The organism is Legionella feeleii (assembly GCF_001467625.1).
GTDB lineage: Bacteria > Pseudomonadota > Gammaproteobacteria > Legionellales > Legionellaceae > Tatlockia > Tatlockia feeleii.
Map to the genome: position 1 here is coordinate 549915 of NZ_LNYB01000085.1, position 57671 is coordinate 607585.

The window sequence follows — 57671 nt, forward strand, 5'->3', positions numbered from 1 at the left end:
CTTCAGCAACAAAAGCCTGTTGAAAATCCTCAAACGCGTGCGGATGCATACTTAAACCAGCTGCCATAGCATGCCCACCAAATTTAGTGAGTAAACCAGGCCTATCTTTATCAACAGCGGCCAAAACATCACGTATGTTCAAACCAGGTACTGATCTTGCCGAACCTTTCAATTCATTCTCACTCACCGCAGCGAAAGCAATAACTGGCCGGTGATAGCGATCTTTTAAGCGCCCTGCCAGAATACCAATAACCCCTTGATGCCAAGACTGATCCATCAAACATAAAGCAAGCGGCAACCGCTGTGTATCAGTCATTTTTTTAGCTAACTTATCTACTGCTATCATTGCCTGCTCTTTCATTTCAGCTTCAATCACTCGCCGCTCTTGATTCAACTCATCTAATTGTTCTGCCAATAAACGTGCTTTCTCAAGATCATGGCTCAACAAACACTCAATACCCAACGACATATCATCAAGTCGTCCTGCGGCATTCAGTCTTGGAGCAACGACAAAACCCAAATCACTTTCTCGTAAACGGGAACAGTCACGATTGGCAATTTCAATTAAAGCTTTAATACCAGGGCGACAAAGACCTTGACGCATACGTGCCAGACCTTGATTAACCAAAATACGATTATTTTGATCAAGCGCCACCACATCCGCAACAGTGCCTAAAGCAACCAAATCAAGAAATTGTGCCATATTGGGTGCAGTAAGTTCTTGGGCATTAAACCAATCGTTATTAGCAAGATGCCGTCTTAAAGCTAACATCAGATAGAAAATAACACCTACACCAGCAATTGATTTACTCTTAAATTGATCCCCTGCTTGATTAGGATTCACGATTGCACAAGCCTTAGGCAAAATGTCAGCAGGCAGGTGATGATCAGTAACCAGTACATCAATACCCGCTTGATTGGCTGCATCAACACCATCAATACTGGCAATACCATTATCGACCGTGATTATCAAATGTGGCTGCCATTTTTTAGCAACCTCCACTATTGCTGGCGTTAAGCCATAGCCAAAATCAAAGCGATTAGGGACTAAAAACTCAACCTGAGAGGCTCCCATTGCACGTAAGGCTGAAACCGCGAGAGTCGTGGATGTTGCGCCATCTGCATCAAAATCACCAATAATAAGAATACGCTCTTTCGCCTCCAGGGCTTTAGCGAGACGAATACAAGCTTTATCAATATCTGTTAAGGCGTCAAACGGCAGTAGAGCTTGTAAACTTTTGTCTAATTGGGATTCATGGTTTACTCCACGAGAGGCATAGATACGCTGTAAAACAGGCGGGCAAGAAGGCAAAACGGGTAAAGAGTCGGGTAACTCTCGTTGTTTAATACGCATAACCTATTATCTCCATAATCTCGACCACCAGCGACTCTTTTGCTTGGTATATGCCAGGTTATTCCAAAACCAGTGCGTGGTAATATTTTTTGTGTTTTCCTCGATCATCGCCAAATTAATATGCTGCGGGTATTTTAAAAGTAACAAATCATTGTTTTGAATGACTGAATCTGGTGTGAAAAGGGTAATTTGCTCTAGTTGGTTACAAGGATTAACAAGAAGCACTTTATCGTCAGTAGCTATTTTTTTATTTTTGGGGAGTTTAAATTCACCGGTCCCCCAAAACCACAAGCCATTAATAGCCAATTTATTCTGTCGTTGCTGGTTTAGGGGATGAGAACTCAGATACATTTGTAATTCAGTGATTAAACGCTGCCAAAAAAGTGTGCTATCCATTGCCTCAAGAGCAGGCATCATCGACTGATGCTGCATTGCGTAAACTGATTTGCTACTAAAAACAGGCTTGGTATCTATGTTGAATAACCAAGTTTGCGCGTCGTGATATACCGGCGAAAAATCATCCCCTTTCAAAAACTGCTCAAGCTCCGCAAACAATAAGCGAGAGTGTTCTTCTGTTAACTCCAGCTCTTCACCAGTTGCAACCACCATTGCATCGTTATGACTTGCTTGCCAATGAATGGGGGATGCGATCAACCATTTCCCTTCTAAATGGTGAGAGAGACGCAGTAAATCAGCCAGTGGTGGGTAGATTGGATCATAACCCAGGCAACTTAAAAAATTGAGGTAATAGTGGCCAAAACTGACAAGTGGTTTACTTCCCTCTGGAGCATCGTCCTTTACACTGTTAACAACTACATCCATCACTAAACTGCCTGCAAGTAACCATCTCGTTTAAATAATGCCTTTAAATTACGTAACGCCTGCCGGGTTCTCTGGTTATTTTCTATTAAGCCAAAGCGAACAAAATTGTCTCCCTGTGGGCCAAATCCTATACCTGGAGATACGGCGACACAGGCTTCCTGTAGCAGATATTTGGAAAACTCAAGGGAGCCCATAGAGCTGTAAAAAGAAGGAATTGGTGCCCAGACAAACATGGTAGCTTTTGGTTTTTCTACATACCAGCCAAGATCCTGCAGACCTTCACATAACACATCCCGTCGCTGTTCATACAAAGCTCGAATCTCATGCACACAGTCATCAGGCCCCTCGAGTGCAGCGATAGCAGCCACTTGGATGGGGGTAAATGTTCCATAATCCAGATACGACTTAATTCGGGTTAACGCAGCAACTAACTCCTCATTACCACAGGCAAATCCAACGCGCCAACCAGGCATATTGTAGGATTTCGACATAGAATAGGTCTCAATTGCTACATCAATTGCACCTGGTACTTGCAAAATGGAGGGGGCTTTGTAACCATCAAAAACAATGTCAGCATAAGCTAAATCATGAATAATCCAAATACCATGATGTTTAGCCAACGCAACTACCCGTTCAAAAAATTCATATTCCACACAATGAGTACTTGGATTAGCGGGAAAACTGATAACCAAAGCTTTCGGCCTTGGCCAGGTTTGTTCAATAGCAACTTGCACTGCTTCTAAAAATTGATTTTCATCAATAAGAGGAATTTGCTTAACATTTGCTCCTGCAATGATAAAGCCATAGGTATGAATCGGATAGGCAGGGTCAGGAACCAGTACCGTATCGCCTGGGCCACTAATTGCCAAAGCAAGGTGGGCTAACCCTTCTTTTGAGCCTATTGTAGTAACAATCTGCTTTTCACTATCAAGGCCAACTTGATAATTGCGTTCATACCAGGATGCCATCGCACGGCGTAATCGGGGAATACCTTTCGACATGGAATAACGGTGAGTGTCAGGCCGCTTTACTGTTTCAATCAATTTATCAACAATATGCTGCGGGGTTGGTTGATCAGGATTGCCCATGCCAAAATCGATGATATCGTCTCCACGCGCTCGCGCCTCAGACTTCAACTGTGTTAATGTGTTAAAGACATAGGGCGGCAAACGTTTGATTCGTGGAAATTGACTCATCTTTTTAACCTCTGTGGTATACTGAGCAGTAGTATAAATTATTTTGCTTGATTAAACACCATGCATATCAACTTAGAAACAACAGACCAGTACACGATACAAGCCTATAGTGAAAAAGAGATTCAGATTGACTCAATCTCTTATCAAACCAGTCTCATTGTTAATCGCCATGAAATTATAACTGACTGGCCAATTCACCGGGTTAATGAATTGAATGACGAATTATTACTCCCGCTTCTTAAATATCAACCGAAAATCCTTATTATCGGCCACCATAAACAGGGAGAGTTTGTTTCTTTCTCTATAATCCAGGCTCTGGCAAATCAGGGGATTGGTTTGGAGTGTATGTCTATTGGTGCTGCTTGCCGTACTTTCAACGTGCTGCTAAGTGAACAACGTGAGGTAGTGCTAGGTATTATTTTATAATGTGATTGCCTCAATTAGTTTCTCAGTTTCTTTCTCATTACGACTTAATTTAAGCTTAATAATCGACTGCTAAAATTAGACTAACTGTTTATAGAGCTCCAGACGCTCTAATATACGGTACGGATTAAGGTGGCTCATGGAAGGTTAACGCTTAAAGGTGATTTAATGGCAGTGGATCTCTCCCAAAATCAGGTGATCGAAAATCTTAATCAGTACCTGCAATGGCATAATCTACCCTTGAAAATGAATTCTGACGGCGTTTGTAATGGATTAGCCATTATCTATGCAAAATATATCCTGGAAGGTAAAAAAGGGGAATTTTGGAAATTAATGGACTATGTGGCAGGAAAGAAAATCAGCCAGAACGAAGAAGAGTCGGTTAATCAATTTGTAGCGGAAGTTATTCTCAGCTTTAAGCCTGATAAATACATCAAGGGACTCAACCAAACCCGTGCCTATGAAACTCAAAAAATTAACAATAAACCATTAAAATCACACTTTGATCTCCCTTTAGTGACTAACGATACTAATTGGAGAAAAATATTTGCAGATATCAACCTACAGAATGATGAAGTTATGTTGGTACGCACTCCCAACCATACAGTGACTATTTCCAAAAGCAACGGTCAATACGAAGTCTACGATCCGAATTATGAGGATGGACCAAAATTTTTCTCTAACGAAACTGATTTGGTAACTGAATTACGCAAAAATATCTTTACATACAGTACCTCGGAAATGGGCTTATTAGTGAGTGTAGTTAGTCACCCAGAAAAACCGGTAAGAACCAATTTCCCAAAGGTTGATTCAATTTATCAGCAATATTTAACCACTAATAATGTGAGTCAAAAAGCCAGAGCAGACGATATAGCTACGAGTACCATTGAACTTGCAGGGTATTTTGATAATGCTGATCTGGCAAGGCAACTGCTTGTTTTGGAAAAAGATAAAGACAACATTTTTCAGGCAGCCCACATTGCAGCCGTAAATAATAATCCAGCAACACTAACTGTATTGCTACCAGAGTTAAATAAGGAACAGACCCAAATTATCTTTTTAACCACATTGCGATGTGGAAGAAAGGAAGCCTTTGATGCTTTCATACAGACTGAAAGTGGAAAAAAGGTTTTCGACAAATTTGTAAAAGATGACGTGAATGCCAAATTTATCTTTCATAATGCTGCAAGGGGCGGTAATCCCGCACTTTTACAACAAATGATCGATGCATTTAAAACACATAGTTCAGATATATTTGGACAACCTTTTACTGACAGTGATGTCACCCGAGCGCTGCTTGCCAAGACTAAAGATAAGGACGCAGTTATGTCAGCAATTGCTGGAAAAGATCCAGCCTGCCTTAGATTGGTCTTGGAAAAAGTGGATACTGTAGCTAATCCGCTAGACAATAGAAAAAAATTAGACTATTTGCTATTAGCAATCAAGAAAAATCAACCCATTTCGGTACAAATTTTAGTAGAAAACTTGTCACCTGCTCTGCTGCAAACAGTATCATTAAGTTTATCCGTTATTGAAAAAACTGATTTAGGACTACTCAATACACTCCAAAGTCATGGTATGGTTTTTTCAGATAAAGCCCAAGCGGTTATTGCACAGAAAAAACATCAGTCAGTGGGTTTATTGCTTTCCATGGGGATTGCACTCATCAAATTCACTGATTTTTGTAGAGAGATTTTATTTAAAAATGAAGGCGTTTCTTGTGACGAAAATAAATTCCAATTTTTTGCCCAGCAGCAGAAAGTAGAAAAAGCGAAAGTTACAGGTGATTTAACTAATCATGATTCGCCACCTATTCAGGTTAATTAATTTGTTCATAATTACTATTAACTTAACTCCAAACTAGTTAATCACTTAAATCACACTCTCCTTTTCCGTCAGAGCTCCACCGTGCTTTAATAGTTTTAACACCACCACATTCTTGATCCTTACAGATCTTGGAAGCTGGAATTACTTGACAAGCCATTGCCCATCCTCCGTTAAAAAAGGTAATTGCAATAGCCTGAGTACCTTTAGGTAAAAAGGCAATGCCTTCGCGCCGCCCTATTGTCGACGCTACAAACCAATTGGCTTGAGAACCATCCAGGTTATAACTTAGGCTTAATTGACTGATTGCCCCCAAATCACCTGCTGTAAACTGCACAGTAACGCGCTTCGGCAGTGCCCCACCCTCTATGAAGTTATCAACATTTCTTATATCCGTCTTAGCGGGGACAGAATAATTTTCACCGGTTAATTTACCCTGGTATTGGAAAGGATTAAAATCGAATTTATTCATTAATACCCAGGCGTTCGCCACCGTGGCAGCCAGAGTATTGGCATTCCAGTTCCAATCCCAGGGTAAGGGAAAACGCCTACTGGCATACAAATAAGCTTGACCTATATCAGGGGGGACCACTACAAAGGATTCTTTTGGGGTGGCATCGAAAAATTGCGAATCCAAATACAAATCATTGCGTAAATGCAGAATATTTGCCTCCATACTCTCCAAATCCTCTTCTAACTCTGAAATATCAATACCCCTACCAGAATAATAATCAATCAAAGAATTCAGGGTATTAATCGCACTGGCAGTACCTTCCGTTGACATTATGTTTTCGGGTATTGGACCGATATTATTATCCATGGTAAACCCCACACCCCATAATTGACCACCATTAAAATACCCACCCTGATTACGCACAATGCGCCATATTTTTCGAGCTGTATTAGGGCCAAACCACCGATCGACAGTTTCCACTCCCAGCGCCGAAATCCCCCAGAGATTAACATTCACAGACATGAAACTTCCTTCATCGGTAGTATCAGGCTGCCAATCATCAATTGCAGAAGGCGTAATAGCCGTACCATGGGTAAAAAATAAGCCTTTCTTTGCATCAAAAGCACCGTTATACAAAAAAACCAGTAAACCCAGTGTGTCATAGCCGTTAACCGTTTTTCCCCCATATAGCATTACATCAATACGTTGCAAAGCTAAGACGACTTCTGAGGTTTGTTCCGTATTTTGCAAAATACGCTTTAAAATCTGCAATCCGGCCAACACAGAGAAATTGTCTTCTACCGAAATTTCACCTTCGGGAATGAGACCTTGAGTTCCTACCGTTCCGCCTGGGGCATAATAAAAAGCGCCTATAGCCGCCTGCATTGCAGAAAAAGCATATAGACTATTCATTGCATTGCTCAATGCTTTTGAAGTGATAGGAATACTGCCGTTATAAAGTAAATAGTCTGCTTGCAGTGGGCCAATTATCTGCGCCCAGGCATTATCCCCTGTTAGTGGCTGCCAGTCAGACCAAGTAGTCACATATTTAAAAAAATCAGGGGAAGAATGGGTAGGGTCAAGTTTGGCCAATTTATCGGGCTCATAATCCCAACTAATAAAATTCTGATATCTACTTTGGAAAAAGGGATCTTTATTATAAAAATCCGTTGTAATCAGACGAAAAGTAAAAGCAAGGGTTGGATCCGTAATGGATTGTTGATAACCATATTGAAATAGAGTATTGATAGCACGATTGCCTGGATTTAAGATAGATTGTAATTGATTGGCAATAAACGTTTTTGCAGTATCCCAAGCCAAATAATGATATTTTGCAGCAAGCGCCAAAGCAATCTGCCAGGTTGCTGCGTCATAAATGGCTGTACCATATTTGATGTTCGTGCGTTCAATCTGAGTTTGCGCCTGAAACCATTCCAGTTCCGTACCTTGTTCAGGTGGGAGGCCACGGCCTAAAATGGCAAATGGACCCTCATAGAGTGTATCGACTACTGTACAGGTATTAAGGGGTGTACAGATATAATCACCAAAATACCTTGTGATATCTTCAAGATCTCCTACGTAAAAACTCAAAGGAACAGAAAGAGAATCTTTACTGAGTGTCAACATTGGCGGCGAAATGAGAAAATGGATGAGCTCCTTAATCTCTCGGTCATTTTTGTCTACTGTTGCCCCAGCAAGACTGGCGCTACTAAGTAATAAAATACTGGCTGCGAGTAAGACTGAACCCCTTCTCATAACCATGGCCTATTAAAGTGAGTGAAATACAACTTAGGTCATCACCCTGCAACAAATACGCCAACTAAGGTGAATCCAGCAAAAAGATACTATCTTCTAAGAATAACGCTGCTTATACCTGACGCCTTGCTTCAAGAACATTAGGGATTTGTTCCAGTTTATTCAATAACCTTGACAGGCTATTCAAACCATCAATTTCCACGGTTAAAGTGATAAAAGCCGTATTATCATGCTTATTGCTTTGGGTCTGCAGTGCATAGACATGGGCTTTTTCGTTTGACAACAGTGAGGTGACATCTTTTAACAGGCCAGAACGATCAAAGGCTTTAATTAAAATATCAACCACATAATGATCACGAGTTGAACTGCCCCAGCTTACCTGTAAAAAGCGTTGCCGCTGTTTCACACCCGCATGAATGATATTTGGACAATCCTGCCGATGTACAGACACACCGCGCCCAAGCGTAATGTATCCTACCACCTCATCACCTGGTACAGGTTGACAACAACGTGCCATATGGGTGAGAAGATTTCCAACACCTTCTATACGTAAATCACTACCCCTAACCTCAGGTTTGGCTAATGGTTTAACAATAGTTTGAATGCTTGGCTCTTCAACTTCGGTAGGGGACAATTTACTTAGAATTTGACCTAACTTAATGTCACCACGGCCAAGAGCTGCTAACAAATCATCCAGACGTTTGAAATTAAATGAAGAGACTACGTCATGCAACCGATCTGTTTTTATCCCCAGGGTTTTTAATTCCTTATCAAGAATTTCATGCCCTTCAGCTTTATTTCTGTCGTAATCCTGCATTCTAAACCAATGCAGGACTTTTGCTTTGGCACGGGATGTTTTCAAATAATTCAGATGGGGATTAATCCAGTCCCTTGATGGGCGTTCATCTTTACCCGTTAATACCTCTACTTTGTCACCTGTTTTTAACTCATAGGTCAGAGGAACGATAGAACCATTCACTTTAGCACCGCGGCAACGGTGTCCTATCTGACTATGCACATGGTAGGCAAAATCCAACGGTGTAACACCCTGAGGTAAATCCAATACATCCCCATCGGGGGTAAAGACATAAACTCTATCCTCAAGAAATTCTGTCTCAATTGCTTCCGATACACCACTCGAAATTGCCATTTCTTTATGCCAGGCCAAAACGTCGCGCAGCCATTCAATTTTGCGTTCATGGCTTTCTTTTTGTTGTACAGCGCCCTCTTTGTATTTCCAATGTGCAGCCACACCCATTTCAGCCAGATCATGCATTTGAAAAGTACGAATTTGGACCTCAAAAACACGACCTTCTGGTCCTTCTACAGCAGTATGCAGCGATTGATAACCATTAGGTTTGGGATTAATTATATAGTCATCAAATTCCACTGGAACTTGTTTCCATAAAGTATGCACCATGCCCAGTACTTCGTAGCATTGCTCCTTGCTTTCCACCAAAACTCTTACTGCTGTTGCATCATAAATTTCATCTAAAGAAACATTTTTTCGCTTCATTTTGCGGTAGATACTATGAATGTGTTTTGAACGACCATACACAGCAAAATGATGCGCACCAGTAGCCTTAATCTGCTTATTCAACTCTTCAACAATAAAATCAACATATTTATCTCTTTCAAGGCGTTTGGCTTTTAACCCTTTTGCAATTGATTTGTAATCATCTGGATGCAAGTAGCGAAAAGCAAGATCTTCCATCTCCCATTTAATAGCCCCTATACCCAAACGATTAGCTAAAGGCGCATAAATTTCCATTGCCTCGGTGGCGATTTGATGGCGCATTGCTTCAGGAAGTTGACCAGAAGCTCTTAGCACACAAAGACGTTCCGCCAACTTAATCAATACAACACGTACATCATCAACCATCGCTAATAACATTTTGCGAACATTATCAATTTGATGCTTATTTTGTGGATATTTATTAAGAGCCTGCAAATTATGCATGGCACTCATTTTCTCAATTCCTTTCACTAATTTGGCAATTGAGGAACCTAGCTGCTCTTCCACATCATCCAGTGATAATTCTGCATAATGAACACTCTCAAAGATAATAGCTGCTGTCAGTGTCTCCTGATCAACTTCCAGATCAGCCAATACATCAGCCATTGCCAAACCTTGCTGCAAACAGGATACCCCAATTTCAGTGGCATGATCCTGTCCCGCCAGCTGGCTTAAAGTACAAGCATTACGAATGAGTTCCAAGTCCTGAAAATACCCTTTACTTGCTAACTGATGTAGCCATTGCTCGACATCAATACCACTATCTGTTGTCCAAGGAGTATCTTCTTTAACTTTAACCATTATTGCTTATCCTTTCTCAAATAAAGCGATGGACTCCACATGTGCTGTATGTGGAAACATATCCATAACGCCAGCTGAACGTAATCGATATCCTTTTTGATTCACTAAAATATCAGCATCTCTCGCCAAAGTGGCAGGATTACAAGACACATAAACAAGTCGTTGCGGCTTAAATTTATCAATTTGCTTTACAATTTCCAAAGCACCCGAGCGTGGTGGATCTAGCAAAATTTTAGTAAACCCATAGGATAACAAAGATGACAAGGCTTCTGTGTCTTCCAAATTTGCACAAAAAAATTCAGTATTAGCCAAACCATTCGCTCTAGCGTTCATCTGAGCTCGGGAGACCATGGTATCGCTTCCTTCTACACCTACAACTTTTGCACAATGCCTAGCAAGCGGTAACGAAAAATTACCTAAACCACAAAATAAATCCAAAACCACATCATTTGGCGCCAACGCCATGAGTTTCAGCGCTTGCGCAACCATAAGTTGATTTAGACCCGCATTGACTTGGGTAAAATCAGTCGCATGAAATTGAAAGTGGATGTCTTCTTTAGGTAAAGTATAGGTTAAAAACTCATTACCTCCTTGCGGATAGAAAAGCATTACGCTGTCAGGTCCACCTGGTTGTAAAAAAATACGGAAATCAGTGTTTTTTCCAAATTGACGAATTTTTTCCTCGTCAGCAGCGCTCAAAGGCGACAGGTTACGAAAAATGAGTGCCACTTCCTCATCACCTGCAGCCACTTCAATCTGCGCAATACTATTTGGATCATCGAGAGAATCAATAAGCGCGCGTAAATTCACTATTTGTGCGTCAATTTTCGCATTCATTACCGGACATTGGGTAATTTCAGTAATATAACGGGGATTATTTTTCTCCCTGAATCCTACTAAAGTAGAACCTTTTTTTTCTACATAGCGCACGCTTAAGCGAGCCTTGTTGCGATAGTGCCAACTTTGACTAACAAGAGGAGGCAGAATCATCTCTGGCTCACAATGACCAATACGACGCAGTAAATCAAGCAATAAGACTTCCTTTTCATGAATTTGAGCTCGCTCATCCAAATGCTGCAGGGAACAACCACCGCATAAGGAATAATGCGCGCAACGCGGTTCAGCGCGTAGAGATGAGGCTGCAACGAGTTCAACAAGTTTTCCTTCATCAAAATCACGTTTAACTCGCGTATATTGGAAAGTAACTTGTTCTCCAGGAAGAGCGCCTTGGATGAACGTTGTTTTACCGTTAATTCTCGCGATACCACGGCCATCATGACTGAATTTTTCTATCTCAGCGGTTTGTACCGCTGCAGGTAATCGTTGGCGTCTTTTACTCATGACTCTAATCTCTTAACTACTTCATTGTTTCCACAATAAATTGGAATAAAAAAACAGGCTGTCTTGAAAATCAATGGAGAACTTACAAAGCTGCCAAAAACCCTTCAACATCCTGTTTTGATAATTCCACAAAATTACCCCGTGCGAGTGAACGTGGCATTGTTAAATGCCCATAACGGATACGTATCAAGCGGCTAACTTCAACACCTTGCGATTGCCACAAACGCCGTACTTCCCTATTGCGTCCCTCTGTTAAAACAACATGATACCAACTATTAGTTCCTTCTCCCCCCCTAAACTCAATTCGTTTAAATTGGGCAACACCGTCTTCCAAATCAACGCCTTTTAACATGGCATTAATAGCTTCAGCGCTGACTTGACCATGCACACGCACCGCATATTCTCTTTCCAATCCAAATTTTGGATGCATTAAACGATTGGCCAGCTCACCGTTATTAGTAAAAATCAGCAGACCGGAAGTATTAATATCTAAACGACCAACCTGAACCCAACGCCCTTGCTTTAAATAGGGTAAACGATCAAAAACCGTTTTCTCATGTTTGGGATCATGCTTGCTGGAAATTTCTCCAACAGGCTTATGATAAATAAGTATTCTTGTTTTAGATTGTGATTTGAGAGGATTAGCAATTACCTTTCCTTTCACACTGATTTTATCGTCTACGTTGGCCACATCACCTAATTTAGCCACCACGCCATTGACATGGATCAATCCTTGCTCAATCCAACGCTCCATCTCTCTTCGCGAGCCAAAACCTGCTTGACTTAATATTTTTTGTAAACGTTCGCTCATTATTAAACACACTCTTCTTCTAAGGCTTCGACAGGCGCTATCGCTAAAGGAATATTGATTTCCTGTAAAGCCGGTAATTCATTCAGGCTGGCTAAATTAAAGTAATCGAGAAAATTCTTCGTCGTAACATATACTGCTGGTTTGCCTGGCACATCACGATGTCCGGCTACTCTAATCCATTCCCGCTCCAGTAATGTTTTCAGAATCGGACTACTGACAGCAACACCACGAATATCTTCAATATCAGCCCGGGTTACTGGCTGTCTATAAGCAATAATCGCCAGAGTTTCCAGTAAGGCTCGCGAATATTTAGCTGGTTTTTCAGCATATAAACGGCTGACCCAGGTGCTGTACTTTACCTTAGTTTGTAGACAATACCCACTCGCCAAACATTTTAACTCTATCGCGGTTTTTTGGTAGTCATCAGCCAACTCCGTTAAAACGGTATTTAACTGCTCCCGACTGGGTTTTTCCCAGTCCTCAAAAACCGCTTGTAACTGTTCTATAGTCAAAGGATTGCCCGCATTCATCAAGAGCGCTTCTACTACCAGTTTAAGTTCATTTTCATTCATGATGAGCAGCCTGTATATAAATTGGTGCATAAGCACCCGCTTGACTAATCAGCAATAATGATTGGCGTGCCAATTCCAAAATGGCGAGAAGTGTTACCGCTAGCCCCATTCGGCCTTCTTTCTGATTAAACAAGTGTGTAAAGGATACCACTCCTTCCTGTTGTAGTCTCTCCAATACAATTCCCATTCGCTCTCTCACAGACAAAGGCTCACGCCCTATTTGGTGATGGCTCAGGTGGTTTTGTCGTGTCATTAAATCTCGCATGGCCGCTGTTAAAGCTGAAAGCTCTACATCAGGGTGTACTATTGTTCGCTCAATGAGTTCCGAACTAATCGAAAAACGAAAAACATCGCGCTCACAACGTGCCAAGGTATCTAATTGCAAAGCTGCGTTTTTAAACTGTTCATAAGCCTGGAGTTTTCTCACCAACACAAGTCGCGGATCTTCTTCAGTTTCCTCGTTTTCGTTGAGCGTTGGTGGGAGTAACAAACGTGATTTTATTTCTGCAAGCATTGCTGCCATTACTAAATAATCTGCGGCCAATTCCAAGCGGTGTGCTTCCATAAGCTGGATATACTGCATGTACTGTTGGGTAATATGAGCAATCGGAATATCTAAAATATCAATATTTTCCCGCCGGATCAGATATAGTAGCAAATCCAGCGGTCCGGAAAATGACTCCAACAATACTTCCAAGGCATCTGGGGGAATAAACAAATCTGCCGGTGCCTCAATAACAGGTTTACCCGCTACAATGGCTAGTACAGAAGAAGATTCTGCCGACAAATCCGACTCCATCAATAATCCAAACCCATGACTTCACGAACATCTTCTAACGCTTTAGTTGCTTCTTCCCGAGCCGCTTCACTACCTTCAGCAACAATCCTCTTTACTGAACCCAAATCCGACTCATACTCTCTGATGGCCGCTTGAATGGGTTGTAATTCTTGCTTAATAGAATCAATTACTGGCCGTTTACAATCAATACAACCTATACCAGCCGAACGACAGCCAGTTTGCACCCAATCCCTTACTGTCTCGGAGGAATATATTTTATGAAATTGCCAAACCGGGCACTTTTCCGGCTCACCGGGATCAGTACGTTTAACACGGGCAGGATCAGTTGGCATGGTTAAAATTTTCTTCTCAACCTGCTCTGGCTCTTCGCGTAAACTAATGGTGTTATTGTAAGATTTCGACATTTTCTGCCCATCTGTACCAGGCATTTTAGAGGTTTCCGTTAACAAAGGTTGCGGCTCAGGTAAGATTATCTTTCCAGAACCATCCAAATAACCAAGCAAACGTTCCTTGTCCCCGATCGAGAGGTTATGCTGATTAGCTAACAAAGCTCTTGCCGTGTTTAAGGATTCATGACAACCATCTTGTTGGAATTCTTTCCGTAATTGACTGTAGAGCTTGCCATTTTTTTTACCCATTTTTTTTATAGCTTCAATCGCTAACGCTTCAAAATTAGGTTCACGACCATAGATAAAATTAAACCGGCGGGCGATTTCACGCGTTAATTCAATATGAGCAACCTGGTCTTCACCGACGGGAACATAATCCGCTTTGTAAAGTAAAACATCTGCACTTTGCAAAAGGGGATATCCCAGAAAGCCATAAGTTGCTAAATCTTTATCATGTATTTTAGCTTGCTGATCCTTATATGTTGGCACACGCTCAAGCCATCCCAAAGGAGTAATCATTGATAATAAAAGATGTAACTCAGCGTGTTCAGGTACCCAAGATTGGATAAAAATTTTCGATAAACTTGGATTAAGGCCACAAGCCAACCAATCGACCACCATATCCCATAAAATAGTCTCTATAAAACCAGGTTCGTCGTAACGTGTCGTTAAACCATGCCAATCGGCAACAAAAAAATAACAGTCATATTGATGTTGTAATTTAAGCCAATTCTTCAGGACACCATGATAATGACCCAAATGTAAGCGGCCGCTGGCACGCATTCCCGACACGACCCGTTTATTAGGACTGAATAAAGCTGACATCTAAATCCTTAACTATTTAACAAAATTATTAAATTATTTCCTCAAATTAAAACATCCAAATGGAATGAATTTAAGGCTAGTTATCTAAAAGGCTCTGGATCACCTCTTCCTTCACGCAATACAACCGGGTAATCACCTGTTAAATCAACTACGGTAGTTGGTTGATATCCACAATTGCCGCCATCGATGATTAAATCAGTCTGGTTACCAAGCAAATCTTTAATCGCTTCTGGCTCACCAAGAGGCGCCGTGGCTCCAGGCAATATCAGGGTCGTACTCATTAAAGGCGTTTCAAGGCACTCAAGTAACGACAAGGTAATGTTATTTTCAGGTACCCGTAAGCCTAAGGTCTTGCGTTTGGGGTGTAACATCAACCTTGGAACTTCATGCGTTGCATTCAAAATGAACGTATAAGAACCAGGGGTAAATGCTTTAAGCAAACGAAAAATTGAATTTGAAACTTTTGCATAAGTCCCTAGTTGCGACAAATCTCGGCAGACCAATGTCATGTTATGATTTTTATCTAACTGGCGCAAACGTCTAATTCGCTCCAGAGCTGCCTTATTGCCTAATTTACAGCCCAAAGCATATCCTGAATCAGTGGGATAAACCAGGATCCCCCCCTCTTCAATGATAGACGCCGCCTGTCTTAATAAGCGCGACTGTGGATTATCAGGATGAATTGCAAAAAACTGACTCATAAACGCCCCTGTTAAAGATTCCATTGCTGCCATATAGGTGTACAGTTTACCGGTAGTTGTTGCTGTCTTCCAAGAGAAATCCGCGATAAAGCATCACCATGATAATCTGAACCTGTTGAGGCATATAGCTGAAAACGTAAACACAGCCCAAGCATTTCTTGTATTTGTGTTGCTGTCATTTCCCCTGAAACAATCTCGAGTCCAGTGCCGCCCGCCATTTTAAAAGCTATAATCAATTCTTGCAGCCGTGTACGTGTTAAGGAATATTTTAAGGGATGAGCCAGTACCGCCTGCCCCTTGGCTTGCATAATCCCTTCCACAGCCTCAGTCAGACTAAGCCAGGGAGTTGCTACATACGCGACTTTCCCTCTGCCAAGATAGCGTTTGAACGCGGTTTGCCTGTCAGGGACTAACCCTTCGTCAACAAATAATTGTGCAAAATGTGGCCTTCCAATGCGTTCGTGACCGGCAAGTTTACAGGCTTTTCCATAGGCATCATCGATACCACAAATTTTCATTTGCTCAGCAATTTGCAAAGCGCGTCCAATACGACTTTCGTTTTGCTGTCTTATCAGCGCTAAAATGTTGTCGTCATCAGGGGAAATGTTTAAGCCCACAATGTGGATATCATATTTTTTCCAACGAACACTCAGTTCAATACCATTAATGATGGTAAGAGGCAGATTGTGTGCTGCCTTATGCAGCTCACCCAAACCCGACATCGTATCGTGATCAGTCAAAGCCAGCATTGTGATGTTAGCTTCAACGGCTTTTTTTACTAGTGCAGTGGGAGTAAGCATTCCGTCAGAAAAATTACTGTGGCAATGTAAATCAATCATAGCTGGTTGGATAATGGGGATTTAGGTTAATTAAAAAACAAATTATTTATATAGTATACCTGATGATAAGAAAAAATTGTTATTTATGTTGGCTCCAATTATAGTGGGGTCAGCTTAATCATGACTACAAGGATTTTATGATTATTATTTTAGTTGAAGATAATCCAGTTAATCAATCGATTATGAAGAAGATATTAGAAAGTAATGTCAATAATGTCCTTGTTAAAGTGATTGGGAATGGTGAAGAAGCGGTTAAGTTTTTTAATAACAAGGCCAATCTCCATTTTAATTTAATTATTCTCGATGGCAATTTAGGAAGTAAGTCCATCAATGGCCCCCAAGTCGCGGAGGCAATCGTTAAAGCAGAGATAGATGCCCCCATAGCCTTATGGACTGATGACAAAGTTATGATAGAAACCATGGAAGAAGTGTTTGGCAGAACACTTCCGCATTTAGATAAAAGTCCAATTAACAAAACTAATATCATTAATGTTGTAAAAACTATTTTGGATCCAACAACTGAACCCACAACAAACAGACGTATGACTTACTAATCATCGAATCAGCTGGTTAAAAAATGTCTTGAAATTCAAAGTCGCTTGCGAACTAACCAGTTTATGCACTATTCTTAACATATGCAGAACAAACCTTTAATACAGCATTGAGTAGTACACTACAAAGCGAAAAAGTTATATTTCCTCATTTAAGTTCACAGCAACTGGCAAATTTGTGTGGCGTCTTGCATGAAAATATCAACCTGTTGGAAAAACATTTTAATGTGACCATTAAAATCGGTCATGATGGCTGCGTTTTATATGGGCATTCAAACCCCAGCCTGCATCAGGCAAAACAACTTATTAAACAGCTGCATCAACTAACTAATCAACCAATACCTGCTGAATTAATAACCTCCCTATTAAACCACAAGGTACCGCAAACCATGACGACCCATTCGATAAAATTAAGTCGTAAGACCATACAACCACGAAATAGTAAACAAGCCGATTATCTTCAAAGCATCAATACCCATGACATTATTTTTGCCGTGGGTCCTGCCGGTACTGGTAAAACTTATCTAGCGGTCTCCAAAGCAATAGAATGCTTTGAGAAAGGTGAAGTACAGCGTCTTGTTTTTGTTAGGCCTGCTGTGGAAGCCGGTGAAAAGCTGGGTTTTCTGCCTGGTGATCTTGTTGAGAAAGTTCTACCCTACCTTCGTCCTATTTATGATGCACTTTATGAAATGATCGGTTTTAAAGAAACACAGAAACTTATCCAAACCGATATTATCGAAATCCTCCCTCTGGCCTTTATGCGCGGCAGAACGTTAAATGAAGCCTTTATTATTCTTGATGAAGCTCAAAACACCACCATTTTACAGATGAAAATGTTTCTAACACGTATGGGTTTTGGTTCTAAAGCAGTCATTACAGGCGACATGACTCAGATAGATTTACCCAAAGGAACCGATTCAGGCCTGCCTCACGCAATTAAACTATTGGCAGATGTCCCTGAAATTAGTATACACACTTTCACTAGCCGTGAAGTGGTGCGACATCCATTAGTTTCCCGCATTGTTGATTGCTATGATAAAATTACCAAGGATAAAAAATAATGGCATACCACATTGACTTACAAAATGCTTGTGATGACCCGATTCCAGTTAGTGACGAAAAGCTTATTTCCTGGGCTGAATTACCACTTATTGACCACCTGCAAACAGCTGAATTAACTGTGCGGCTAGTTGATGATAAAGAAATGACCCAACTAAATCATGCTTACAGACAACAAAACAAAGCGACAAATGTACTTGCCTTCCCCAGTGCTATTCCAGCTGGCGTTGAGCTTGAATATCCCTTGCTTGGCGATGTCATTATCTGCCCATCGGTTTTACATGCAGAAAGTATTGAGCAAGATAAACCCCTGGCAGAGCATTGGGCACATATTATCATTCATGGGGTCTTGCATTTATTAGGTTATGATCATATTCAAGAGAGTGATGCTGAAGTCATGCAAGCTGCCGAAATTAAATTGCTTGCCAAACTTGGTTTTTCTAATCCTTATCACATAGAGGGTAGTCATATTGAGTAAAGAGGATGATACTGGTTCATGGTTTATGCGCTTAAGGCAATTTTTACAAATTGAGCCACAAAATAAAGAGGAGTTAATTAGTTTGCTGCGTGATGCACACGCTCGCTCGCTAATCGATTCAGAAACCTTAAGTATGATAGAGGGCGTTATTCAATTTGCGCAAATGCGCGTACGCGATATTATGTTGCCTAAAAATCAAATGACTTGCATTTCCCAAGACGATGAATTGAAAGATATTATTGATACCGTTACCAGTTCTGGTCACTCTCGCTTTCCAGTTACAGGAGACAATAAAGACGAAATTATTGGTATCTTGCATGCTAAAGATTTACTTCGGTATCAGGCAGAGCGAACAACCGACTTCGATTTACACGATATTATCCGCTTCACCACTTTTGTACCAGAAAGCAAGCGTCTGGATTTATTACTTAGCGAATTTCGTAATAATCGCAATCATATGGCAATTGTTGTTGATGAATATGGTGCTGTAAACGGCTTTGTCACGATTGAAGATATTATTGAACAAATAATTGGCGATATTGAAGACGAATTTGATATCGATGAAGAGGCTTATATCAAAGCACATGGGGATGCTTATTACATTGTTAAAGCACATACCCCCATTGAAGAGTTTAATGAGCAGCTAGAAGCTAATTTTAGCGATGAAAACTACGATACCATTGGTGGTATTGTCATGAGTACTTTTGGCTATTTACCTAAACGCGGTGAAGCGATTACAATTAATGAGTTTGAATTTAAAGTTATTAATGCAGACTCTAGACGTATTAAGCTACTTGCCTGTTTTGATAAACGTAAGCAGCAACAAAGACATAATGTCAAGGACAACTAAGTAATGAATAACAACATCTTAATTGTAGATGACGATACGGAACTTACCGATTTGTTAGTCCAGTATTTAGAGCCGGAAGGTTTTCATGTTGTCTGTGTTCATGATGGCGAAAGTGCCGTAAAAAAAGCACTGAACCAGGCATTTGATGCAATCATTTTAGATGTCATGCTCCCCAAATTAAACGGTTTTGAAGTTTTAAAAGCGATACGAGAGCATTTGCAAACGCCAGTTTTGATGTTAACTGCGCGTGGCGATGATATTGATCGTATTGTGGGACTTGAAATTGGTGCTGATGATTATTTACCCAAGCCCTGTAACCCTCGTGAGCTGGTTGCAAGATTACGCGCCATTCTGCGACGAACTCAAAAAATCCCCACGCAGAGACCAATTATTGAACACCAGGGGATTCTTGTTGATTGCTCCAAACGGCTAGCAACTCACAATAACGAGCCTATGGACTTGACTAACGCCGAATTTAATATTTTGGAAATGTTAATTAAATCACCTGGGCAGGCTTTCTCAAAAGAAGAATTAACAGAATACGCCTTAGGTAGAAAATATACTGCCTATGATCGCAGTATTGATGTTCACATTAGTAACTTACGCAATAAGCTAGGTGATAATCAAGCCGGAGAACCGCTGGTTAAAACAGTTCGCGGTTTTGGGTATATGTTTAATGCTTAGACTGTATTGGAAAATCTTCCTTTCATTTTGGTTAGCAACCATTTTAATCATTATTACGACTGCCTGGGTAACGAGTGAAATTGCCCAGAAATCATCAATACCAGCCCGTGAACGGGTCTTTATGGATAGTTACGCCAATGCAGCAGTAGCTACCTTTGAGTCAGGCCAACATTTAGCTTTGAAAAAATGGCTAAATAGAACTGGCGTATCCAGACATATGACCTTGTACTTACTTAGCAGTACAGGCGAGATTATTGGTAGTGCAACCCCACCAGAAATAGTTAAACAAATTTCTGCCAATTTGGTAGACGAAGAATTGGATGATGGACTACTCAAGTTCGGTGATATTATAGTCAGCCACGAGATTCTATCTACATCAGGGAGGGCTTATCGACTTGTAGCAGTTAGTATCAAGCCACTGGCTCATTTTGTGGAAATTCCTTGGGCTGGCCTGACGATACGCTTAACCATCGCAATTTTTATTAGCGGCCTTATTTGCTACCTTTTATCCATTTACCTAACCCAACCTTTACAGTCATTAAGAATGGCAGCGCAATCAATAGCAACAGGCAAATTAAACACGCGCGTTGGCCGTTTCAAAGGCCATTACCGTGATGAAATTGCTGAATTAAGTGGTGAATTCGATAGTATGGCCGAACAATTGGAAACCATTGTTAATTCCAAAGAGCGTTTATTACAAGATATTTCTCATGAATTACGCTCACCGTTAGCCCGTTTACAAATCGCCATCGAATTGGGAAGGAAGAAAGCGTCTCAATTGGCTGAAGTTGAATTCAACCGTATGGAAGTTGAGTGTTTGCGGCTAAATACGCTGATAGGAGAAATTCTGGAGTTTGCAAGACTGGATAAATCCTCAAGCCATTTGAATAAAACGGTTGTCAATTTATCTGATTTACTCAACCAGATTATTGAGGATGCTAATTTCGAGCTTAGAAATACCAAATCGGGAGTGATACTACACAAATCGCAAGACTATAAGCTCTTTCTGGATGAGCGATTAATTCATCGGGCCATTGAAAATATCATACGGAATGCACTTCGTTATGCAGCACCCGAGCCGCAGGTTATTGTTTCATTACAAAGTAATGAAGCCCACTCAGAAATCCATATTAATATTGAAGATAATGGTCCCGGTGTTCCAGAAGAACAATTGGAGCGTATTTTTAATCCATTCTACCGAGTTGACACATCGAGAGAAAAGAAAACAGGCGGCTATGGCCTTGGCTTGGCAATTGCGCAACAAGCCATTAAATTGCATCATGGCAATATTCAAGCAATGAATCGTAAGGAAGGCGGGCTACTGGTAAGAATTAGCTTACCAATATTGGAAAATCAATTACCCGCTTAGGTTTTTCCAATAACAATCCATTATAATCAAGGGCCTCTGTCCAGCACAATTTTAAGTACCCGATTGGCTGATCCTCTTCACTGGCGTCATATGATTGGATATAATTTGCATCTGATATATAAGGGTTAGTTTTTTCTGCTTAAAATTACCAATCAATTTAAATCAGTTCTGAAATAAACAGCTTAAAGAATTTTTGTATCAAATTCTCAAAGAATAGATAGAGGGGCCTAGCAGTGAGCCATGCCGAAAAACTTAATAAAGCCAGCACTGCCTTTTTCTTTGCGGGATTTGCGGTATCAAAACTACACCATACCCCTTTTATTGTGTTGGCAACCCTGTCAAATCTTGCTTCACTTTTTTTATATGCCATTGCCTATTGTCTCTGGTTTCTCGCTAGCCGACTATATCCAGACTGTCCACGTAAAGCCCAATCCTGGTATGGATTTACTGAATTTAAAAACCAACACATCATTGCTGTTATCCTGGGTATAGCAGCAATAATCAGTTGCATAGCAGCGCTCAGCATGCCTTTAGCCATTATCCCGGCTACCTGGCTTTTTGCTTCTAGTAACAGTATCTGGTGTATTAGTGAGTATCATAAAAAACAGAGTTTATCTATTTCTGACAAAGATTATTCTGTCAGCCTACAAACGGCCTATTTGCGCTATGCAATCACTACGACGGCCTTATCTTTTCTTACCGCATTAGATACAACCCTTGCTATTATTTTCCCGGCAGAGACTGTTTTAATACTGACTTATTCCTCTATTGCTGGTGTCGGCCTGGGAGCATTAGCAATTTATTTTCTGACAGATTATATCTACCGTAAACATGCCTCTGATGGGATAGATATAAGTTATATCAAAATGATAAACCCATTCAATCTCCTAAGTGAACAGTCACCTCAAGTGCAGCCACGTCCATCTGACGAAGTCGCGCACTTTCCCCCTATTTTAGCAACTAAGCCTCCTGTGGAGGCCTCTGCCAGTCAAAGCAAGTCTATGGATGTCTCTAAAAACCCAAACGCTTGCTGTCTCTTTTAAGCAATGATTGAAAGCAGCGCCAATACCAATACGAATACATATTAGATAAATATTAATCCGAATGTCCTGATTTTAATTGCACAGCCCAAAATATAACAAACAAATTAAGAATAGATCACTTATAATCGCAATAATAAGCTCACGACTTGTCAGATCAGAGGATAATGAGTATAGTTTGCAGGCTGTTTCAGGAGTAATTAATACATGAGCGAGCTAACAAAATCGATGATTGAGCACGCAAAGCAAGTCTTGGGTCGGGCTTATGCGCCCTACTCCAATTTTAAAGTGGCTTCTTGCTTATGCAGTGAGGATGATCAGTTTTTCTCTGGTGTTAATGTTGAAAATGCTTCTTATGGGCTATCCATTTGTGCTGAATCATCAGCCATTTGTCAAATGGTGACTGCCGGTAAACAGAAAATCAAATCAGTCGTTGTACTAAATAATCAAAATACCCTTTGTCCACCATGCGGAGCATGCCGCCAGCGGATAGCTGAGTTTTCAACTCCCGATGCCTTGATTCATCTGTGCAATAGTGAAACAGTAATAAAATCAATGACCATCGGGGAATTATTGCCTGAAGCCTTCAAATTTAAGCCTTAATCTGGAACAAATATGACGAAATCAAACCTTACTTCAGCCCATTTAGCGGCAGAAAAAATTAAACAACAAGTACCTAGCTTTAAACCAACGATAGGCATCGTGCTGGGCTCAGGCTTAGGTAGCTTCGCTGAGCAATTAGATGATGCTGTAACAATCAGTTATGACGAATTACCTGGATTCCCCAAAATAACTGTGCATGGGCATGGCGGGAATTTGGTAGTGGGGTACTTATCTGGTATTGGTGTTGTTTGTTTGCAGGGACGTGCCCATAGCTATGAAGGTGATCATCACGATACTGTTAAAACTTATGTACGCACCTTACGCTTACTTGGTTGCAGCCATTTTATGGCAACCAATGCATCAGGATCTCTACGTGAAGACGTCGGACCTGGTGAACTGATGCTGATTACTGATCATATCAACATGCAACCTGGAAATCCTTTGGTTGGACCTAATGACGATGAATTCGGTCCTCGTTTTTTCCCTCTTGATAACGCCTATGATCAAGGTATGCGTGATAAGTTGTTACAAATTGCCCATAAAGAAAATATTGCTTTAAACCAGGGCGTTTATCTTTCCGTCTTAGGCCCAAATTATGAAACCGCTGCTGAAATTAGGGCTTTTCGAATTATGGGAGCTGATGCGGTGGGCATGTCGACTGTGCCTGAAGTATTAGTTGCCAATCATTGTGGTATGAAAGTAGCCGTCATTGCAACCATTACCAATTATGCCACCGGCCTCTCCCGCACAAGCCATAGCCATGAAGCAGTTGTGTTAATGGCTTCTAAAGCAGCAGAAAAATTAAATAGACTTGTGAAACAGTTTATTGCGGAGCTGGCGTGAGTCTTGAAGCAGAATTTTTACTGACGCTAGATGAGTTAAATGAAATCTTGCGTCAGGAACCTATTGCCAATTCAGAGGTTATTCCTCTCATTGATTTAACTCTCCTGGATGAAACGGCTGGCTATGAAGAACTTTACTCTCTGGGTAAAAAAGCGAATTTACATCAAGTTGCCGCAGTTTGTGTCTTGCCAGAACAACTTGAAATAATCCGCCATATAACGACAGTTAAATTAGCCACCGTAGCCAACTTTCCCACAGGAAATCAACCCCACAAAGAGGTTTTAGCAGCAATCGAAAAAACGATCATTAACACCAAAGTCGATGAAATTGATTATGTATTTCCATACCAGGATTATTTGGCAAAAAAAAACTCTTCTGCCTTAACCCAGTGCCAGCAAGTCTACCAACTATGCCAACAAGAAAATATTCTTTTTAAAGTCATTTTGGAAACAGGTGCGTTACCTTCAATGGATTTTATCTATGCTCTCAGTACTGAGATCATTAATAATGGTTGTGATTTCCTGAAAACCTCAACCGGTAAAATTGCTCAGGGGGCAACTCCTTCTGCTGCTTTTGCTATGTTAAAGGCAATTAAAGAGAGTAAAGCGTCCTGCGGTTTAAAAGTCTCCGGAGGTATAAAACAGCCTGAGCAAGCCTTCACTTACATGGCACTGGCTAGCCATGTACTTGCCCGTGATTTAAACAAATCATGGTTTCGTATCGGTGCCAGTAGCCTCTTGGATGTTCTGTTAAATGAAAGTTCGATGCCGCATACCCGGCACGAGTAGTATTTATCTTGTAAGTTGTAATTGTTCACGAGGCTATCATTCTTGGGAACCAGATAAAAGAAACGTCGTCATTGCGAACATAGAGTAAAGCAATCCTTCAATGCAACACAGTTCAGGATTGCTTCGCCAAGGCTCACAAACGACGAAATATACACATCCGGTAAACACGCTTACGCGCAAAAAAATTATCAATTCCTACCAGAGATAATTCAAAATAATAGCCAACCACATCAGGGTGCCATACCAATTATTGGAGGAAAAAGCCTGCAGGCATTGAGCAGGCTGGCGTTGGGCAATTAATTTCTGTTGGTAACCCAACAAAAAAGCAGCAAGCAACCAACAATAAAAAAAGGGCCAGAAATTATTTAATCTGATAGCTAAAAATAACCACAAACCATGAAACACTATCTGCAAAATGCCAATAATAATGCGATCGTAATCAGCAAACAAAATAGCAGTTGATTTTACTCCTATACGCAAATCATCTTCACGATCAACCATCGCATACTGGCTGTCATAGGCAACAATCCACATAAAATTAATAATTAATAAATAAAACATCATGCTATCAGGCACTTTTCCTGATGCAGCATAAGCCATCGGAATCCCCATAGAAAAAGCGACTCCCAATACTAATTGCGGTCCTTGAATAAAACGTTTACAAAATGGGTATAAAAACGCAATAAAAACAGCAAATAAAGCATAATAAAAGCACTGCTTTGGCAGTTGCAACAGTATCATTAGTGCGGCAAACAATAAAATAAATAACAGTACAAAGGCCTCTATCAAACTGACTTCACCAGAGGTCAGAGGCCTCCTTTGTGTACGTTCAACATGCAAATCGATGTGGCGATCAGCAATGTCATTAATAACACACCCAGCTGCCCGCATTAGCACCGTGCCGCATAAAAACAAAAGAATCAGTTCTAATGAAGGATGGCCCTGATTAGCTATCCATAACGCCCAAGCGGTAGGCAACCATAACAACAAAATACCCACTGGCTTATGAAAACGCATTAATCTTAGATAGCTTTTCCCCTTCAAGTAATGCTCCTTAATAAATCTGGTAATAACACTTCCAAAAGATAAAAAGGCGATTTTTCAGCGATGGTAAAAACGGATAAACGCGACCAAAGCGCTGTCTTTTGGTTACCAAGATAAGGTAATAACCAATAATACTCCAGAGATTGTTGAGTAATCGCGTAGTGGATCATTTGCTCTCGACGTACCTCTGTTTCACTGAAAATAAGGTCGCCTAATGATTCATCTTTTAAGCGCGCAAAAAATGCAGGCACCGTTTGATAAGATAATTCGGGTACGATAGTACGCGCAAACCAACAAGGATTTTGCTTTGCTGACATGAGAATATCTCGATGCATGACCAGGCTGGCTTGTAAGCCCAACGTATATTTGTCCCACCAATTTGGCCTCACCCAATGTTGCTTAAGTACTTCAAGGCGCGCGTCACCGGCATCGCTTTTAAGTTTAGCAGTCAACGACAATTGGTGTTTAAGCCAGCGCTCTATCTCTGCAGGGGGCCTAGTTAGGGTATTTAATAAATTATCAGATTTTATTAACATTCTTAAAATCAATAAATGGGTTCAGCATAGCTACTTCATGCATTATAACATTAATGATAAGGAAGAACGTAATAGCTTGTTTAGCAAGAAAAACGGCGGTATAAAACCGCCGGCCAGGATTTAAATTACTACGGTTAAAATTAAGGTTCTTTTACAGGGGCTGTAGCTAAATCATCAAACATCGCTTGCAGATTTTTATATCCCATATTTCCCAAATTTCTACTGATTACCCCTTCAAGGTCTCCTACTACATGGCCTGTATAAGCCTCGGTAGCTAAGAAACTCGTATCAAGACGACCATTTTGTGCTGCTTTTAAGCCATTTTCAAGAAGTACAGCCGCGTGAATCTTACCTTTCACAGCATTTAATGCTGCTTGATCAAAGAGACCACTTACTCTTTCTCTTGACAAGTTTCGAACCTGTCCCCTTAAATCGTTAATAAGTTTTTGAACATCTTTTATAAAGTCGTCTAAAGAATCAGACTCCTCTCTTTTAGCAGCTGAAACAGCAACCACTGGTGTTTTCTCTACTTTTTGAGCTTGTTGAGGATTATTCAACTCGCTTACGAAAGCTTTTAAGTCGGCTTTTGCGGTTTCGAGCGCGTCTTTAGAACCCTTTCCACTACTAATCGCTATAGCTATTTGCCCTTGTATCTTCGTAATGTGATCAAGCACTCCACGAATATAGATATCTCGAGCACCAGACTCTACCAAAGTGCCTTTTTCCGCTATTTCATCAATAAACTCTCGGGTTCTGGCAATAGTCTCCTCTATTTCTTTTGCGAACTCCCTCGTTCCTTGCGCACGCAGTACCTCCTCAGCATTCGCATAGGCAAACATCGCTCCACGATTAGCAGTCCTCGTTAAAAACTCTTCCGCTTCGTCTCTAATAAGCAGACTTGGAGTAAGAGTAGTACGAGGATTATAAGCCTGAATAGAATCATAGGCCAAATCGGTCAAAATAGCTTTCGACACATCGGTAACAGCAGTTACAGAACAAGCTACATTACCCGGGTTTATCATTTGTTTATCACCACTGGCATCAACAAATAGAGCTTGGTTTAACGCATTATTAAAGACCACTTGTGGATCGAGATGTAGTTTTTCTTTCACAAATTTTTCCACAGCTGAGCGTACTCCCTTTTTAACATGCTGGTTATTGGGATCAGCTAAACTTGCCAATTGCTTGATTAATAAAGTCCTGTAGACGATAAATGCTTCGCTCAACTGATAAGGCGTCTCGAGGGTTGCTTTTTCATCATGCTTTAAAAGCGATAACAGGAATTCATAAGAACTATCTAAATACTCTTGAACATTCCCACCATTGATTTTGTTTTCAATCCGATCTTCCTCACTATCTACCTTTAAACCAAGAATAGCTCGATAGGTTGCATCACCGGTTAAGATGTGTGGATTATCTTTAGCAATCAATTCTGAATTAAAATCATAAGCAGCTTTTAATACTACTGTAAGGGGATGGTTCTTATCATTTTGTCTAAGATCCTTCTTAACGACAGGAGCTAACTTTCTGGCAAGTTCCAAGTCTTGTACAGAACCACCCAATTGCCCGGTATAGAAATCAACCAAATAGGGGGGTAATGCTCCCATTGACACAGGAACAATGGCAACAATTTCCAGAACTTGTTGTCTGATTTTTGCGTTCAATTCAAATTTTTTGATAAAACCCTGATTTTTCTCATCATTTAAATAAGCAGTTGTATCACTAATAAAACCTCTTAGCTCATCTCCACTACCAAGCAAACTATCTTGCATTAACTCGGTCTGATCCATGGCTTTAGCAATGATTCGACGATGATTCTCTGCCAAATCAATTTCGCTTTGTTTGGAGTGACGGTAGCGAGACGCTTGTTCTCTGAACCAAGAGTCACTTGAGCCGACCGCAGCATAATTAGGCTTTGCTGCTAGACCAGGCAAGTTTCCTACAATTGCTTTCACAGAATCCAGAAAAGTCTCAGCTTGATAATTCCCTAATTCAGCAACATCTTCTTTGGTCGTTTCTTTTACTTTTTGGATGACTTGTTCCAATCGTTCTATTTCGTGCTCAACTATATCAATAGTTTCTTCAATGGCCTGACGGTTTTTTGCATCACGCTTATAGTGCAAACTGTCAATTTTAGTTACTGCGAAATAACTTGCAACGGCAGTCACAGCAGCAGCAACCAAGGCAATACTTAAAATACCTAAAGTAATAGGACCACCGACAACCGCCGCAGCGACACCTAAAACAACCGTAGCAGCAATTAAACCACCCACTGTGGCTGTAAACGCTGGATAAGCAGCTAAGAAACCAGGCTCATTCATTTGATGTTGTAAAAAGAGCATACTTTGAGTCATGAATTCAATTTGTAACTGCTGGGTAAACTCTTGCCTCTTTGCAGGATCCTCAAAACAACTCTTGAACCAGGTAACTATTTTGTATTGGTTCAGTTCTTGCTGTATCTCTTCTTCTTTAATCTTATAAATGTCTTTAAAAGCTTCATTAAACACATCATTCAGTTGTTGTAGAAAATAAACTTCGATAGCTGTATTTAAGGCTTCATCATCAATTTTGGAACCTTCAGGTAGCGTTTTTGCAAACTCTTCTCGCATGCTGGTGTGAGTAAGACTATTCTCCAAACCAAGCAGCAAGCCTTCACGTAAATGAAATAATTTGACGATATTACCTGCCAAAGCATCATATTTTTCACCGAGACCAGCCTTCCGCATTTCTGCCTGGAAGGTCTCAAAATCAGGCGCTGCCTCACCTTGATAAGATTTTTTCCAAAGGTTATACGTAATAAGGCCAACCCCAGCACCCAGTCCAGCGCTTGCTGCACCAGTCAGTACGTTTTGCACACCGGCAAAAGGATTGATCATCCCGGTAAGGAAACCGCTTTTTGAAGTCAAAAATGTTGCCCCGCCGACACCGACACCGAGCAGAGCCGCTAAAGCACCACCGCCGAGCTTGGCAAGGGTAGATAATTGTGCAATTGCACCAGTCAGATAATCTTGTGTTGTTTTCTTTTGCCCGTACCCAACTAAAGCTTCAGCATAAGTTTTAATCTGCTTAACTTTTTCACCCTTGATTTTACCCTTTGACAAACTGTCAAGTTGGGTCAACATATTCTCTTCCAAATATTTTTTATGATTTTCCCTAATAATTCGAAGGCCATCATCAACCGTTTGAAACTTGCGAGCGGGTCTCTTAACTCTCAGTGAATCAAGCTCTTGCTCTCTATTCTTTTCACTAACCTTGGCTTCAACTAAGATCCCAAGCTGTTCTTTTACTTGTGATAATTTAGCTAATTCTTCGTTACATGCTGTTTTTGGAAGAGCAAATTTTTTGTATGTCACAACTAAATCACTACCGGTTGGAACAGTTAATAAACTCGCTAATGCTCCAACTGCAGTACTTGCTTCTTTCATCAGGCCTGCATAAGGCGGTGTATTTTCAATATCAACACCATGTTCATGCTTTAAGCCATGAAGCAACTCATTAATTTGATCAAGATCTTTTCTCTTCTGATTGTCAACCAGCTTTCTATATTCGAGAATGGGTTGATAAGCTTCTTTAATTTGATCTACTCTTGCTAATACCTTGCTTCTAGCTTTGATATAGTTCAGAAATATTTTTGCAAATTCTTCACTTGCTTCTTCATCGGTAGGGTCATCTTCTATGTTTTGTAAAATCGTATTATAGCCATTGTTAAACCAACCATTCTTTGCAAACTCATCAAATTGAGCTTGGGCATGGTTTAATTGATTATCTTTTTTCCAGGGTTCCGGACAGGTGGGGGCCTTTGCTTGCTCCTTAAGCGCAGCGATAAATTTTTTGTAGGTACTTTCTTTTGAACCAACTAGTCTTTCTTCATCGTCCAGTAGTTCACGCTCTAACGCAGCAGAGACTGTAGCTACTGAATCTGTAGGATTCTCTCTTAAAAGGCGCTGAAATTTTTCTTTTAGAGCAATTACTTCTTCAATCTTAACTATTTCTGTAAGATTTGCAGGAACACCTGCTTTCTGACAGGCGTCATAATTGCTCTTCAAATTATCAATAGTGATAATCAGTTCATGCAGCTTAGCTCTTAACTCTGCTTTATTCATAAAAAACTCCCGCACAGTCTGGCAAACTTTTTTATGCTCCAAGCCTTTTACCAAAATCCGAGTTCAATGCCTTTTAATTAAACAATTTTAAACTATTGTTACTATAGCTGATTAAGATTAAGTAAGTATTAAGAAAATAAAAACCATAGTGATTAATTATTGATCTACCCTGAAGTAGACTACGTGATGTTAGACAAGAAATTATTTTTTTGGAAACAGTATGTTATGGAAAGATGGTATATCAATTCACTTTTATTACGGCAAAATAAGCTGCAATCAATTATAAATTTTGACGCGTCCGAATCGATTCACGACCAGTTTTATCGGTTTAGATTGTCGATTTTGGAGAATAAAGTGCCCACTAGTAACCATACGTTTTAATTCAGAACTGAATAAGAGGTAATTTTTTGAATGAAACCCGTGCCAACCAAGTGTGATACTGGATTGGGGCCAATGCCATTGTTGTAATAGTTCACACCCTGTATGGAATTGGTGATTTTTATTATCAACAAAAAGAATCATTCCCTGCGACCAATCGTTTGAGTCAGGTAAAGGAGTCAAGGCAAGTCTGACTCCCAGTAAAAGAGCAGTATTCCTTGCATAATACAATGCAGTAATAATCTCTTTTTCTCTAGTCTGCAATTGGTTTCTTTGGTAAAGCATGGCACCCGAAGGTATACAGAGGAAACACAAGAATACAATGAGTGCCATGCTTATTAATAATTCAATTAAAGTCAAGCCATGGCGCTTATGCACAATGTTCCATTAAAAAATGTTTCACGACTCTCAAGTCAGCATAAGCCTTTTTCTTATCTATTGGATTTCGTAATAAATAAGCCGGATGATAACTCACCAAAAAAGGCGTATCTTTATAGTGGTGTACCTGGTGACGTAACCGATTAAGTGGTAATGCTTCATTTGCTAGAAATTGGCCGGCGAAACGGCCCAATGCCAGAATCAATCCGGGCTTAATAAAATCAATCTGCTGGGCAAGATAGATACTGCATTGAATAATTTCCTCCGCAGCGGGATCTCGATTATCAGGAGGCCTGCATTTTAAGACATTGGCTATATAAATATCCTCCTCCTTCATACCAATACTGTGCAACATCTGATTTAGCAAACTGCCAGCCTTACCTACAAAAGGTAGTCCTTGCTTATCCTCATAAAACCCAGGGGCTTCTCCAATGATCATTAATTTTGCATTGGCATTACCACGCGAAAATACGGTTTTACTACGGGTTTTATGTAAAGGGCAACGTAGGCAGGCGGCAACTTCTTTTGCCAACTCAGCTAATTGCTCTTGGCAGGAAGGACTTGTTTGACGCGCCACCCAACGGTCTATCCCCATATTTTGCAGGTAATAATGGTTTAATACATCTGACATAGTTCTCTCACCGTAGATCAGCTTTAATTTGACCATCTTTTGGATGCAGCGAACAAGTCCCAGAGATCCTTCACAAAAATTTGGACAATAATAGAAGTCAGTGTCTCCGTTCGGCCTGAGGAGTGCCATAAGCCGAACGGATTCGAAAGCAACCGTATTTTCTTATTTAATTTTTGTCAATCTCTCAAGAACAAGTCGCGGCAGGTTAGGTGCTGGAGATCTCACCTAATTCGCGTATTACACTACTAATCGCACAAAGGGATTGTCGCAAGCAGTTCATGCACTACGTTAGCCGGCTTAGGTGCCGTAGTAATTGAACGACCAAGCACCAAAAAATCACTGCCATTTTCGACCGCTTGCACCGGCGTCATCACGCGCGATTGATCATTCAGTTTATCTCCTGGCAAGCGAATACCTGGCGTGATGGTCAAAAAAGATTGGCCACAGGTATTTTTAATCATCGGAACTTCAAAGGCAGAACAAACAACGCCGTCAAGCCCCGCTTGCAAAGCCAGTTTAGCCAAGCGTTTGACCTGAGTATCAACAGAGGGCTCTATACCAACCTCTGGTAAATTCTCTGTAGCCATGCTGGTTAAAATAGTCACCGCGATCAGTAAGGGACGATTATCACCATAAGGTTCTAAAGCCTTTACTGCTGTCTGCATCATTGCCAAACCACCTGAAGCATGAACATTAATCATCCAGACTCCAAGCTCAGCACAAGCTTGACAAGCCCGCGCTACAGTATTGGGAATATCATGGAACTTCAAATCCAGAAAAATTTTAAACCCCTTTTTTACCAAATCACGGACAAAATCAGGACCAAAAAGAGTAAACATTTCACTACCAACTTTGAGTGCGCATTGGCTCGGCTCTAATTGCTCAACCAGGGCAAACGCATCTTGTCGATTTGAAAAATCCAGCGCTACAATCAATTTCAAAGCCATTATACCCCTGCCAGCTCACTTACCAGACAATTTTTAACTGCATGAGCAATTTTTTGCTGGTCTTCCATGCTTAAGTACGGGTGCATTGGCAAACTGACTACATGTTTACTTGCTTTTTCAGCATGGGGAAAATCACCAACTTTGTAGCCCAAGGCGCTGAGAGCCTGCTGTTGATGCATGGCAACCGGATAATGCACTGCGGTAGGAATACCTAAAGCCTGCATTTGCTTCTGAAAATCATCGCGGTGCGGAACTTCGATAGTATATTGAGCATAAACACTGGTGTTGCCTTCCATAACAGAGGGTGTTTTAACAACATCAGCAAGCAATTGCTCATAACGTTGTGCAACCCGTTGACGCATGGCAATTTCATCAGGGAATAATTTCATTTTTTCAATCAGGATAGCTGCCTGTATGGTATCCATCCGGCCATTAATACCAATTCGTTTATGGCAGTATCTTGTATTTTGCCCATGATTACGGATTTCTATTAATCGTTCGGCAAGAATATCATCATCTGTAAAACAGGCTCCAGAATCACCATAGCCACCCAGCGGTTTAGATGGGAAAAAACTGGTACATCCAATTGTTGATAAGGCACAGGAGTAAGCACCTTGGTAAGTAGCTCCAAAACTTTGGGCGGCATCTTCAATAACTGGCAAGCCGAATTGCTTTGCAAGCTCATTGATTGTCGTCATATCAGCACATTGGCCATATAAACTCACTGGCATGATTGCTTTTGTTTTGTCGGTAATAGCCTCTTTGATTTTTGTTGCGTCAATATTGTACGTAGTTGGATCGATATCGACAAAAACAGGCTTGGCGCCGACAAGAGCAATCACTTCACCTGTAGCAAAAAAACTGAATGGACTGGTGATAACTTCATCACCTGGCTCCAGCTCCAAGGCTAACAAAGCCATCAGCAAGGCATCTGTACCGCTTGAATTAACGATAGCATGCTTAACATTTACAAACTCCGCCAATTGTCGTTCGAGTTTGGCGATTTCTGGTCCCATAATATATTGGCCATGCTCTAAAACAGTTTGGATGCCTCGTAGGACATCTGTTTCAATTAATTTATATTGTTTTTTAAGATCAATGAATTGCATAATTCTCTCAAATTGAGTTAGGGAACTGATTAGACTCAACCGCATTTTCCAAAATTTACAGCCGCCTCTAATCCCCTTCCAAACCATGGACTGGCTTCATTCTACCCCACTGTTTACAACTTGGGCAATGCCAATGCAAATGTTTACCACCAAAACCACAGTGTCCACAGCGATAGATAGGCTTGTTATCTAAAAATTTACTTGTAATGTCATACAACATTTGTAATTTATCCCGCACCTTACCGTGCGCAGTTTCCAAGTGCCAGCAAATTAACCGGTTTAAACCTCTAATGGAAGGATGAGTACTAAGCTTATCCGATACAAAATCAATGGCTGCATCCATATTTTTTTCGCGGCGCAAAAACTCCGCAATAACGAAAATGGTAGATGCACGGGGATGCTCGACTAGCGTTTGTTGTAAGTACTCTACACATTCACTCATCGCATCCAGTTCGCGGTGGCAAATCACTAAAGGCTCAATGATTTCGCTAAGAAATTCTGGATCTTGTTGTGGAACTCGCTTTAAAGAGCGAATAGCCTGTTTATAACGAGCGTTTTGCATATCCAGCGATGCCTGCATAAGGCTGGCGCGCGCTGACATTTTATCAACAACGAGAGCTTGCTTAATTGCGTTTTGTGCTTTATCAACAGAGTTATTCTTTAATGCCTGATTAGCAATTTCACAATAATAGTGGGCAGCCTGCATGTGCATACTCTGGCCCAGCGAAAGCTCTAATTTTTTTATGACATCCAGCGCTTTTTCCCACGCTTTTTCTTGCTGATAGATAGCAAGTAAGCCCTGTAGACTGGAGGTTTCGCGGCTACCGCCCAACTCTACTACCTCTAAGAAAATACGCTCAGCTCTGTCAAATACACCTGCACTCATGTAATCCTGACCTAAAGCCATTAATGCCTCTTTGCGCTCTACCAAACTTAATTGCGGCCTGGCAATCAGATTCTGATGTATTCTGATGGCTCGATCTACTTCGCCACGACGGCGAAAGAGACTTCCCAACGCCAAATGTGTCTCTACTGTTTCACTATCAACCTCCAGCAGTTTGATAAAAACATCAACTGCCTTATCAGGCTGTTCATTTAATAAGTAGTTTAGTCCCACTACGTATTCACGCGAGAGTCGGTTATCAAAACGCTTTTCTTTACCAGAGTAATTACGGCTAGCAACCCACCAACCAGACCAGGCTGCAGCAGGTAACAATAATGGCCATAAATTAATCATTAAAGCTCTCCATTACTTCAACTTGTTCAGTTTTGATTAGGGCTATCACATTGACGATGTATCCGATTTGTTAATGAGTACCTCTCCGTGGAACAGGGAAGAAAACAATTTCAACAAAAATGTAAACAGCACCTAATGTAAATTAGCAATTTAAATTCGCTCACTGATAATAAATTCAGAGCTGACCAGGGTCAATCATCTTAGTGTTGATCCTGCAAAGGAATTGCCCGTAAGTTTTTTATTTCCTTTTCAGTCAACCTCAACTGGCTCTTTATTTTTAAGTATTCAACCTTAAGACGCCAATAACGACATAGAAAAAGCAAGAAGCCCAGAATGGCTCCAACGCCCAACATCACCGTCATTAATACGGATATGGGCATCGTCAGGACTTTAAAATAAAAATTAACCTGTACTGAAGAAGCGTTCAGTGCAGCAAAACTTACACCTAATAAAATTAATACTAAATAAAATATCATCATTAGCAGGCGCATTATATTAATCCTTAAAATAACTGCAAATTAAATTGATTCATATCCCTACTCATGAGTAGTGTATTAGATCCCTTCGGGTTTCTGAAGAAGTCTGGTGCTCGAATCCACCTATGCAGGTGTATATACTCCGATTCTGCGCACTATGTCTCCTCGCACTTCTCTCGCCACAGCAGGTTTGGAAAGGGCTTGTTATTAATCCCTATCGCTAATTCGCAATTGAGCTTTTGAAGAGTGTCAATTAACCAAAATTACCCGCTTAACAAAAAAAAAGCGTAGATTAACTACGCTTTTTTACTTGGGCAAAGAGGTTTATTCACCCTCTTTATTGGCCATTTTTTCTTTCAACAAGTCACCTAAAGTCGTTGAAGCAACTTCCCCACTGCGTGAGTATTTTTTAATTGCTTCAGCTTGATCTTGAGCATCCTTCGCTTTAACGGACAATGCTATCGTGCGATTTTTCTTATCAACATTGATAATTTTTGCCTCGATTTCATCACCTTCTTTAAAGAGAGTGGTTGCATCATCAACCTTTTCTTCTGATAATTCATTGACACGAATTGTTCCAATAACATCAGGGGCAAGATCAACTGTGACTGTTTTAGCATCAACTGCAGAAACTTTTCCTTTTACAACAGCGCCTTTAGCATATTCTTCAACGTAACTGCTGAAAGCATCACCTTCAAGTTGCTTCAAACCTAAGGAAATACGTTCACGCTCTGCATCGATAGCCAGAATCACTGCTTCTAATTCCTGACCCTTCTTGAATTGCTTAACAGCCTCTTCGCCTGGAACGTTCCAAGAGATATCAGAAAGATGTACCAGGCCATCGATCTCGCCATCCAGACCAATGAAAATTCCAAAGTCAGTAATTGAACGGATTTTTCCGTGAACTTTCTGTCCTTTGCTATGAGTTTGTGAAAACTGGTGCCAAGGATTACCAACACACTGTTTCATACCCAGAGATATACGACGGCGCTCTTCATCAATTTCAAGAACCATAACATCGACCATATCACCCATAGAAACTACTTTACTTGGGTGTACGTTCTTGTTAGTCCAATCCATCTCAGACATATGAACCAAACCTTCAACGCCTTCTTCTATCTCAACAAAGCAACCGTAATCAGTGATATTAGTCACTTTACCATGCAGCTTTTTACCGACAGGATAACGCTCAACCAAATCAACCCAAGGATCATTACCCAGTTGTTTCATACCCAAGGAAACGCGATTACGCTCACTGTCAAAACTCAAGACCTTCACTTTAACGTCCTGACCAACAGTCAACAACTCGCTTGGATGTTTTACGCGCTTCCAGGAAATATCGGTAATATGAAGTAAACCGTCAATACCACCTAAATCGATAAACGCACCATAATCGGTAAGATTCTTAACAATACCATTAAGGATTTGACCATCATGTAAGGATTCAAGTAAAGCTTGTCTATCAGCACTGCTTTCTTCTTCTACGACAGCGCGGCGTGAAACAACAATGTTGTTTCTCTTCAGATCCATTTTAATAACTTTGAATTCAAGCTCTTTGCCTTCAAGGTAAGAGGGATCACGAACTGGTCTGACGTCAACCAAAGAACCTGGCAAAAATGCACGAATAGAGCCGATTTCAACCGTGAAGCCACCTTTGACTTTCCCAGAAATCAAACCGGTTACCGTGTCATTATTTTCATGGCATTTAGATAATTTGCGCCATGCTTCTTGACGCTTCGCTTTTTCTCTTGATAGCAATGTCTCGCCATAGCCATCTTCAACAGAATCCAAAGCAACTTCAACAGTGTCGCCCAAGTGGACTTCTAACTCACCATTCTTGTCTTTAAATTCTTCAACAGCAACAATCCCTTCTGATTTTAAACCCGCGTTCAAGGTGACGTAATCATCATCAATACCTATGACTCTTGCGGTGATTATTGCTCCAGGATAAAACTGTGCGCCAACGATACTTTGCTCAAATAATTCTTTGAAACTTTCAGACATGTTAATAAACTCTTTAGTAAACAAATAGAAGCATGAGGTCCACTCATCTTCCCCCCTATGAAACACAATTCAACGAAGAAACAGGCGTTCATCGACCAATTTTAATACATTATCGAACACTTGTACAATCGTCAAACCAGTTGTATCAATCATCACCGCATCCTCTGCAGGCTTTAATGGCGCGTGCGTACGAGCAGTATCTCTTGCATCACGTTTAGCCAACTCATCAACAACTTCGGCGAGGCTAGCATCAATTCCTTTTTCTTTCAACTGAAAATAGCGACGCGAGGCTCTTTCTTCTGCTGATGCGTACAAATAGATCTTTAATATTGAATCAGGAAAAACCACAGTGCCCATATCTCGACCATCCGTTACCAACCCTGGAGGTAAAGCGAAAGCACGCTGGCGAGCAAGCAGAGCCTTTCTTATCTCGGGTACTACGGCAATTTTAGAAGCATCCTGTCCACAGAGCTCACTTCTTATTTCATCAAAAACATCATGCCCTTCAAGTAATACGCGAGTTCTTTGTTGAGGATCGGTTTCAAAACGCAAATCAAGTGAATATGCCAGCTCAACTATTTGCGCAATATCATTAAAATCAATGTTTTTCTTTCTGGTTGCATAGGCGAGAACCCGGTAAATACATCCACTGTCCAGTACATGCCAACCAAGATGGTTTGCTAACATATGGCAAATGGTCCCCTTACCGGTGCCACTAGGACCATCAATAGTAATCACTGGTACGTTTTTATCTGACATCATCATGTATTTCCTTGATAGCCAATTTTACTTTGTTGGCTGTTTTTACAAAGGTTGGAAATGACGTTGCAACATTGGCACAATTTTTTATTGTTACTGGTGCTTTAGCAACAGCTCCGGCAATAGCAAAGGCCATAGCAATGCGATGATCATGAAAACTATCGACTTCTCCGCCTTGCAGCACTCCACCATTAATATATAAACCATCTTCGAACGCCTGCGCTTCAATTCCCAAACGTTGCAAGCCTTCAACCATTGCCCCAATTCTATCGCTTTCCTTGCAACGCAATTCACGTGCTCCATGTAGCAAGGTCTGCCCTTTCGCACAGGCTGCTGCAATAAAGATCACAGGAAATTCATCAATAGCAAGTGGTACTAAGTCAGAAGGAATATCAATACCTTCTAGCTGGGCATATTTCACATATAAATCAGCAACGAGCTCTTCACCACAAAGACGTTTGTGATTCAAGCTTATATCTGCGCCCATTGCTGTTAAAATCTGGATAATCCCTGTACGGGTAGGATTAATGCCGACATTTCGTATTACTAGCTCTGAACCTGGAACAATTGTTGCTGCGACGATAAAAAAAGCAGCTGAAGAAATATCACCCGGAATAATAATATCGGTGCCAATACATTCACTGTCCGAATTAATTATAATCGTGTTTTCCGCTTTTTGAATGGGATAAGAAAAGGTTGTCAGCATCCTTTCGGTATGATCACGAGTAAACCCCGGCTCAATTACTTTTGTCTCACCCTGGGCATAAAGGCCTGCGAGTAATAGACAAGATTTAACCTGTGCACTTGCTTCTGGCATTTCATAAGTAATACCGTGTAAAACATGACCACCGCGAATAAGTAAAGGAGGTCGCCCTTCCTTTGTTATTATTTCAGCTCCCATTTGCATTAATGGTCTACTTACCCGCTCCATCGGTCTTTTTTGCAGACTTGCATCACCACTTAATTCACTATCAAAAGGCTGCGCTGCAAGAAGTCCCGCAAGCAGGCGCATAGAGGTTCCTGAATTACCGCAATCAACAACACCTTTAGGCTTTTGCAAACCATATTTACCTACACCATGAATCACAACCCTTTGTGCTACAGGCCCTTCGATGGCAACACCCATAGACTGAAATGCCTTTAAGGTTGCCAAGCAATCTTCCCCATCTAAAAAGCCGCTGATAGTCGTCGTACCCTTGGCAATGGCACCTAAAATAATTGAACGATGTGAAATTGATTTATCACCAGGAACTGTAACATCACCTTGCACCGACTTTATAGGGCTGCTTACATAATCTATCAGTTTCATTAGTTATGTTCCTTAGCAAAATCTCGCATAAATTTGATTAGATATTCTACACCTTCCATTGGCATGGCGTTGTATATACTTGCTCTCAACCCTCCTACTGTGCGATGGCCTTTTAAAGCATATAGGCCCCGTGTTTTGGCTACTGCCAAAAACAACTCTTCAAGGTTCGAATCCGCAAGTGAAAAACATATATTTACTAAAGAACGTGCCTCCTCGGATACTTTACAATGATAAAACCCGGAAGAATCAATGTAATCATATAATTTAGAGGCTTTAGCACAATTTATTTCATACAGCGCCTCAACACCGCCTTGGGCTTTGGCCCATTGAGCCATTTTTCCCGCCAGATAGCAATTAAAAGTAGGTGGTGTTGCATAAAGTGAATGCGTTGAGCTGTGAGTCCGGTAATCAAACATTGTCGGAATGATATTATCGGGCAAAGAGTTTAGTAGCTCATCACTGATAATGACCAGCGTTAAGCCGGCATTTGCAATATTTTTCTGTGCCCCTGCAAAAATCAGCCCATAATCGCTCACAGTAATAGGCTCGCTCAGTAAACATGAAGTCATATCCGCAATAAGGGGTACTCCTGAAATAGCGGGTATTTTGGCAAAACGAACACCATTTACTGTTTCATTGGGCGTAAAATAGAGGTATTTTGTATTTTCTTTAATCTGCCATGTTTCCGGTGGTGGAGTCCCTATAAAGCCATTCTCTTCATCACTGGCAACACAATAAGCCTGCTTAATTTTTACTGCTTCCTGGTACGCCAGTGAGGACCAAAGACCAGTGATTAAATAGCCTGACTGCTCACCGGCTGCAAGCAGGTTCATAGGAATCATACTAAATTGTGTGCGTGCCGCCCCACCTAAAAAAAGCACATGATAATTGGCAGGGACTTTTAAAAGCTCCCTGAATGCTTGCTCCGTCTGTTCCATCAAGGCCATGAACTCTGGTGTGCGGTGTCCAATCTCCAGGACGGACATATCAAGATTTTGCCAATTTAGAAGTTCTTCCTGGGCTTCTCTTAAAATTGATTCAGGCAACATCGAGGGGCCAGCACCAAAATTATAACCTCTACTCATCATTAGTTTCTTCTACATCATTCTCTTCATCAGAATCTGACATCTCTTCAGTATCGTCTTCTCCAATGTCTACTATCCGTTGCATACCCACAACCTGCTCACCAGAACTGACATTAATAAGGCGTACACCTTGAGTATTTCGACCAATAATTGATAATTCATCAACTTTAAAGCGAACTAACGTACCCTTGTCAGTGATTAACATCGCCTCGTCCCCGTCGGAGACTTGCAGAGCACGGACTACTTTACCATTACGTTCATTGACCTGGATTGAAATTACGCCTTGACCGCCACGGCCGGATACACGATATTCTTCAATATTCGTGCGTTTACCATAGCCATTCTCGGTAGCGGTTAATATCGTACCCTCCGCCTGAGCAACGACCAGAGAAATAACGGATTGATTTTCTCCCAAACGAATACCACGCACCCCTCGAGCGGTTCTGCCCATAGGTCTAACAAGGTTCTCATCAAAACGAATCACTTTCCCAGCATCTGTAAACAGCATAATGTCTTTACTACCGTCGGTAATATCTACGCCCACCAAGCGGTCCTCATCATCCAGATCCACTGCAATAATTCCCGTAGAGCGTGGCCGGCTAAACGCTTCAAGCGGTACCTTTTTCACAGTACCGTGCTTGGTCGCCATGAAGACAAAAAAGCCTTCTTGATACTCACGCACTGGCAGCATAGCGTTGATAGCTTCATCGGCTGCCAACGGAAGAATATTGATAATCGGTTTGCCACGTGAAATACGGCTTGCTAAAGGCAATTGATAAGCTTTCAGCCAATACAGTTTCCCGTGATTTGAAAAACATAGCAAAGTATCATGAGTACTAGCGATAATAAGACGCTCGATAAAATCTTCATCTTTCACATTGGTCGCTGATTTACCCTTACCACCACGACGCTGGGCTTGATAAGCAGAAATCGGTTGATATTTTACATAGCCTTGGTGAGAGAGAGTAACTACTACATCTTCTTCAGTAATTAAATCTTCAATAGTTAAATCTTCTTGCGATGCGGTAATTTCTGTACGACGCTCGTCACCAAACTGGGCTTTGACTTCTAACAATTCATCTCGAATTACTTGCATCAAGCGCTCAGGAGAGGCAAGAATATCTAACAATTCTTTAATCACATTTAACAACTCTTTAAATTCATTGATGATCTTGTCTTGTTCAAGAGCAGTTAAACGGTGCAGCCTTAACTCAAGAATTGCTTGGGCTTGATTTTCTGATAACCGATAGCCTTCAGCAACCAAACCATATTCACTGGATAAATCATCTGGTCGGCAAGCATCGCTTCCTGCATTTTCCAGCATAGCCTTAACCAAACCTGGTTGCCACAAACGCGCTAATAAAGCCTCTTTTGCGTCTTGAGGTGTTGGTGATTTCTTAATTAGTTCAATCATCTCATCAATATTAGCCAGTGCGATTCCCAAACCTTCTAATAAATGAGCGCGATTACGAGCTTTCTTCAATTCAAAAATCGTACGGCGAGTCACCACTTCACGGCGGTGCTTGATAAAATACTCAAGGATTTCTTTTAGATTAAGTGTACGCGGCTGACCGTCAACCAAAGCCACCATATTAATGCCAAATACGTTCTGCATCTGGGTATGAGCGTACAAATTATTCAAAATGACTTCAGCTACTTCACCGCGTTTAAGCTCAATAACAACTCTCATACCTTGTTTATCAGACTCATCCCGCAAACCAGAAATCCCTTCGATACGTTTTTCACGCACCAGTTCAGCGATTTTTTCTACTAACCGTGCTTTATTAACCTGATAAGGTAATTCATTAATGATGATGGCTTGTCGACCAGAATGGCTATCTGTTTCTATTTCTGTGCGCGCGCGTATATAAATCCGGCCGCGCCCTGTGCGGTATGCCTGCAGAATACCTGCCTTACCATTAATAATTGCCGCTGTTGGAAAATCAGGGCCAGGCACATAGTTCATTATGTCATCCAGCGTCAAATCAGGATCTTCTACCAAGGCAACACAGGCATTAATAACTTCTGTCAGGTTATGCGGTGGAATATTGGTCGCCATACCTACAGCAATACCAGAGGAACCATTCACCAGCAGGTTAGGAACTCGTGATGGTAAAACGACAGGAGCAAATTCTGTTTCATCGTAGTTTGGACTAAAGTCGACGGTTTCCTTGTCCAGATCAGCCAATAAAGCATGAGCAACTTTTGACATCCTGACTTCGGTATATCGCATAGCCGCTGCAAAATCGCCGTCGACGGAACCAAAGTTACCCTGCCCGTCAATCAACATATAACGCATAGAAAACGGCTGCGCCATCCTTACAATGGTATCATAGACTGCTGTATCACCATGTGGATGGTATTTACCGATGACATCCCCTACCACACGCGCTGATTTTTTATAAGGCTTATTCCAATCATTACCTAATTCACTCATCGCAAAAAGCACACGACGGTGAACAGGCTTCAGGCCATCACGGACATCGGGCAGAGCGCGGCCAACGATGACACTCATAGCATAATCCAGATAGGACTGCTTTAATTCGTCTTCAATATTGACGGGTATAACTTCTTTGGCAAGATAAACCATGGTTTGGACGCGTCCTCATGCAATGATTGAAATGAAAATAAGCTGGAAGGATACCACAGAGCAGGCTTTAATTGAATCATATCAAGTATTTCAATCTGTCTACCCACAGCCTAGCTAATTTAATATTTTCAACATGATTCCTCCGTTGACTGTTATGGTTTCATTTTATTTTTAGCATTTTATTCCTGTTAAAAACCTTCAATCTGGATCATACTTATTCATTAATGAAGAGATAAATTTTGCCCGCTTCTATAAATTGACTGGAGAAGGGCATTTTTATATAGTCTGCGCACTTAGTAAGCGAGAAGGCTGTCAAGCCATGAACGAGGAGACACGATGACAAACAAAATTGCCAGGCTTAGTATTGACGGTCACGAGCCAATTGACTTACCAATCTATAGTCCGACTTTAGGTAATGAAGTAATTGATATCAATAAACTAGGTGAGCAAAGCATGTTTACCTATGATCCGGGCTTTGTCTCCACCGCGTCTTGTGAGTCTAAAATTACCTATATTGATGGAGATAAAGGAATTTTGCTTTATAGAGGCTACCCCATAGAACAATTAGCCGAGAAAAAAGACTTCCTCGATGTCAGTTATCTCCTTCTCAATGGTGAATTGCCTGATGCAAAGGAAAAACAGGATTTTATTAATCTGATTAATAACCATACTATGGTACATCAACAGATGTATAATTTTTTAAACGGTTTTCGCCGCGATGCTCATCCTATGGCTATTATGGTTGGTATAGTCGGTGCCCTATCTGCGTTTTACCATGATTCAATGGACTTAAATAATCAACAGGATCGTTACATTTCTGCAATTCGTTTAATTGCCAAAATGCCAACCCTTGCGGCAATGAGTTATAAATATTCAGTTGGACAACCTTATATGTACCCGCAAAACAAAATGTCTTATGCTGAAAATTTTCTGCATATGATGTTCGGTGTACCCTCTGAGGATATCAAACCCAATCCTATCATCGTTGATGCGATGGATACTATTTTTACACTCCACGCAGATCACGAACAAAACGCTTCGACCTCCACAGTGAGATTAGCCGGATCAACGGGGGCGAATCCCTTTGCCTGTATTTCTGCAGGAATTGGTGCTTTATGGGGACCTGCCCATGGCGGTGCCAACGAAGCTTGCCTTAATATGCTCAAAGAAATCGGTGATATAAAGCATATTAACCATTACATAAAACGCGCTAAAGACAAGAATGATCCTTTCCGTTTAATGGGTTTTGGACATCGTGTTTACAAGAGTTATGATCCACGAGCCAAAGTGATGCGCAAAACCTGTCATGAAGTATTGAATGCAGTTGGTGCTCATGAGGCCCCCTTGTTTAAACTTGCTATGGAACTTGAGCGCATTGCCCTTGAAGACGAATACTTTGTAGAGAAAAAGCTTTATCCGAATGTGGATTTTTATTCTGGTATTACCTTAAGTGCCATTGGTATTCCGACTAACATGTACACTGTTATTTTCGCCTTAGCAAGAACTGTAGGCTGGATGTCACATTGGATGGAAATGGTTGCCTCCAAATCCAAAATTGGTCGTCCACGACAGCTTTATACTGGCGAAAAACAACGAGATGTACGCTAACCAATGAAACGATAGCCTGGGCGCAGGCCCAAGGCTCTAACCCGGGTTTTAAAAACCCAGGGTTATATTTTAAAAGCAGATTGTTTCTTCCCGGGTTTCGGCCATATGGCCTTTACCCGGGCTACAGCCCTGCCTTAATCATCTGCAAAGCTCTCCGCCACCCGCAATAATCTTTCTCCACACTGTCTCTCTCTTTCGCTGCCACAAACTCCTTTTCACAAACCCAGTTTTTCTCCAATGCCTCTAATGAATCCACAAGTCCACAGCCTATTGCGGCTAATATAGCCGCACCCTGAGCGGTTGTTTCTATATCATCAGGTTTTTGCACCGTTAAATTGCATTGCGAAGATAAAAATTGGAGGAACCATTGATTAGCGGCCATCCCGCCATCAACGCGCAACAACGATAAAGCCATCTGACTATCTTCTCGCATACAATCCAAAACATCTCGAGTTTGATAACAAACACTCTCCAAAGCTGCACGGGCAAAGTGAGCGCGATTGGTTGTCCGCGCCAAACCAATAATTGCAGCACCAGGAGTAGTTATCCAATGGGGGGCCCCTAGGCCCGTGAAGGAAGGAATCAAATAAACTCCTTCATTACTACTAAGGCTGTTTGCAAGCCACTCTGTATCAGCGGCGGCTGCGATTAATTTCATCTCGTCACGTAACCATTTAACAGTTGTCCCTGCATGGTACAAACTACCCTCTAAACCATAAACCGTTTGTCCCTTAATCTGGTAGGCTACGGTTGTTAATAAGCGATGTTTCGACAACACAGGTTGCCGGCCAATATTCATAAGCAGAAATCCACCTGTACCAAAAGTTGCTTTTACCATCCCATGAGAAAAACCTCTTTGTCCGATCAGGGCAGCTTGTTGATCGCCAACTACACCGGTAATAGGAATCGATGCGCCTAAATAATCTTGCTCTATGTTGCCGAAATTAGCATCGCTAGCACAAACTTCCGGCAAAATGGCGGACGGGACTGCAAAAAGATTCAATAAATCCTCGTCCCAGCGCTGCTCTACAATATTAAATAATAAGGTTCGCGACGCATTGGTTATATCCGTTAAATGGGCTTTTCCTTTTGTTAAACGCCAAATAAGAAAACTATCAATCGTCCCGAAGGCCAATTGCCCTCTTGCAGCCAACTCGCTTGCTTTAGGTATATTAGCGATTAGCCAATGTAATTTACTTGCCGAAAAATAAGGATCAGGCAATAAACCTGTTTTTTGCTGGATTGATTCTCTGCAATCCACCAAACTGTCGCAAAATAGTTGGGTTCTCCTATCCTGCCAAACAATTGCAGGTGCAAGACACTCGCCTGATTGTTTATCCCAAATTAACGTTGTCTCACGTTGATTAGTGATCCCACAAGCAATAACTTGATGCGCATCTACTTCAGAAACAACATCTTGCATAGCCTTTAATGTTTTTTGCCAAATTTCCTCAGGATCGTGTTCCACCCAGCCGGGTTGCGGGTAAAATTGGGTCAGTATATATTGACTCGAAGTGATTAATTTACCAGCACTGTTATACAACATGGCTCGAGTACTGCTAGTTCCCTGATCAATGGCAAGAAGATAATTCATTGCGTTTACTTCCCTGAATATACTATTTAGATTTTCGATCACCATTAAAACATTATTTCACAGGGGACTGTTGACATTTCGCAAGATTGATTCAAAAAATGTTGAGTTACGAGCATCGCACAGTTTACATGGTAGTAAATAAGCAGCGAAACGCAGAAAAGCAACACTTTTCGGCCAAGGTAGTAGACATGTCAACAGCCCCTGGATGAAAATAAAAAAACTGATAATATCAGTCTCAATTAACAGCAACCAAAACTATTCTATACGCTTTTTTGCGGAGACCAAACATGGATCAGGTTTTTGATGTGGTAATCATCGGCGGTGGTATTAATGGTTGTGGTATTGCCGCAGACGCAGCGATGCGCGGCTTGTCTGTCATCCTATTGGAACAGGGAGATCTCGCTTCAAAAACATCGTCCAGTAGTTCTAAATTAATCCATGGAGGCCTAAGATATCTTGAGTATTATGATTTTGCCTTGGTTAAGAAAGCCTTACATGAGCGGCAACTTCTATTGAGCCTGGCTCCCCATCTCGTTTATTCTCTTCCTTTTGTTTTACCTTATCAACAAGGTATGCGTCCCTCCTGGTTACTACGCACGGGCTTATTTCTATATGATAATCTTGAGCGTAAAAATAAATTGCCCCACAGCAAACTGATACGTCGAAACAACCACTCACCTTATTTTTCACCGTTAGCTAACTATTTTGTCAAAGGCTTTTTATTTTATGACTGTGCGACCGATGATGCTCGTCTGACAATTGCTAATGCATTACAAGCCAAAGAATACGGTGCCTCTATTCAAACAAGGGTAGCAGTGACCAATGCCACTGTGCAAAATAATCTATGGCAATTAACTGCTAAAAAAAACTCAGGTAAAGAAGAGAGAATCTCGGCCAAAGTACTTGTTAATGCGACTGGTCCCTGGGTGGAATCGTTCAATAAATTATCAGGTATTCCCAGTAAATTTAAGATGTCTCTTGTCAAAGGCAGCCATATAGTTGTTCATAAACTCTACGAAGGAAATCATGCCTATCTCCTTCAAAATGATGACAAACGCATTATCTTTATCGTTCCCTATCATGGTTACACGATGATAGGAACCACAGATGTTGCTTTTAAAGGTTCTTTAGAAGAAGTCTGCATTTCTACAGAAGAAGTTAATTATTTATGCAATCTTGTTAACAACTATTTTAAATGTCGAGTGCAGCGAAAGGACATTATTAACAGCTGGAGCGGCGTTAGACCGTTACTGGCAGCATCAGGAGAAGAGCTTAAAGCATTAAGTCGCGACTATACTTATGATTGCACAACATCACCTGCTCCAGCCCTCACGGTTTATGGCGGAAAAATTACAACTTACCGACAATTGGCGTTGGAAGCCGTTAATAGTTTACAAGAGTTTTTCCCCGCATTGGGGAAATCACGTACAGAATCTATACCCTTGCCAGGTTCTATCTATGAGAATTGGAGTTATAAAAAATATACCACTTATGCACGCGAAAAATATTATTGGCTGGCCGAATCAATCATAGAGCGCTACCTGACTAGTTACGGCACCCGCACCGAATTAGTGCTATCAGGATGTAAAGACATGAGTGATCTGGGCCTTCATTTTGGCAATGATTTATACCAGATTGAAGTTGATTATTTGCAAAAAGAGGAATGGGCTTGTGATAGCGACGACATCCTATGGCGCCGCACCAAGCTAGGCTTGAATTTTGAGCTAGAACAAAAACAAGCCTTGGAAGATTATTGTCAGCAACGACTTGGCCTTAATAACTAAATTTCACCTTTGTCTATTTTGGCTCGAATTTCGCTAACATCTACACTGACAGCCTGCTGTACCAGTTCTTTAAGTGTTGACTCAGGCATACTGCCTGCCTCTGAGTAAATAGCAATACCTTGCTTGAAAACCATTAGATGAGGGATTGATCGTATTTGAAAAATTTCAGCCAGCTCGGTTTCTTCCTCAATATTGACCTTGACAAATTTAATAGTCTTATATTGTTCAGCAACTTTCTCGTAAACTAGAGCGAAGTGTTTGCAAGGTGCACACCATTCCGCCCAAAAATCAATAAAAACTATCTCATTATTCGCAAGCAAACCTTCAAATTGGTCTGTCTTTAGAGTGTTGACTGACATGGCATCTCCCTGGCATTAATACAGGATAAAATGGCTGAAAAAATACTATCCATGCTGCCAACACCTTGCACACGATGAAACTGTGGTGCCAGACTATCATTTGTTTTCGCCCACTGCAGATAATAATTGATGAGAGGTTCTGTTTGTTGATGGTAAACAGTGAGACGCTGCTTAATCGTCTCTTCTTTATCATCATCCCGCTGAATCAATGGTTCTCCGGTAATATCATCAACATTATCTTTTTTAGGCGGTTGAAATTTGACGTGATAAACGCGACCAGAAGCTACATGTACGCGTCTACCACTTATACGATTGATGATTTCATCGTCAGGCACTGCTATTTCAATAACATGATCAAGCTTAATCTTCGCATTCTTTAGGGCATCAGCCTGCGGAATAGTACGGGGGAAACCATCGAATAGAAATCCAGCCCGGCAATCATCTTGTTGTAAGCGCTCTTTTACCAAATCAATAATAATTTCATCAGAAACCAATTTTCCAGAGTCCATTACCTTTTTAGCACTTTTCCCCAACTCTGTCCCAGCAGCAATTGCCGAACGAAGCATATCACCAGTAGAAATTTGTGGTATTTTAAAATAGTTAATTAACTTAAGTGCCTGCGTTCCCTTTCCTGCACCCGGACCACCTAATAACATTAAACGCATTAATCAGCTCCTATTCGAATTAAGCGATCATCCTACCTTTTCAAAACTTGGATGTCATTACTAATCTTAACTACTTGTTCTTACCAATATTTTATAGCACCTAATCTTAGGTCCCCTACCTATACCAAGGTTTGGAATTTAACGAAGCTTTGCATTGGCTTAATTGCGCTTGATATAAATATGAACGCGCTTTAACTTTGCGTGCGACCTGAATCAGCCAAGGTTTCTTCAAATAAGTTCTATATTGATAACCACCTATCCCTTCATGATAAGCGAGATATAAGCGATACGCGTCATTTCTGGGTATTCCAGCCCGGCGATTAGCTTGATTAGCATACCAACCAATAAAATCAACTGCATCGGCAAAAACATCTCGTGAAGCGAGATACCTACCCCCATCCCCGGCTCTTTTATATAACCGCCAAGTAGAATGCAGTGCCTGAGAATAGCCATAAGCTGTGGATGGCCTTTTCCAGGGGATAATCCAAAGCAATTTTGTCCGTGGTGGTTTTGCGTTAGCATCAAACTTGGATTCCTGATGAATAATTGCCATTTGTACTGAAATAGGGATTCGCCATCGGCGCTCAACATCCTGAGCATCCGAATACCATCTGGGGTATTGCTTAAAAATATGGCAAATATTATTAACATCTCGTGGCGGTGGGCTAGCGCAGGATAGCAGTAACAATGAAAAAGCAATAAGCGTTAGCAGTTTTAAATTCATTTTCTTATTTAGTATGGGCTAGGATGAATGAGCGTATTAGTAGCAAAAAAGCAGATAAAATTAAACATTTTTATTTAAACTGACAATTTTTTTGCAATCTCGTCTGTCAATTTGACAATATAAAAACCAGCCTCTCCTTTCGTTGTCATTTCCAAATTGGCTCAGCTATGCTAGTTTTAAGCTAAAAGTATGAACCTCTTTATTTTACTGAGCACTTTTCATCATGAGCATTCTGGTATTTGACATAGAAACCATTCCTGATATTAAAGCAGGACAAAAATTATATGAATTAGAAGGATTATCTGATGAGGATACAGCCTCAGCCCTCTTTACTTTACGTCGCTGTAAAACTGGCAACGATTTTTTACCACACTATCTCCAAAAGATAGTTGCCATTTCTTTAGTACTTAATCAAGGTTCTCAGCTTAAGGTCTGGTCTTTAGGTGATGAGCAATCGGATGAAAAAGAGTTGATTCACCGTTTTTTTGCGGGTATTGAGAAATACACACCGACGCTGATTAGTTGGAATGGCGGCGGTTTTGACTTACCCGTGCTCCATTACCGTGCCTTATTACACGGTATTTCCGCGCCAATTTATTGGGAAACTGGTGAAAATCAACAAAATTTTCGCTGGAATAACTATCTGAATCGCTTTCACTACCGTCATCTGGATCTAATGGATGTGCTAGCCGCTTATCAGAATAAAGCGTTTGCGCCGCTGGATGAAATAGCTAGTATGCTTGGCTTTCCTGGTAAAATGGGCATGAGCGGAGCAAGGGTATGGGAACAATACCTTGCCGGAAATTTAAAGAATATCCGTGATTATTGTGAAACCGATGTATTAAATACTTACTGTGTTTATCTCCGCTTTGAATTGATGCGAGGCACACATAATCAGGAAACCTATACCAAGGCTATAGACAACCTGCGTACTTACTTACAAAGTGAAAAAGAAAAACCTCATTTACAGGAGTTTTTAGAAAGAATGAATTGATTAGTAACCCGTAAAAGCCCACAATGCCTGATCAAACCCTAATCTAGGTTTGTTTTTTGCTAATCAATTTTTTAAGCAAGATAGCATCTTCATAACCATTTTCGTCTTGATAATAAGCTTCTTTAATCGCGTCTTTACGAAAACCAAATTTCTCGTATAAGGCAAGCGCAGCAACGTTACTGGGACGCACTTCAAGAATAACGGTATCGAAGTTAGTATTTACCAAAGAAGAAAGTACTGCTCTCAATAGCGAGCGTCCATAGCCCTTTCTCTGAGCAGAGACAGCTACACATAGGTTGAGAATATGGCAAACGTTAAAGCTATAACGACAGATTACATAGCCTTCTATACGCTTTTTGGACTCTATCACTCGACAATCATAACCAACTAGCACACAGTCACTTAAAATATCCCTGCTCCATGGAGCTCGGTGTGACATCACCTCAATCTCATACACTCTATCAATGTCATTCTGCTGCATTGGACGTATTTTAGGTCTCATAGTAGTCCTAAAGATTAGATTGTATTTATGGGCTATTGAATTCCACTATCCTGGCGATTCTGCCTTGATTTTCTGCGCTTCACTACTCAGATACTAGCGTGTATGCTCCGCGCAAAGCAATTAGCCATAGTCTAAGTAATCAACTCAGACTATGGCATCCTGGAACAAATTACTTTTTCTTTTTCTTAGGTAAATAAAGATCAGTAATTGTTCCCTCAAAAATTTCTGCAGACAAGGCAATTGACTCAGAAAGAGTCGGATGAGGATGAATAGTTAAAGCGATATCTTCGACATCGCAACCCATTTCAATTGCTAAAGAAGTTTCAGCAATTAAGTCACCCGCATTTACCCCTACAATTCCAGCTCCCAGAATACGATCTGTTTCGGGACAGAATAACAACTTGGTCATTCCTTCCTCACGGCCCATACTCAAAGCACGTCCGCTGGCAACCCAGGGGAAAACTGCTTTTTCGTAGTTTATTCCTTTCTCCTTAGCTTCTTTTTCGGTCAATCCAGTCCAGGCAACCTCTGGATCAGTGTAGGCGACACTAGCAATGCATTTGGGATCAAAATAATGTTTCATACCGCCAATCACTTCAGCTGCAACACGCCCTTCCGGGATTGCCTTATGAGCTAACATGGGTTGCCCTACCACATCTCCAATTGCAAAAATGTGAGGAACATTCGTTCGCATTTGTTTATCAACTTTAATAAAGCCACGTTCATCAACTTTCACACCGGCTTTTTCAGCATCAATAGTACCACCATTTGGCTTTCTTCCTACCGATACCAGGACTTGCTGGAAGCACAAAGGTTTCTCAGTAGCGTGCTCTCCATCCATAGAAACATAAATACCATCTTTTTTAGCTTCCATTGCGGTAACTTTCGTTTTAAGCAGGATTTTAACGCCTTTCTTCGCCATGCGCTTGTGCAAAACATTAACCAAATCAATGTCAGCTCCAGGCATCAATTGATCCATAAACTCAACAACTGTCACTTCAACACCCAAAGCTGAATAAACAGTAGCCATTTCCAGGCCTATAATACCGCCACCCAAGACAAGTAAACTACCTTTAATGTCGGCTAATTCCAAAGCACCTGTTGAACTGAAAATACGTGGATCCTCAGGAATGAAAGGTAAATTGACCGACTCACTACCTACAGCGATAATAGCATTTTCAAATTCAACCGTAGTAGTATCGTTCCCCCCTTGTACAGTAACCTGGTGGGTACCTGAAAATTTCGCAACACCAGTTACTACCTCTACCTTACGTTGTTTGGCTAATACTTTCAGGCCACCTGTTAATTTGCCAACAACGGAATTTTTCCAAGCAACAATCTTTTTGCTATCCAGCTTGGGTTTACCAAAACTGACTCCCTGATCTGCCATTTCATGGCTTTCATCAATGACTTTAGCAATATGAAGCAAGGCTTTTGAAGGAATACAACCAACATTCAAACAAACACCACCCAAGCTATCGAAACGCTCAACCAATACAACTTTTTTGCCTAGATCGGCAGCACGAAATGCCGCTGTATACCCTCCAGGACCACTACCTAATACCACTACATCAGCTTTAATATTTGCAGTCATTTCACGCCTCATACTTTTCTAAAATCTATTCTCTATATTTATTTTTAGGGGTTACTACAATAAAATCCGTCGAATATCGCTCAGTGAGTCAGCAATAAATCGAGTAAAACGCGCAGCCTCTGCTCCATCAATAACCCGGTGATCATAAGATAATGATAAAGGTAACATCAACCGCGGTTTGAATTCTCCTCTGTCGTAAATAGGTTTCATGCTAGAGCGGGAAAGTCCTAGAATCGCCACCTCAGGACTATTCACAATCGGTGTAAAAGCCGTACCACCTATCCCTCCCAAACTTGAAATCGTGAAACAACCACCACTCATATCTGCAGGCATCAACCCTTTATCTCGCGCTTTTGCACTTAAACGTGCCATTTCTGCAGCAATGTCGCTGACAGTCAGTTGATCAACATCTTTTATAACTGGAACTACCAAACCATTCGGAGTTTCAACTGCAATCCCAATATGACAATAACGCTTATAAATTAAATTCTCACCACTCGCATCCAGTGATGCATTAAATTGCGGGTATACTGCTAGTGCTTTACTCACTACCTTAGTCACAAAAGCAAGCATCGTTAACTTGAAACCACTTTGCTTTGCATTTTCTGCTTCTGCTTTCCTAAATGCCTCAAGCTCAGTAATATCAGCTTCGTCGAATTGCGTAACATGAGGGATAGTAACCCATGAGCGATGAACATTAATTCCGGTCAGGCGCTTAATCTTGTTCAAAGGCTTAATTTCAACTTCACCAAATTTGGAAAAATCAATCGCAGGCGCACTAGGAAATGCAAAACTGCCAGAAGATGGCTTTTCGCTCAACCGCGCTTTTACATAGGCTTGAACATCTTCCTTCATAACTCTCGATTTTCGCCCACTACCCTTAATTTCATTAAGATTTACTCCTAACTCCCTGGCTAGGCGGCGAACGGATGGCCCCGCAGAAACAACTGCGCCAGCCCTTTCAGTATCCACTAAAACAGGAGCTATCACAGGCTTTTCAGAACTAACTGCAGCAGGTTGTGCCACTATTTTTTCTGGAACAGGTTCCCCTCGCTGGCCTGATGATTGTGCGTTTTCACCGTTTATCTGCTCTACATTTAACGCAAGAATCAAAGTACCTTGTGATACTTTATCCCCTACTTTTACTGCAATACTTTCAATAACTCCTGCTGTAGGCGAAGGAATATCCATCGTTGCCTTATCACCTTCCAGGGTAATAAGTGATTGATCCTTGGTAACCGATTGACCCGGTTTCACCATGATTTCAATAACATCAACATCTGTTGCACCACCAATATCAGGTATATTAACTTCCTGACGGTGCAAGGCAGTTTGCGATTTTAGGCTTGCCTCTTCCGCTTTGGGGATTATTTCTTCTTTTTCTGAGGCTGTTGACGGAGAGGCCATAGAAGATTTTTCCTCAGTTTTCAGCTGTTCTCCAATCAAAGTCAAAATGACATCCCCCTCAGAAACCTTATCACCAACCTTAATCTGCAATTGGCTAATTTTACCGGCCTGGGGTGAAGGAATCTCCATACTCGCCTTATCAGATTCCAAAGTAATTAATGGTGTATCTACGCTTATTTCATCCCCTGGTTTAACCATTACTTCAATGACATCAACACCTGTTGCGCCACCAATATCAGGGACCTTAATCTTAATCTCATCTGCCATAGTTATCCTCAGCAAACAGGTAAACTGAAATTTATTTGACCAAATTTAATGTTACGAGAACATCCTTTAAAACTGGGCATCTATTTACCCCGGATAGCCCTTCTATATTAATTCCACCCCACTGAACAGTGTAGAATTGTCGGGGCTATGCCGAGAAGAATTGAGGGGACCCCTAGTGAGTCACTGGATCCTCTTTTTCACTATTAATACCATACCGTTTCATTGCATCAACAATTGTTGATTTAGGCATTTCTCCCTGCTGCACTAAAGCATCTAAAGCTGCTAGAACAACAAATTTAGCATCCACTTCAAAGAAGTGGCGTAAACGATCACGCGTATCACTCCGCCCATATCCATCAGTACCCAGTACTATATAAGGTGCTGCAATGTAGGGTCTTATCTGATCAGCATATAAGCGCATATAATCTGTCGCGGCAATTACAGGACCTTTACGGTCAGCTAATTGTTGGCTGACATAACTCTGCTGCGGTTTAGCATTGGGATGCATGCGATTATGCCGTTCTGCAGACAGGCCATCTCGTCTTAATTCATTGAAGCTCGTGACAGACCAAATATCCGCAGTCACTGCAAAATCATCATGAAGCATTTGTGCTGCTTTAATAACTTCCCGCAGAATAGTTCCACTACCCAGCAGTTGCACATGCTTTTTGCTCTTTTTCCCACTCTCCTGTAGCAAATACATGCCTTTGAGAATCCCTTCTTCAACGCCTGCTGGCATTTCAGGGTGAGTATAATTTTCATTCATTACGGTAATGTAGTAGAACACATTCTCCTGTTTCTCATACATCCGATATAAACCATCACGAATGATGACAGCTAACTCATAAGCATAAGTTGGATCATAAGCAACACAATTTGGAATAGTTGACGCCATAAGATGACTATGACCATCCTGATGTTGCAAACCTTCTCCAGCCAATGTCGTACGTCCAGCGGTTCCTCCCAAAAGAAATCCACGTGCCTGCATATCGCCTGCTGCCCAAGCCAAATCACCAATGCGCTGAAAACCAAACATTGAGTAATAAATATAGAAGGGTATCATCGCTAGTTTGTTGGTACTGTATGATGTTGCTGCAGCGATCCATGAACAGAAGGCTCCCGCTTCATTAATGCCCTCCTCCAGGATCTGACCATCTTTTGCTTCACGGTAGTACATCACCTGCTCATGATCCACAGGAGTATAAAGTTGTCCAACTGGAGAATAAATACCGATTTGACGGAACAAACCCTCCATACCGAAAGTCCGACACTCATCTGGAACAATGGGCACAATACGCGCACTCAATTCTTTATCCTTCAATAAAACCGATAGAATGCGTACAAAGGCCATCGTAGTTGAAATTTCGCGTTCACCCGTACTAGCGGTAATCGCAGAAAAAGCTGATAACGCAGGAATTTTTAGCGGCTCAACATCTGTGGTACGTGCAGGTAAATAACCTCCGAGGGCTTCACGCTGTTTGCGTAAATACTTAATTTCCGGACTATCCTCGGCAGGACGATAAAATGGTATTTCGGCAATTTTCTCATCACTGATAGGAATACTAAAACGATCTCTGAAAGCTCTTAGCTGTTCAATAGTCATTTTCTTTTGCTGATGGGTAATGTTTTGACCTTCACCAGCAGCCCCCATACCATAACCTTTGATGGTTTTAGCCAATATTACTGTTGGAGTTCCCTTATGCTTGACTGCTTGTGCATAGGCGGCAAATACTTTCTGTGGATCATGGCCACCACGGTTTAAACGCCAGATTTCATCATCAGACATATTGGCTACCAGTTTTTTCAGCTCTGGATATTGGCCAAAAAAATGTTCACGGACATAAGCACCATCATTTGCTTTATAGCTTTGATAATCACCATCAACGCATTCTTCCATGCGTTTTTGCATAATACCAGTATCATCCCGTGCAAAAAGCGGATCCCAACGTCCACCCCAGATCACTTTAATAACATTCCAGCCAGCGCCACGGAATAAACCTTCCAATTCTTGAATAATTTTGCCGTTACCACGGACAGGGCCATCTAAACGCTGTAAGTTACAATTCACCACAAAAATCAAATTGTCCAGTTTTTCACGGGCCGCAATAGATAAAGCACCAACAGATTCTGGCTCATCCATTTCACCATCGCCCAGGAATGCCCAAACTTTACGTCCTTCTGCATGCATCAACCCCCGATTTTCCAGGTATTTTAGAAAACGTGCCTGGTAAATAGCTTGCAATGGACCTAGGCCCATGGATACTGTAGGGAATTGCCAGAAATCCCCCATCAACCACGGATGTGGGTAAGAAGACAACCCATCGACTTCAACTTCCTGACGGAATTTATCTAATTGTTGTTCTGATAAACGACCTTCCAAAAAAGCACGGGCATAAATTCCTGGTGAAGAATGTCCCTGTATATAAAGTAAATCACCACCTTTCACCTTATCCGGACCTTTGAAAAAATAATTAAATCCAGTTTCATATAGGGTCGAGGAAGAAGCGTAAGAAGCAATATGTCCTCCGAGCTCTGCGGCATATTTACCTGCTCGCACAACCATTGCAACTGCATTCCAGCGAATAAGAGCATTAATTCGCTTACCGATGCCTTCGTCAGGTGGCATTGGCTGTTCTTCATGCGGTTTAATAGTATTACGATAAGGAGTATTAATAGAGCTCTTCAGCTTCACTCCCTCGGCATTTGCTCTATTCATCAGCTCCTGGAGCAGAAAAGCAGCCCGTTCGTTACCATCATTGGCAAATACTGCTTGCAAGGCGTCCAGCCATTCACGCGTCTCAATTGGATCTATATCATTACTGTTTTCATATGACATGAATGTGTTCCTCGTCAATCTTTAAGCTTTTAGCAACACGCTGGTGTAACCTGTAAACGTTTAT

50 protein-coding genes (2 of these 50 cut by a window edge) are annotated in these 57671 nt (G+C 41.2%); 15 read left to right on the forward strand and 35 right to left on the reverse strand.

The features are described 5' to 3' along the window. The 3 genes in view from recJ to alaC are tightly spaced (at most 6 nt apart) and all read right to left on the reverse strand, a layout consistent with a single transcriptional unit that may run on beyond the window. Window positions 1–1354 carry the 5' portion of a single-stranded-DNA-specific exonuclease RecJ gene (gene recJ / locus Lfee_RS14820; RefSeq protein WP_058447755.1) on the reverse strand. 377 nt of this gene lie to the left of the window's left edge, so only the first 1354 of its 1731 coding nucleotides appear in the window; the start codon lies at window positions 1352–1354; the stop codon falls past the left edge of the window. A gap of 6 nt (window positions 1355–1360) precedes the next feature. Further along, entirely contained in the window at window positions 1361–2176 is an 816-nt protein-coding gene (locus tag Lfee_RS14825) for a hypothetical protein (protein WP_058447756.1), read from the reverse strand. Between the two features lie 2 nt (window positions 2177–2178). Further along, a complete protein-coding gene (gene alaC, locus Lfee_RS14830; RefSeq protein ID WP_058447757.1) occupies window positions 2179–3372 on the reverse strand; it encodes an alanine transaminase in 1194 nt (397 codons plus the stop codon). Between the two features lie 60 nt (window positions 3373–3432). Between alaC and Lfee_RS14835 the strand changes: the two genes are divergently transcribed. Both Lfee_RS14835 and Lfee_RS14840 read left to right on the forward strand, forming a co-directional pair. After that, window positions 3433–3798, forward strand: coding sequence for an Mth938-like domain-containing protein (locus tag Lfee_RS14835; protein WP_058447758.1), 366 nt, complete (start codon window positions 3433–3435; stop codon window positions 3796–3798). Between the two features lie 339 nt (window positions 3799–4137). Continuing rightward, on the forward strand, window positions 4138–5622 hold the full coding sequence (locus tag Lfee_RS14840; protein WP_156413404.1) for a hypothetical protein: 1485 nt from the start codon (window positions 4138–4140) through the stop codon (window positions 5620–5622). Between the two features lie 37 nt (window positions 5623–5659). On the opposite strand, the gene Lfee_RS14845 is transcribed toward Lfee_RS14840, so the two are convergent. From Lfee_RS14845 to Lfee_RS14885, 9 genes are all read right to left on the reverse strand, one after another. After that, window positions 5660–7828, reverse strand: a complete 2169-nt coding sequence (locus tag Lfee_RS14845) for a hypothetical protein (protein WP_058447760.1) — start codon at window positions 7826–7828, stop codon at window positions 5660–5662. 112 nt (window positions 7829–7940) lie between these two features. Continuing rightward, window positions 7941–10145 carry a GTP diphosphokinase gene (relA, locus tag Lfee_RS14850; protein WP_058447761.1) on the reverse strand — a complete coding sequence of 735 codons (2205 nt, stop codon included), beginning with the start codon at window positions 10143–10145 and terminating at the stop codon, window positions 7941–7943. A 6-nt stretch (window positions 10146–10151) separates the two neighbouring features. After that, on the reverse strand, window positions 10152–11486 hold the full coding sequence (rlmD, locus tag Lfee_RS14855; RefSeq protein ID WP_058447762.1) for a 23S rRNA (uracil(1939)-C(5))-methyltransferase RlmD: 1335 nt from the start codon (window positions 11484–11486) through the stop codon (window positions 10152–10154). A gap of 82 nt (window positions 11487–11568) precedes the next feature. Next, on the reverse strand, window positions 11569–12300 hold the full coding sequence (gene rluB / locus Lfee_RS14860) for a 23S rRNA pseudouridine(2605) synthase RluB (protein WP_058448047.1): 732 nt from the start codon (window positions 12298–12300) through the stop codon (window positions 11569–11571). After that, a complete protein-coding gene (gene scpB / locus Lfee_RS14865; RefSeq protein ID WP_058447763.1) occupies window positions 12300–12869 on the reverse strand; it encodes an SMC-Scp complex subunit ScpB in 570 nt (189 codons plus the stop codon). Before scpB ends, rluB begins: the two co-directional genes overlap by 1 nt. Further along, window positions 12862–13668, reverse strand: a complete 807-nt coding sequence (locus Lfee_RS14870) for a segregation and condensation protein A (RefSeq protein ID WP_058447764.1) — start codon at window positions 13666–13668, stop codon at window positions 12862–12864. The genes scpB and Lfee_RS14870 overlap by 8 nt, the downstream gene beginning before the upstream one ends. Beyond that, complete coding sequence (locus Lfee_RS14875) at window positions 13668–14882, reverse strand: tryptophan--tRNA ligase (RefSeq protein ID WP_058447765.1); 1215 nt, start codon at window positions 14880–14882, stop codon at window positions 13668–13670. Before Lfee_RS14875 ends, Lfee_RS14870 begins: the two co-directional genes overlap by 1 nt. An 80-nt stretch (window positions 14883–14962) precedes the next feature. Next, window positions 14963–15583: an L-threonylcarbamoyladenylate synthase gene (locus Lfee_RS14880; RefSeq protein WP_058448048.1), complete on the reverse strand. Its 621-nt coding sequence runs from the start codon at window positions 15581–15583 to the stop codon at window positions 14963–14965. An 11-nt stretch (window positions 15584–15594) separates the two neighbouring features. Next, complete coding sequence (locus Lfee_RS14885) at window positions 15595–16422, reverse strand: PHP domain-containing protein (protein WP_058447766.1); 828 nt, start codon at window positions 16420–16422, stop codon at window positions 15595–15597. A gap of 137 nt (window positions 16423–16559) precedes the next feature. Between Lfee_RS14885 and Lfee_RS14890 the strand changes: the two genes are divergently transcribed. From Lfee_RS14890 to deoC, 10 genes are all read left to right on the forward strand, one after another. Beyond that, window positions 16560–16976 carry a response regulator gene (locus Lfee_RS14890; RefSeq protein ID WP_058447767.1) on the forward strand — a complete coding sequence of 139 codons (417 nt, stop codon included), beginning with the start codon at window positions 16560–16562 and terminating at the stop codon, window positions 16974–16976. A 386-nt stretch (window positions 16977–17362) separates the two neighbouring features. Beyond that, window positions 17363–18034, forward strand: coding sequence for a PhoH family protein (locus Lfee_RS14895; RefSeq protein ID WP_414092967.1), 672 nt, complete (start codon window positions 17363–17365; stop codon window positions 18032–18034). Continuing rightward, window positions 18034–18510, forward strand: coding sequence for an rRNA maturation RNase YbeY (gene ybeY / locus Lfee_RS14900; protein WP_058447769.1), 477 nt, complete (start codon window positions 18034–18036; stop codon window positions 18508–18510). The genes Lfee_RS14895 and ybeY overlap by 1 nt, the downstream gene beginning before the upstream one ends. 25 nt (window positions 18511–18535) lie before the next feature. Next, window positions 18536–19360: an HlyC/CorC family transporter gene (locus tag Lfee_RS14905; protein WP_370446971.1), complete on the forward strand. Its 825-nt coding sequence runs from the start codon at window positions 18536–18538 to the stop codon at window positions 19358–19360. Between the two features lie 3 nt (window positions 19361–19363). After that, window positions 19364–20044 (forward strand): two-component system response regulator CpxR, encoded by a 681-nt coding sequence (cpxR, locus tag Lfee_RS14910; protein ID WP_058447771.1) that lies wholly within the window; start codon window positions 19364–19366, stop codon window positions 20042–20044. Continuing rightward, window positions 20037–21413 (forward strand): two-component system sensor histidine kinase CpxA, encoded by a 1377-nt coding sequence (gene cpxA, locus Lfee_RS14915; protein ID WP_058447772.1) that lies wholly within the window; start codon window positions 20037–20039, stop codon window positions 21411–21413. Before cpxR ends, cpxA begins: the two co-directional genes overlap by 8 nt. A gap of 233 nt (window positions 21414–21646) precedes the next feature. Next, complete coding sequence (locus Lfee_RS14920; RefSeq protein WP_058447773.1) at window positions 21647–22456, forward strand: hypothetical protein; 810 nt, start codon at window positions 21647–21649, stop codon at window positions 22454–22456. A gap of 204 nt (window positions 22457–22660) precedes the next feature. Beyond that, window positions 22661–23056 (forward strand): cytidine deaminase, encoded by a 396-nt coding sequence (gene cdd, locus Lfee_RS14925; RefSeq protein WP_058447774.1) that lies wholly within the window; start codon window positions 22661–22663, stop codon window positions 23054–23056. Window positions 23057–23068: 12 nt separating this feature from the next. Continuing rightward, window positions 23069–23899: a purine-nucleoside phosphorylase gene (locus Lfee_RS14930; protein WP_058447775.1), complete on the forward strand. Its 831-nt coding sequence runs from the start codon at window positions 23069–23071 to the stop codon at window positions 23897–23899. After that, entirely contained in the window at window positions 23896–24687 is a 792-nt protein-coding gene (deoC, locus tag Lfee_RS14935; RefSeq protein WP_058447776.1) for a deoxyribose-phosphate aldolase, read from the forward strand. The genes Lfee_RS14930 and deoC overlap by 4 nt, the downstream gene beginning before the upstream one ends. A gap of 195 nt (window positions 24688–24882) precedes the next feature. Here the strand turns inward: deoC and ubiA are convergent, their stop codons facing one another. From ubiA to gyrA, 14 genes are all read right to left on the reverse strand, one after another. After that, window positions 24883–25731, reverse strand: a complete 849-nt coding sequence (ubiA, locus tag Lfee_RS14940) for a 4-hydroxybenzoate octaprenyltransferase (RefSeq protein ID WP_082646668.1) — start codon at window positions 25729–25731, stop codon at window positions 24883–24885. Continuing rightward, window positions 25728–26267, reverse strand: coding sequence for a chorismate--pyruvate lyase family protein (locus Lfee_RS14945; RefSeq protein WP_058447777.1), 540 nt, complete (start codon window positions 26265–26267; stop codon window positions 25728–25730). The genes ubiA and Lfee_RS14945 overlap by 4 nt, the downstream gene beginning before the upstream one ends. Window positions 26268–26407: 140 nt before the next feature. Then, a complete protein-coding gene (locus Lfee_RS14950) occupies window positions 26408–30370 on the reverse strand; it encodes a hypothetical protein (protein WP_058447778.1) in 3963 nt (1320 codons plus the stop codon). A gap of 276 nt (window positions 30371–30646) precedes the next feature. After that, window positions 30647–31126: a GspH/FimT family pseudopilin gene (locus Lfee_RS14955; protein WP_058447779.1), complete on the reverse strand. Its 480-nt coding sequence runs from the start codon at window positions 31124–31126 to the stop codon at window positions 30647–30649. Then, the gene (locus Lfee_RS14960; RefSeq protein WP_058448050.1) at window positions 31119–31757 is read right to left on the reverse strand and encodes a uracil-DNA glycosylase; all 639 of its coding nucleotides are present in this window, start codon (window positions 31755–31757) and stop codon (window positions 31119–31121) included. Before Lfee_RS14960 ends, Lfee_RS14955 begins: the two co-directional genes overlap by 8 nt. Before the next feature lie 245 nt (window positions 31758–32002). Continuing rightward, the gene (gene pyrF, locus Lfee_RS14965; protein ID WP_058447780.1) at window positions 32003–32704 is read right to left on the reverse strand and encodes an orotidine-5'-phosphate decarboxylase; all 702 of its coding nucleotides are present in this window, start codon (window positions 32702–32704) and stop codon (window positions 32003–32005) included. After that, complete coding sequence (locus tag Lfee_RS14970; protein ID WP_058448051.1) at window positions 32704–33813, reverse strand: DegT/DnrJ/EryC1/StrS family aminotransferase; 1110 nt, start codon at window positions 33811–33813, stop codon at window positions 32704–32706. Before Lfee_RS14970 ends, pyrF begins: the two co-directional genes overlap by 1 nt. A gap of 67 nt (window positions 33814–33880) precedes the next feature. Then, window positions 33881–35050 carry a lipopolysaccharide assembly protein LapB gene (gene lapB, locus Lfee_RS14975; RefSeq protein ID WP_058447781.1) on the reverse strand — a complete coding sequence of 390 codons (1170 nt, stop codon included), beginning with the start codon at window positions 35048–35050 and terminating at the stop codon, window positions 33881–33883. A gap of 200 nt (window positions 35051–35250) precedes the next feature. Beyond that, window positions 35251–35541: a lipopolysaccharide assembly protein LapA domain-containing protein gene (locus tag Lfee_RS14980; protein WP_058447782.1), complete on the reverse strand. Its 291-nt coding sequence runs from the start codon at window positions 35539–35541 to the stop codon at window positions 35251–35253. A 309-nt stretch (window positions 35542–35850) separates the two neighbouring features. Further along, window positions 35851–37530 carry a 30S ribosomal protein S1 gene (gene rpsA / locus Lfee_RS14985; protein WP_058447783.1) on the reverse strand — a complete coding sequence of 560 codons (1680 nt, stop codon included), beginning with the start codon at window positions 37528–37530 and terminating at the stop codon, window positions 35851–35853. A 69-nt stretch (window positions 37531–37599) separates the two neighbouring features. Beyond that, window positions 37600–38292: a (d)CMP kinase gene (gene cmk / locus Lfee_RS14990; RefSeq protein WP_172606839.1), complete on the reverse strand. Its 693-nt coding sequence runs from the start codon at window positions 38290–38292 to the stop codon at window positions 37600–37602. Next, the gene (aroA, locus tag Lfee_RS14995) at window positions 38279–39589 is read right to left on the reverse strand and encodes a 3-phosphoshikimate 1-carboxyvinyltransferase (RefSeq protein ID WP_370446990.1); all 1311 of its coding nucleotides are present in this window, start codon (window positions 39587–39589) and stop codon (window positions 38279–38281) included. The genes cmk and aroA overlap by 14 nt, the downstream gene beginning before the upstream one ends. 8 nt (window positions 39590–39597) lie before the next feature. Next, the gene (gene serC / locus Lfee_RS15000; protein ID WP_058447785.1) at window positions 39598–40686 is read right to left on the reverse strand and encodes a 3-phosphoserine/phosphohydroxythreonine transaminase; all 1089 of its coding nucleotides are present in this window, start codon (window positions 40684–40686) and stop codon (window positions 39598–39600) included. Continuing rightward, window positions 40676–43273: a DNA gyrase subunit A gene (gene gyrA / locus Lfee_RS15005; protein ID WP_058447786.1), complete on the reverse strand. Its 2598-nt coding sequence runs from the start codon at window positions 43271–43273 to the stop codon at window positions 40676–40678. The genes serC and gyrA overlap by 11 nt, the downstream gene beginning before the upstream one ends. A gap of 336 nt (window positions 43274–43609) precedes the next feature. Between gyrA and gltA the strand changes: the two genes are divergently transcribed. After that, window positions 43610–44881 (forward strand): citrate synthase, encoded by a 1272-nt coding sequence (gltA, locus tag Lfee_RS15010; protein WP_058447787.1) that lies wholly within the window; start codon window positions 43610–43612, stop codon window positions 44879–44881. Between the two features lie 121 nt (window positions 44882–45002). On the opposite strand, the gene glpK is transcribed toward gltA, so the two are convergent. Further along, window positions 45003–46475 carry a glycerol kinase GlpK gene (glpK, locus tag Lfee_RS15015; RefSeq protein WP_058447788.1) on the reverse strand — a complete coding sequence of 491 codons (1473 nt, stop codon included), beginning with the start codon at window positions 46473–46475 and terminating at the stop codon, window positions 45003–45005. 287 nt (window positions 46476–46762) lie between these two features. Between glpK and glpD the strand changes: the two genes are divergently transcribed. Beyond that, on the forward strand, window positions 46763–48259 hold the full coding sequence (gene glpD, locus Lfee_RS15020; RefSeq protein ID WP_058447789.1) for a glycerol-3-phosphate dehydrogenase: 1497 nt from the start codon (window positions 46763–46765) through the stop codon (window positions 48257–48259). On the opposite strand, the gene trxA is transcribed toward glpD, so the two are convergent. From trxA to Lfee_RS15035, 3 genes are all read right to left on the reverse strand, one after another. Then, entirely contained in the window at window positions 48256–48618 is a 363-nt protein-coding gene (trxA, locus tag Lfee_RS15025) for a thioredoxin (protein ID WP_058447790.1), read from the reverse strand. The genes glpD and trxA overlap by 4 nt on opposite strands. Next, window positions 48600–49283 (reverse strand): adenylate kinase, encoded by a 684-nt coding sequence (adk, locus tag Lfee_RS15030; protein ID WP_058447791.1) that lies wholly within the window; start codon window positions 49281–49283, stop codon window positions 48600–48602. The genes trxA and adk overlap by 19 nt, the downstream gene beginning before the upstream one ends. Before the next feature lie 115 nt (window positions 49284–49398). Continuing rightward, a complete protein-coding gene (locus tag Lfee_RS15035; RefSeq protein ID WP_058447792.1) occupies window positions 49399–50007 on the reverse strand; it encodes a transglycosylase SLT domain-containing protein in 609 nt (202 codons plus the stop codon). Window positions 50008–50230: 223 nt separating this feature from the next. On the opposite strand from Lfee_RS15035, the gene Lfee_RS15040 reads away from it, so the two are divergent. Beyond that, complete coding sequence (locus Lfee_RS15040) at window positions 50231–51001, forward strand: 3'-5' exonuclease (RefSeq protein ID WP_058447793.1); 771 nt, start codon at window positions 50231–50233, stop codon at window positions 50999–51001. A gap of 43 nt (window positions 51002–51044) precedes the next feature. Here the strand turns inward: Lfee_RS15040 and rimI are convergent, their stop codons facing one another. The 5 genes from rimI to Lfee_RS15065 all read right to left on the reverse strand — a co-directional run. Further along, window positions 51045–51503: a ribosomal protein S18-alanine N-acetyltransferase gene (rimI, locus tag Lfee_RS15045; protein WP_058447794.1), complete on the reverse strand. Its 459-nt coding sequence runs from the start codon at window positions 51501–51503 to the stop codon at window positions 51045–51047. Window positions 51504–51672: 169 nt separating this feature from the next. Next, window positions 51673–53097 (reverse strand): dihydrolipoyl dehydrogenase, encoded by a 1425-nt coding sequence (gene lpdA, locus Lfee_RS15050; RefSeq protein WP_058447795.1) that lies wholly within the window; start codon window positions 53095–53097, stop codon window positions 51673–51675. Window positions 53098–53151: 54 nt separating this feature from the next. Then, window positions 53152–54771 carry a dihydrolipoyllysine-residue acetyltransferase gene (aceF, locus tag Lfee_RS15055; protein WP_058447796.1) on the reverse strand — a complete coding sequence of 540 codons (1620 nt, stop codon included), beginning with the start codon at window positions 54769–54771 and terminating at the stop codon, window positions 53152–53154. A 172-nt stretch (window positions 54772–54943) separates the two neighbouring features. Next, window positions 54944–57607 (reverse strand): pyruvate dehydrogenase (acetyl-transferring), homodimeric type, encoded by a 2664-nt coding sequence (gene aceE, locus Lfee_RS15060; protein WP_058447797.1) that lies wholly within the window; start codon window positions 57605–57607, stop codon window positions 54944–54946. Between the two features lie 29 nt (window positions 57608–57636). Then, window positions 57637–57671, reverse strand: the 3' end of a protein-coding gene (locus Lfee_RS15065; RefSeq protein ID WP_058447798.1) for a hypothetical protein. The gene runs 373 nt beyond the window's last position; 35 of the gene's 408 nt are visible here — the last part of the coding sequence; its start codon lies off the right edge, out of view — the gene reads right to left on this strand; the stop codon is at window positions 57637–57639.

Excerpts from the sequence above, each read along its gene's own strand:
- Lfee_RS14825 (WP_058447756.1), bottom strand. The coding sequence starts at position 2,176 with ATGGATGTAGTTGTTAACAGTGTAAAGGACGATGCTCCAGAGGGAAGT.
- alaC (WP_058447757.1), bottom strand. The coding sequence starts at position 3,372 with ATGAGTCAATTTCCACGAATCAAACGTTTGCCGCCCTATGTCTTTAAC.
- Lfee_RS14835 (WP_058447758.1), top strand. The coding sequence starts at position 3,433 with ATGCATATCAACTTAGAAACAACAGACCAGTACACGATACAAGCCTAT.
- Lfee_RS14845 (WP_058447760.1), bottom strand. The coding sequence starts at position 7,828 with ATGAGAAGGGGTTCAGTCTTACTCGCAGCCAGTATTTTATTACTTAGT.
- relA (WP_058447761.1), bottom strand. The coding sequence starts at position 10,145 with ATGGTTAAAGTTAAAGAAGATACTCCTTGGACAACAGATAGTGGTATT.
- rlmD (WP_058447762.1), bottom strand. The coding sequence starts at position 11,486 with ATGAGTAAAAGACGCCAACGATTACCTGCAGCGGTACAAACCGCTGAG.
- scpB (WP_058447763.1), bottom strand. The coding sequence starts at position 12,869 with ATGAATGAAAATGAACTTAAACTGGTAGTAGAAGCGCTCTTGATGAAT.
- Lfee_RS14870 (WP_058447764.1), bottom strand. The coding sequence starts at position 13,668 with ATGGAGTCGGATTTGTCGGCAGAATCTTCTTCTGTACTAGCCATTGTA.
- Lfee_RS14875 (WP_058447765.1), bottom strand. The coding sequence starts at position 14,882 with ATGTCAGCTTTATTCAGTCCTAATAAACGGGTCGTGTCGGGAATGCGT.
- Lfee_RS14880 (WP_058448048.1), bottom strand. The coding sequence starts at position 15,583 with ATGAGTCAGTTTTTTGCAATTCATCCTGATAATCCACAGTCGCGCTTA.
- Lfee_RS14885 (WP_058447766.1), bottom strand. The coding sequence starts at position 16,422 with ATGATTGATTTACATTGCCACAGTAATTTTTCTGACGGAATGCTTACT.
- Lfee_RS14890 (WP_058447767.1), top strand. The coding sequence starts at position 16,560 with ATGATTATTATTTTAGTTGAAGATAATCCAGTTAATCAATCGATTATG.
- Lfee_RS14895 (WP_414092967.1), top strand. The coding sequence starts at position 17,363 with ATGACGACCCATTCGATAAAATTAAGTCGTAAGACCATACAACCACGA.
- ybeY (WP_058447769.1), top strand. The coding sequence starts at position 18,034 with ATGGCATACCACATTGACTTACAAAATGCTTGTGATGACCCGATTCCA.
- Lfee_RS14905 (WP_370446971.1), top strand. The coding sequence starts at position 18,536 with ATGCGCTTAAGGCAATTTTTACAAATTGAGCCACAAAATAAAGAGGAG.
- cpxR (WP_058447771.1), top strand. The coding sequence starts at position 19,364 with ATGAATAACAACATCTTAATTGTAGATGACGATACGGAACTTACCGAT.
- cpxA (WP_058447772.1), top strand. The coding sequence starts at position 20,037 with ATGCTTAGACTGTATTGGAAAATCTTCCTTTCATTTTGGTTAGCAACC.
- cdd (WP_058447774.1), top strand. The coding sequence starts at position 22,661 with ATGAGCGAGCTAACAAAATCGATGATTGAGCACGCAAAGCAAGTCTTG.
- Lfee_RS14930 (WP_058447775.1), top strand. The coding sequence starts at position 23,069 with ATGACGAAATCAAACCTTACTTCAGCCCATTTAGCGGCAGAAAAAATT.
- Lfee_RS14945 (WP_058447777.1), bottom strand. The coding sequence starts at position 26,267 with ATGTTAATAAAATCTGATAATTTATTAAATACCCTAACTAGGCCCCCT.
- Lfee_RS14950 (WP_058447778.1), bottom strand. The coding sequence starts at position 30,370 with ATGAATAAAGCAGAGTTAAGAGCTAAGCTGCATGAACTGATTATCACT.
- Lfee_RS14960 (WP_058448050.1), bottom strand. The coding sequence starts at position 31,757 with ATGTCAGATGTATTAAACCATTATTACCTGCAAAATATGGGGATAGAC.
- pyrF (WP_058447780.1), bottom strand. The coding sequence starts at position 32,704 with ATGGCTTTGAAATTGATTGTAGCGCTGGATTTTTCAAATCGACAAGAT.
- Lfee_RS14970 (WP_058448051.1), bottom strand. The coding sequence starts at position 33,813 with ATGCAATTCATTGATCTTAAAAAACAATATAAATTAATTGAAACAGAT.
- lapB (WP_058447781.1), bottom strand. The coding sequence starts at position 35,050 with ATGATTAATTTATGGCCATTATTGTTACCTGCTGCAGCCTGGTCTGGT.
- Lfee_RS14980 (WP_058447782.1), bottom strand. The coding sequence starts at position 35,541 with ATGCGCCTGCTAATGATGATATTTTATTTAGTATTAATTTTATTAGGT.
- rpsA (WP_058447783.1), bottom strand. The coding sequence starts at position 37,530 with ATGTCTGAAAGTTTCAAAGAATTATTTGAGCAAAGTATCGTTGGCGCA.
- cmk (WP_172606839.1), bottom strand. The coding sequence starts at position 38,292 with ATGATGTCAGATAAAAACGTACCAGTGATTACTATTGATGGTCCTAGT.
- serC (WP_058447785.1), bottom strand. The coding sequence starts at position 40,686 with ATGATGAGTAGAGGTTATAATTTTGGTGCTGGCCCCTCGATGTTGCCT.
- gyrA (WP_058447786.1), bottom strand. The coding sequence starts at position 43,273 with ATGGTTTATCTTGCCAAAGAAGTTATACCCGTCAATATTGAAGACGAA.
- gltA (WP_058447787.1), top strand. The coding sequence starts at position 43,610 with ATGACAAACAAAATTGCCAGGCTTAGTATTGACGGTCACGAGCCAATT.
- glpK (WP_058447788.1), bottom strand. The coding sequence starts at position 46,475 with ATGAATTATCTTCTTGCCATTGATCAGGGAACTAGCAGTACTCGAGCC.
- glpD (WP_058447789.1), top strand. The coding sequence starts at position 46,763 with ATGGATCAGGTTTTTGATGTGGTAATCATCGGCGGTGGTATTAATGGT.
- trxA (WP_058447790.1), bottom strand. The coding sequence starts at position 48,618 with ATGTCAGTCAACACTCTAAAGACAGACCAATTTGAAGGTTTGCTTGCG.
- adk (WP_058447791.1), bottom strand. The coding sequence starts at position 49,283 with ATGCGTTTAATGTTATTAGGTGGTCCGGGTGCAGGAAAGGGAACGCAG.
- Lfee_RS15035 (WP_058447792.1), bottom strand. The coding sequence starts at position 50,007 with ATGAATTTAAAACTGCTAACGCTTATTGCTTTTTCATTGTTACTGCTA.
- Lfee_RS15040 (WP_058447793.1), top strand. The coding sequence starts at position 50,231 with ATGAGCATTCTGGTATTTGACATAGAAACCATTCCTGATATTAAAGCA.
- rimI (WP_058447794.1), bottom strand. The coding sequence starts at position 51,503 with ATGAGACCTAAAATACGTCCAATGCAGCAGAATGACATTGATAGAGTG.
- lpdA (WP_058447795.1), bottom strand. The coding sequence starts at position 53,097 with ATGACTGCAAATATTAAAGCTGATGTAGTGGTATTAGGTAGTGGTCCT.
- aceF (WP_058447796.1), bottom strand. The coding sequence starts at position 54,771 with ATGGCAGATGAGATTAAGATTAAGGTCCCTGATATTGGTGGCGCAACA.
- aceE (WP_058447797.1), bottom strand. The coding sequence starts at position 57,607 with ATGTCATATGAAAACAGTAATGATATAGATCCAATTGAGACGCGTGAA.